The organism is Pyxidicoccus trucidator, from assembly GCF_010894435.1.
Lineage (GTDB): Bacteria > Myxococcota > Myxococcia > Myxococcales > Myxococcaceae > Myxococcus > Myxococcus trucidator.
The window spans coordinates 374,938-431,191 of sequence record NZ_JAAIXZ010000010.1 but is presented as its reverse complement, the minus strand read 5'-3'; the positions used below and the strand labels follow the sequence as shown (position 1 = coordinate 431,191).

At 70.4% G+C, this 56,254-nt stretch carries 51 protein-coding genes, 1 tRNA gene and 1 pseudogene (2 of these 53 running past the window's edge); 25 read left to right on the top strand and 28 right to left on the bottom strand.

The annotated features are described in order from the left end of the window. Positions 1-1,871 carry the 3' portion of an ATP-dependent helicase HrpB gene (gene hrpB / locus G4D85_RS27995; protein ID WP_164017066.1) on the top strand. It extends 694 nt beyond the left edge of the window, so 1,871 of the gene's 2,565 nt are visible here — the last part of the coding sequence; its start codon lies off the left edge, out of view; it ends in the stop codon at positions 1,869-1,871. Positions 1,872-1,877: 6 nt separating this feature from the next. Here the strand turns inward: hrpB and G4D85_RS27990 are convergent, their stop codons facing one another. Further along, a complete protein-coding gene (locus G4D85_RS27990; protein ID WP_164017065.1) occupies positions 1,878-2,354 on the bottom strand; it encodes a GNAT family N-acetyltransferase in 477 nt (158 codons plus the stop codon). 77 nt (positions 2,355-2,431) lie between these two features. Here G4D85_RS27990 and G4D85_RS27985 point away from each other — a divergent pair, with 77 nt between their 5' ends. The 3 genes from G4D85_RS27985 (at position 2,432) to G4D85_RS49715 (ending at position 5,630) form a co-directional block, all read left to right on the top strand. Beyond that, positions 2,432-3,607 (top strand): MFS transporter, encoded by a 1,176-nt coding sequence (locus G4D85_RS27985; RefSeq protein ID WP_164017064.1) that lies wholly within the window; start codon positions 2,432-2,434, stop codon positions 3,605-3,607. Positions 3,608-3,622: 15 nt separating this feature from the next. Next, positions 3,623-4,672 (top strand): hypothetical protein, encoded by a 1,050-nt coding sequence (locus tag G4D85_RS27980; RefSeq protein WP_164017063.1) that lies wholly within the window; start codon positions 3,623-3,625, stop codon positions 4,670-4,672. Positions 4,673-5,099: 427 nt separating this feature from the next. After that, positions 5,100-5,630, top strand: a complete 531-nt coding sequence (locus tag G4D85_RS49715) for a hypothetical protein (RefSeq protein WP_240359529.1) — start codon at positions 5,100-5,102, stop codon at positions 5,628-5,630. Positions 5,631-5,704: 74 nt separating this feature from the next. On the opposite strand, the gene fdxA is transcribed toward G4D85_RS49715, so the two are convergent. The 4 genes from fdxA to G4D85_RS27955 all read right to left on the bottom strand — a co-directional run bounded on the left by fdxA (position 5,705) and on the right by G4D85_RS27955 (position 8,950). Further along, positions 5,705-6,040, bottom strand: a complete 336-nt coding sequence (gene fdxA / locus G4D85_RS27970) for a ferredoxin FdxA (RefSeq protein ID WP_164017061.1) — start codon at positions 6,038-6,040, stop codon at positions 5,705-5,707. Positions 6,041-6,148: 108 nt separating this feature from the next. Continuing rightward, positions 6,149-7,237, bottom strand: a complete 1,089-nt coding sequence (gene asd / locus G4D85_RS27965; RefSeq protein ID WP_164017060.1) for an aspartate-semialdehyde dehydrogenase — start codon at positions 7,235-7,237, stop codon at positions 6,149-6,151. A 75-nt stretch (positions 7,238-7,312) separates the two neighbouring features. Continuing rightward, positions 7,313-7,666: a rhodanese-like domain-containing protein gene (locus tag G4D85_RS27960; RefSeq protein WP_164017059.1), complete on the bottom strand. Its 354-nt coding sequence runs from the start codon at positions 7,664-7,666 to the stop codon at positions 7,313-7,315. Positions 7,667-7,798: 132 nt separating this feature from the next. Further along, entirely contained in the window at positions 7,799-8,950 is a 1,152-nt protein-coding gene (locus G4D85_RS27955; RefSeq protein ID WP_164017058.1) for an acyl-CoA dehydrogenase family protein, read from the bottom strand. A gap of 150 nt (positions 8,951-9,100) precedes the next feature. Between G4D85_RS27955 and G4D85_RS27950 the strand changes: the two genes are divergently transcribed. Next, a tRNA-Cys gene (locus tag G4D85_RS27950) sits at positions 9,101-9,172 on the top strand. 147 nt (positions 9,173-9,319) lie between these two features. On the opposite strand, the gene G4D85_RS27945 is transcribed toward G4D85_RS27950, so the two are convergent. Continuing rightward, on the bottom strand, positions 9,320-11,011 hold the full coding sequence (locus tag G4D85_RS27945) for a right-handed parallel beta-helix repeat-containing protein (RefSeq protein WP_164017057.1): 1,692 nt from the start codon (positions 11,009-11,011) through the stop codon (positions 9,320-9,322). 120 nt (positions 11,012-11,131) lie between these two features. Here G4D85_RS27945 and G4D85_RS27940 point away from each other — a divergent pair, with 120 nt between their 5' ends. The 3 genes from G4D85_RS27940 (at position 11,132) to G4D85_RS27930 (ending at position 15,289) form a co-directional block, all read left to right on the top strand. Next, positions 11,132-12,937 carry a SpoIID/LytB domain-containing protein gene (locus G4D85_RS27940; protein ID WP_240359528.1) on the top strand — a complete coding sequence of 602 codons (1,806 nt, stop codon included), beginning with the start codon at positions 11,132-11,134 and terminating at the stop codon, positions 12,935-12,937. A 123-nt stretch (positions 12,938-13,060) separates the two neighbouring features. Then, positions 13,061-14,305 (top strand): energy transducer TonB, encoded by a 1,245-nt coding sequence (locus tag G4D85_RS27935; RefSeq protein ID WP_164017055.1) that lies wholly within the window; start codon positions 13,061-13,063, stop codon positions 14,303-14,305. A 72-nt stretch (positions 14,306-14,377) separates the two neighbouring features. Further along, on the top strand, positions 14,378-15,289 hold the full coding sequence (locus G4D85_RS27930) for a cation diffusion facilitator family transporter (RefSeq protein WP_164017054.1): 912 nt from the start codon (positions 14,378-14,380) through the stop codon (positions 15,287-15,289). 12 nt (positions 15,290-15,301) lie between these two features. Here the strand turns inward: G4D85_RS27930 and G4D85_RS27925 are convergent, their stop codons facing one another. The 5 genes from G4D85_RS27925 to gcvT form a co-directional block, all read right to left on the bottom strand. After that, the gene (locus tag G4D85_RS27925; RefSeq protein ID WP_164017053.1) at positions 15,302-15,679 is read right to left on the bottom strand and encodes a response regulator; all 378 of its coding nucleotides are present in this window, start codon (positions 15,677-15,679) and stop codon (positions 15,302-15,304) included. Then, positions 15,676-17,238: an ATPase domain-containing protein gene (locus G4D85_RS27920; protein ID WP_164017052.1), complete on the bottom strand. Its 1,563-nt coding sequence runs from the start codon at positions 17,236-17,238 to the stop codon at positions 15,676-15,678. The genes G4D85_RS27925 and G4D85_RS27920 overlap by 4 nt, the downstream gene beginning before the upstream one ends. Positions 17,239-17,484: 246 nt before the next feature. Further along, positions 17,485-20,388, bottom strand: coding sequence for an aminomethyl-transferring glycine dehydrogenase (gcvP, locus tag G4D85_RS27915; protein ID WP_164017051.1), 2,904 nt, complete (start codon positions 20,386-20,388; stop codon positions 17,485-17,487). Between the two features lie 78 nt (positions 20,389-20,466). After that, complete coding sequence (gene gcvH / locus G4D85_RS27910; protein ID WP_164017050.1) at positions 20,467-20,856, bottom strand: glycine cleavage system protein GcvH; 390 nt, start codon at positions 20,854-20,856, stop codon at positions 20,467-20,469. A gap of 30 nt (positions 20,857-20,886) precedes the next feature. Further along, on the bottom strand, positions 20,887-21,969 hold the full coding sequence (gene gcvT, locus G4D85_RS27905; protein WP_164017049.1) for a glycine cleavage system aminomethyltransferase GcvT: 1,083 nt from the start codon (positions 21,967-21,969) through the stop codon (positions 20,887-20,889). 95 nt (positions 21,970-22,064) lie between these two features. On the opposite strand from gcvT, the gene metF reads away from it, so the two are divergent. Beyond that, positions 22,065-22,937 carry a methylenetetrahydrofolate reductase [NAD(P)H] gene (metF, locus tag G4D85_RS27900; protein WP_164017048.1) on the top strand — a complete coding sequence of 291 codons (873 nt, stop codon included), beginning with the start codon at positions 22,065-22,067 and terminating at the stop codon, positions 22,935-22,937. Beyond that, positions 22,934-23,356 (top strand): hypothetical protein, encoded by a 423-nt coding sequence (locus G4D85_RS27895; RefSeq protein WP_164017047.1) that lies wholly within the window; start codon positions 22,934-22,936, stop codon positions 23,354-23,356. Before metF ends, G4D85_RS27895 begins: the two co-directional genes overlap by 4 nt. Positions 23,357-23,389: 33 nt before the next feature. Here the strand turns inward: G4D85_RS27895 and G4D85_RS27890 are convergent, their stop codons facing one another. Beyond that, positions 23,390-24,334 (bottom strand): ADP-ribosylglycohydrolase family protein, encoded by a 945-nt coding sequence (locus tag G4D85_RS27890; RefSeq protein WP_164017046.1) that lies wholly within the window; start codon positions 24,332-24,334, stop codon positions 23,390-23,392. Between the two features lie 215 nt (positions 24,335-24,549). On the opposite strand from G4D85_RS27890, the gene G4D85_RS27885 reads away from it, so the two are divergent. From G4D85_RS27885 to G4D85_RS49710, 3 genes are all read left to right on the top strand, one after another. Next, complete coding sequence (locus G4D85_RS27885; RefSeq protein WP_164017045.1) at positions 24,550-24,810, top strand: hypothetical protein; 261 nt, start codon at positions 24,550-24,552, stop codon at positions 24,808-24,810. Between the two features lie 350 nt (positions 24,811-25,160). Further along, positions 25,161-25,532, top strand: a complete 372-nt coding sequence (locus G4D85_RS27880) for a hypothetical protein (RefSeq protein ID WP_164017044.1) — start codon at positions 25,161-25,163, stop codon at positions 25,530-25,532. A 629-nt stretch (positions 25,533-26,161) separates the two neighbouring features. Further along, entirely contained in the window at positions 26,162-26,998 is an 837-nt protein-coding gene (locus G4D85_RS49710) for a glycoside hydrolase domain-containing protein (protein ID WP_240359527.1), read from the top strand. 981 nt (positions 26,999-27,979) lie between these two features. On the opposite strand, the gene G4D85_RS27870 is transcribed toward G4D85_RS49710, so the two are convergent. Further along, complete coding sequence (locus G4D85_RS27870) at positions 27,980-28,336, bottom strand: outer membrane protein assembly factor BamE (protein ID WP_164017042.1); 357 nt, start codon at positions 28,334-28,336, stop codon at positions 27,980-27,982. Between the two features lie 30 nt (positions 28,337-28,366). Further along, positions 28,367-29,260 carry a DUF6973 domain-containing protein gene (locus G4D85_RS27865; protein ID WP_164017041.1) on the bottom strand — a complete coding sequence of 298 codons (894 nt, stop codon included), beginning with the start codon at positions 29,258-29,260 and terminating at the stop codon, positions 28,367-28,369. A gap of 98 nt (positions 29,261-29,358) precedes the next feature. Here G4D85_RS27865 and G4D85_RS27860 point away from each other — a divergent pair, with 98 nt between their 5' ends. Next, entirely contained in the window at positions 29,359-30,447 is a 1,089-nt protein-coding gene (locus tag G4D85_RS27860) for a hypothetical protein (protein WP_164017040.1), read from the top strand. 18 nt (positions 30,448-30,465) lie between these two features. Here the strand turns inward: G4D85_RS27860 and folD are convergent, their stop codons facing one another. Beyond that, complete coding sequence (gene folD, locus G4D85_RS27855) at positions 30,466-31,314, bottom strand: bifunctional methylenetetrahydrofolate dehydrogenase/methenyltetrahydrofolate cyclohydrolase FolD (RefSeq protein ID WP_164017039.1); 849 nt, start codon at positions 31,312-31,314, stop codon at positions 30,466-30,468. Between the two features lie 55 nt (positions 31,315-31,369). Between folD and G4D85_RS27850 the strand changes: the two genes are divergently transcribed. From G4D85_RS27850 to G4D85_RS27835, 4 genes are read left to right on the top strand one after another with little or no spacing between them, the layout of a single operon-like run. After that, entirely contained in the window at positions 31,370-32,215 is an 846-nt protein-coding gene (locus G4D85_RS27850) for a TerB family tellurite resistance protein (RefSeq protein WP_164017038.1), read from the top strand. A 47-nt stretch (positions 32,216-32,262) separates the two neighbouring features. After that, a complete protein-coding gene (locus G4D85_RS27845; RefSeq protein ID WP_164017037.1) occupies positions 32,263-32,988 on the top strand; it encodes a Smr/MutS family protein in 726 nt (241 codons plus the stop codon). A gap of 37 nt (positions 32,989-33,025) precedes the next feature. Continuing rightward, the gene (locus G4D85_RS27840; protein ID WP_164017036.1) at positions 33,026-34,021 is read left to right on the top strand and encodes an amidohydrolase family protein; all 996 of its coding nucleotides are present in this window, start codon (positions 33,026-33,028) and stop codon (positions 34,019-34,021) included. A gap of 14 nt (positions 34,022-34,035) precedes the next feature. Then, positions 34,036-35,142, top strand: a complete 1,107-nt coding sequence (locus G4D85_RS27835; RefSeq protein ID WP_164017035.1) for a quinone-dependent dihydroorotate dehydrogenase — start codon at positions 34,036-34,038, stop codon at positions 35,140-35,142. Positions 35,143-35,259: 117 nt separating this feature from the next. Here G4D85_RS27835 and G4D85_RS49700 read toward each other — a convergent pair whose 3' ends face one another. The 7 genes and pseudogenes from G4D85_RS49700 to G4D85_RS50830 form a co-directional block, all read right to left on the bottom strand. Continuing rightward, positions 35,260-35,949, bottom strand: coding sequence for a DUF4097 family beta strand repeat-containing protein (locus G4D85_RS49700; protein ID WP_240359526.1), 690 nt, complete (start codon positions 35,947-35,949; stop codon positions 35,260-35,262). Positions 35,950-36,054: 105 nt separating this feature from the next. Then, positions 36,055-37,209 carry a spore coat polysaccharide biosynthesis glycosyltransferase ExoK gene (gene exoK / locus G4D85_RS27825; protein WP_164017034.1) on the bottom strand — a complete coding sequence of 385 codons (1,155 nt, stop codon included), beginning with the start codon at positions 37,207-37,209 and terminating at the stop codon, positions 36,055-36,057. Next, on the bottom strand, positions 37,199-38,485 hold the full coding sequence (exoJ, locus tag G4D85_RS27820) for a spore coat polysaccharide polymerase ExoJ (RefSeq protein WP_164017033.1): 1,287 nt from the start codon (positions 38,483-38,485) through the stop codon (positions 37,199-37,201). Before exoJ ends, exoK begins: the two co-directional genes overlap by 11 nt. A 176-nt stretch (positions 38,486-38,661) precedes the next feature. Further along, the gene (locus G4D85_RS27815) at positions 38,662-40,341 is read right to left on the bottom strand and encodes a DUF6178 family protein (RefSeq protein WP_205525738.1); all 1,680 of its coding nucleotides are present in this window, start codon (positions 40,339-40,341) and stop codon (positions 38,662-38,664) included. A 67-nt stretch (positions 40,342-40,408) separates the two neighbouring features. Then, entirely contained in the window at positions 40,409-42,349 is a 1,941-nt protein-coding gene (locus G4D85_RS27810; protein WP_164017031.1) for an NHL repeat-containing protein, read from the bottom strand. Positions 42,350-42,432: 83 nt separating this feature from the next. Further along, on the bottom strand, positions 42,433-43,053 hold the full coding sequence (gene yihA, locus G4D85_RS27805; protein ID WP_164017030.1) for a ribosome biogenesis GTP-binding protein YihA/YsxC: 621 nt from the start codon (positions 43,051-43,053) through the stop codon (positions 42,433-42,435). Positions 43,054-43,369: 316 nt separating this feature from the next. Then, positions 43,370-43,444: pseudogene (locus tag G4D85_RS50830) on the bottom strand (hypothetical protein); the annotation flags it as partial. Between the two features lie 256 nt (positions 43,445-43,700). Here G4D85_RS50830 and G4D85_RS27795 point away from each other — a divergent pair. The 7 genes from G4D85_RS27795 (at position 43,701) to G4D85_RS27765 (ending at position 49,139) form a co-directional block, all read left to right on the top strand. Next, entirely contained in the window at positions 43,701-44,168 is a 468-nt protein-coding gene (locus tag G4D85_RS27795; RefSeq protein WP_164017029.1) for a hypothetical protein, read from the top strand. A 10-nt stretch (positions 44,169-44,178) separates the two neighbouring features. Beyond that, entirely contained in the window at positions 44,179-44,775 is a 597-nt protein-coding gene (gene coaE, locus G4D85_RS27790; protein ID WP_164017028.1) for a dephospho-CoA kinase, read from the top strand. Positions 44,776-44,798: 23 nt separating this feature from the next. Next, entirely contained in the window at positions 44,799-45,968 is a 1,170-nt protein-coding gene (locus G4D85_RS27785; RefSeq protein ID WP_205525736.1) for an SDR family oxidoreductase, read from the top strand. A gap of 2 nt (positions 45,969-45,970) precedes the next feature. Then, a complete protein-coding gene (locus tag G4D85_RS27780) occupies positions 45,971-46,906 on the top strand; it encodes a hypothetical protein (RefSeq protein ID WP_164017026.1) in 936 nt (311 codons plus the stop codon). Between the two features lie 27 nt (positions 46,907-46,933). Continuing rightward, a complete protein-coding gene (locus tag G4D85_RS27775; protein WP_164017025.1) occupies positions 46,934-47,329 on the top strand; it encodes a MaoC family dehydratase in 396 nt (131 codons plus the stop codon). A 4-nt stretch (positions 47,330-47,333) separates the two neighbouring features. After that, positions 47,334-47,813, top strand: coding sequence for an FAS1-like dehydratase domain-containing protein (locus G4D85_RS27770; RefSeq protein ID WP_164017024.1), 480 nt, complete (start codon positions 47,334-47,336; stop codon positions 47,811-47,813). A gap of 126 nt (positions 47,814-47,939) precedes the next feature. Beyond that, on the top strand, positions 47,940-49,139 hold the full coding sequence (locus G4D85_RS27765; RefSeq protein ID WP_164017023.1) for a hypothetical protein: 1,200 nt from the start codon (positions 47,940-47,942) through the stop codon (positions 49,137-49,139). A 60-nt stretch (positions 49,140-49,199) separates the two neighbouring features. Here G4D85_RS27765 and G4D85_RS27760 read toward each other — a convergent pair whose 3' ends face one another. The 6 genes from G4D85_RS27760 to hslV all read right to left on the bottom strand — a co-directional run. Further along, the gene (locus G4D85_RS27760; RefSeq protein ID WP_164017022.1) at positions 49,200-50,078 is read right to left on the bottom strand and encodes a tetratricopeptide repeat protein; all 879 of its coding nucleotides are present in this window, start codon (positions 50,076-50,078) and stop codon (positions 49,200-49,202) included. Next, positions 50,079-51,920 (bottom strand): molecular chaperone DnaK, encoded by a 1,842-nt coding sequence (gene dnaK, locus G4D85_RS27755; protein ID WP_164017021.1) that lies wholly within the window; start codon positions 51,918-51,920, stop codon positions 50,079-50,081. It abuts the gene before it with no gap. Positions 51,921-51,938: 18 nt separating this feature from the next. After that, complete coding sequence (locus G4D85_RS27750) at positions 51,939-53,288, bottom strand: DnaJ domain-containing protein (RefSeq protein WP_164017020.1); 1,350 nt, start codon at positions 53,286-53,288, stop codon at positions 51,939-51,941. 108 nt (positions 53,289-53,396) lie between these two features. Beyond that, on the bottom strand, positions 53,397-54,647 hold the full coding sequence (locus G4D85_RS27745) for an aspartate aminotransferase family protein (RefSeq protein ID WP_164017019.1): 1,251 nt from the start codon (positions 54,645-54,647) through the stop codon (positions 53,397-53,399). A 37-nt stretch (positions 54,648-54,684) separates the two neighbouring features. Then, on the bottom strand, positions 54,685-56,082 hold the full coding sequence (hslU, locus tag G4D85_RS27740) for an ATP-dependent protease ATPase subunit HslU (RefSeq protein ID WP_164017018.1): 1,398 nt from the start codon (positions 56,080-56,082) through the stop codon (positions 54,685-54,687). 12 nt (positions 56,083-56,094) lie between these two features. Then, positions 56,095-56,254, bottom strand: the 3' portion of a protein-coding gene (gene hslV / locus G4D85_RS27735; protein WP_164017017.1) for an ATP-dependent protease subunit HslV. The gene runs 368 nt beyond the window's last position; only the last 160 of its 528 coding nucleotides appear in the window; its start codon lies off the right edge, out of view; the stop codon is at positions 56,095-56,097.

The window sequence follows — 56,254 nt, the reverse complement described above, 5'->3', positions numbered from 1 at the left end:
CGCGCGACGCCTGCGCCGAGTTCGCCGAGCGCCACGGCGTCGACGTGCTCCCCCTCCACGGTGACCTGTCCCCGGCCGAGCAGGACCGCGCCGTGCGCCGCAGCCCGCGCCGGAAGATCATCCTCTCCACCAACGTGGCCGAGACGTCCGTCACCATCGACGGCGTGGCCGTGGTCATCGACACCGGACTGGCGCGCGTGGCCAGCCACTCGCCCTGGTCCGGCCTGCCCCAGCTCAAGCTGTCCAAGGTCAGCCGCGCCTCCGCCATCCAGCGCGCGGGGCGCGCCGGCCGTACGCGCGCCGGCCAGTGCCTGCGCCTCTACACCCAGCACGACTTCGACGGCCGCCCCGAGCAGGAAGCCCCCGAGATCCGCCGCATGGACTTGACGGAGACGGTGCTCGCCCTGCGTGCCTCCGGCGTGACGGACCTCGGCGCCTTCCCCTTCTTCGAGGCCCCTCCCGCCGCCTCGCTCGAAGCGGCGGAGACGCTCCTGCGCCGGCTGGGTGCGGTGGACGCGAAGGGGCTCGTCACCGACGTGGGCCAGCGACTGCTGCGCTTCCCCGTGCACCCGCGCCAGGCCCGCGTCATCGTCGAGGGCGAGCGCCGGGGCGTGGGCGCCGAGGCCGCCACGCTCGCGGCGCTCATGGGCGAGCGTGACATCCGCCGCGAGGCCCGCGCCAACCTGGGCAGCGGCAGCCGCGGCTCCGCCGTCGTCAGCGGCCCGTCAGATTTGCTGGAGCTGCTGGAGCGCTTCCGCGAGGCCGAGCGCGCGAGCTTCGCCTCGGGCCGCCTGCACTCCCTCTCGCTGGAGGCGGGCGCGGTGCAGTCCGTGGACCGCGTGCAGAAGCAGCTGCGGCGCGCCGTGCGCGGCCAGGGCGAGCGGCCCCACCGCGCCGAGGACGTGGAGCAGGCGCTGATGCTCAGCGTGCTCGCCGGCTACCCGGACCGCGTGGCCCGCCGGCGCCGCCCTCGCGCCCCCGAGCTGCTCCTGTTCGGCGGCGGCACCGTCTCCCTCTCCGAGCTGAGCGTGGTGCAGGACGCCGACCTCATGGTGGCCGTGGACGCGGAGGAGCGTCCGGGCCGGGGCGCCATGGTCCGCATCGCCAGCGCCGTGGAGCCCGAGTGGCTGCTGGACCTCTACCCGGACGCGCTGGAGGAGGTGGACACCCTCCAGTGGAACGCCGAGGCCCGCCGCGTGGAGCGCCTCACCCGCCTGTCCTACGGCAACCTCGTGCTGGAGGAGACGCGCGCGCCCGCCCCCGCCTCCGAGGCCGCCGCGCGCGTGCTCGTCGAGGCCGCGCTCGCCGCCGGCCCGGGGAAGTTCGCGGACCCGGAGGCGCTGGAGCAGTGGCGCACCCGCGTGGCCCTGCTCGGACAGGCCTTCCCCGAGGCGAAGTTCCCCACCGTGGACGACGCCTTCCTGCGCGACGCGCTGGCCTCGCTGTGCTCCGACGCGCGCAGCTTCAAGGACCTGGAGGGGGTGTCACTCCTGGACGCGCTCTACGCGCGCCTCACCTCGGATCAGCAGCGGCTGCTGTCCGCCCATGCACCGGAGCGCGTGACGCTGCCCGGAGGCCGGGGGGTGAAGGTGCACTACGAGCCCGGCAAGCCGCCCTGGGTGGAGTCCCGCCTGCAGGACTTCTTCGGCATGGCCCAGGGGCCCAACGTCTGCGCGGGGCGCGTCCCGCTGGTGCTGCACCTGCTGGCGCCCAACATGCGCGCGGTGCAGGTGACGACGGACCTGGCCGGTTTCTGGGAGCGGCACTACCCGGCCCTCCGCAAGGAGCTGAGCCGCAAGTACCCGCGACACTCGTGGCCGGAGGACCCGCGCCACGCGCAGCCGCCCCCGCCCAAGCCACCCCGGCGGTGACGGCGACTACAGGCGCTTGTGCATCTCCAGGTGGTCGATGCCGGCTTCCTGGAAGACGGCACCCACCGGCTCGTAGCCGTGCTTCTTGTAGAACTCGAGCGCGTAGAGCTGCGCGTGCAGCATGATGCCGGTGACGCCCCGCCGACGCGCCTCGTCCTCCAGCGCGGTCAGCAGCAGGGAGCCCACGCGCGCCTTGCGATGCGCCTGGAGCACCGCCATGCGGCCAATCTGCCCCCACTTCCCCGGCTGGTTGGCGGGAGCCTGCGGCAGCATCACCAGGCGGCCCGTGCCAATGGCATGGCCACCCTGGTTCGCGATGACGTGGTAGGCGTTGGCGTCCTCCGCGTCGCGCTCGATGCCCTCGGGGACGTGCTGCTCCTCGATGAACACCACTTCGCGGATGGCAAGCGCCTGCATGAGCTCCGCCTCACCCTGGATTTGGGTGATGGAAACGGGCGCGGTGGAATCCGTGGGAGTGGCCATGTCGCTGGCAAGGTACACAAAAGATTGCGGCGTCAACAGGCGGAAAAAGCCCCCTGGCGTGGCAAGGTGCGCTCCCCATGCCAGGCCCGCATCCGGCGGCCGGCCGGGTATCCCTGGCCGGCTTCTATTTCCTCTATTACGCAACGGTGGGAATCGTCCTTCCGTTCCTGCCCGCGTACCTCAAGTCGCTGTCGCTCTCCGCGACCCAGGTGGGGCTGCTCCTCTCCATCAGCCCGCTCGTCTCCCTGCTTGCTCCACCGTTCTGGGGCCACCTCGCCGACCGCACGGGCCGCGCCTCCCGGGTGCTCACCGGGCTGACAGTCGGCGCCACACTCGCATTCTCCCTCTTCCTCGTCGCACGGAGCTTCCCCGCGCTGGTGGCATCGATGGTGACGTACGCGTTCTTCGCGTCGTCCTTCACGCCCCTCATCGACAGCCTGGCGATGCACTACGTGGCGCGCTCCGGCGGCAGCTACGCGCACCTGCGGATGTTCGGCTCGCTGGGCTTCATCGTGTCCGCAATCGTCTTCGGGCTGCTGGTGGCGAAGGTGGACCAGACACTGGTGCTGACGCCGCTGGTGCTGCTGACCCTGCTCATTCCGTGGACGCTCACGCTGCGCGACTCCGCCCCTACCGGCCTCCGTCCGCACCCGCTGGCCGGGCTGCGGCTGCTGCGCCATGCGGACTTCCGGTGGCTGCTCGCGGCCACGAGCCTGCACTGGGTGGCGTGCGCGCCCTACCACGGCTCGCTGTCCATCCACGTCATGGAGCTGGGGCTGTCCCCTTCCGTGGTGGGCCTGACGGCGGGCGCGGGCGTGCTCGCGGAGCTGGTGGTGATGGCGCTGTACCCGCGCCTCGCCGGAGGCTTCGCGCCACGGCACGTGCTGGGCTTCGCCTTCGCCGCGAGCGCGCTGCGCTGGGTCGGCATGGCGCTGACCTCGTCCGCGGGGGTGATGGTGGCGCTCGCGCCGCTGCACGGGCTGACCTTCGGCGCCTTCTACGTGGCCTGCGTCGGCTTCCTCGCGCGGCGCGTGCCACCGGAGCTGCGCGCTTCGGGACAGGCCCTGTTCGCGGCCGTGACGTTCGGCGTGGGGGGACTGGTGGGCTACACCTCCTCCGGGGCCGCGTACGACTGGCTGGGGGGCCACCGGCTCTTCGCCGTGGCCGCCGTCCTGGAGCTGGCCGCCGTCGTCCTGGTCCTCCAGGCCTCGCCGCCTCCCGAGGGGGGTCCCCTGCCGGTGGAGTCCTCGTGATAGGCTGGGCGCGACATGCGTTCCGCCCCACTGCTCGCACTCGCCCTGGGCCTGCTGGCCATGCCCGCCGTCGCCCAGCCGGAGTTCTTCTTCGGCACAGGTCAGGCCCCCGTCTTCCGCGAGGAGGACATGGACAAGCGCTTCGCCAAGACGCGCATGAACCAGGCGCTGCGCCAGGGCACCGACGACCCCAACTGCGCGCAGCTGGTGGGCGCGATGTTCACCCTGCTCGGTGAGACGGCGCCGCTGTTCCACAAGCGCGACGAGAACTTCATGCTGGAGCCGGTGCTGGTGCAGGCGCTGAACACCCAGCTCGTCAGCCCGCGCTTCCCCGGCAACGCCTTCTTCGTCGCCATGGTGCGGCGGGCGCTCATCGACCAGAAGCTACCGCCCGAGTGGTTCGTCACGGCGCAGGCGCTGGCGCCGTACTACCCCGCCATGGACCTGGCCAAGCTGCGCTTCCTGGCGGATGGCGTGAAGCCGCTGGACAGCTTCCTGCTCACCCTGCCCGTGCTGCGCGAGCGGTATGCCGAGGACGTGGTGCGCGCCACCTCCGTGGCCGCGTCCACCTCCGAGGCGCTCTTCCGCGACAACTACCTGGACCACGAGCTGGCCTTCTCCGGGCTGGAAGTCATCGACGTGAAGCTGGAGAAGCCGAAGAAGAAGCGCCTCAAGAAGGGCGAGGAGCCGGAGAAGCCGTACATGCTGGCCCGCCTCGTCTGGGTAGAGCCGGAGCAGCCCTCCGAGGCCGCGTACGAGTTCCAGTTCGGCAAGCCGCGCAAGCAGGTGAAGGTGGACATCACCGCGAAGCTCGCGGAGTCGCAGTACGTGGACCTCAACAAGCTCCTGCGCGGGACGAAGGTCCTCCTGCGGGGCCGCTTCTGGGAGTACAAGAAGGGCCTCACCTCCATCGAGATGCGCGACGCGCTGCTGTTCCCGGAGCGGGACTGGACGCGCATCTCCGGCCTCATCGACCCGGCCGCGCTGGCCGCCTGCCCCCTCGCCGTCAATGACCTGACGGGGCTCGCGCCCCTGCAGCCCGGCGCCTTCGGCACGCGCCGCTAGAGGCATCCCGCTCCCGGACGCCCGTCCGTCCCACGGCACGGCTCCGGAAGCTCTCGCCGGGGCGCGGCTCCTGGCACGGCCCCTGCTCTCTCCCTCGCGCCACCACGCGAGGGATGACATGAAGGTCGACGCTCCAGAGTCTCCAGCCGATGCCGCACCGGTGAAGCAGGCGCCGGACGGGGCCCGGTTCCAGAAGGCACTTCAAGAGGCCGAGGCGCGCCGGGGCCCGGGGGCCAGTCCGCCTCCCAGGTCCGGTGGCGCGCCCGTGGGAGGAGCCCTCCGCCCCGGGGGTGCGTCCGCCAGGGCACCTGGGCTCCCCACAGCACGTGCTCCCACGCCGCCACTGGCGCGAGCCGCGGGGCCCGTCCTCGCCACCTCGCGCGGAGCCCTGGCCAGCCCGGAGAACCTCGGACGGACGCGGCAGGCCATGCACTCCGAGGCGCAGCGGCTGGGCACCGTCCGGGGCGAGGCCAGCACCCAGGTCCAGGAACGCACCGAGCACCGGCTCACCGAGATCATCGTGCGGGAGCTGTCACGGGAGGCAAGGCCCGCCGTGCCTCCAGTCCCCGACTCGCGACCTGCTCCCGGAGCCCCCTCTGGCGAAGCAAGCCGTGCTGGCCCGGACACTCAGCCGCAGGAACTCCGTGTCACCGGCGCCGCGTCGACGGGAAGCGGCGGTGCCGCCAGCACCGAGGAGGTCAGCCCCGCGTCGCGCGCCGAGGCGGCCCTGGAGCTCATCGAGCGCATCGAGGTCTTCGTGAAGTCGCAGCGCCCCGCACTGAGCCTGAGCCTGCGGGGCGCGCTGGAGGCCACGGTGGAGGTGGAGCGGACGGGCCCGCGCGAGGTGGCGCTGCGCATCCAGGGCCGGCGGGGGCCGCTCCCCGCCGAGGAGCTGTCGCGCCTGAGGGACGCGCTGGAGGCGCGAGGACTGCGGCTCCACTCGCTGCGCGCGGAATGACGGGCCCCGCAACGACGAAGGCCCTCGAGCCGTGGGGCGGGAGGGCCTTCCAGGGACACGCGGTGGCGGGCGGCCTACTTGCCCGGCTTCGTCTCGAGCATGGCTCGCTTGTCCTGCTTGTCCTTGAAGTCCTCTGCCTCGGGCAGCGGATCCTTCTTCTCGGCGATGTTCGGCCACTTCGCGGAGAAGTCAGCGTTCAGCGGCTTGTACTCCTTCCACTTCTCGGGCAGCTCGGTCTCCGGGAAGATGGCCTTGGTGGGGCACACGGGCTCGCAAGCGCCGCAGTCGATGCACTCGTCCGGGTGGATGACCAGGAAGTTGGCACCTTCGTAGAAACAGTTGACCGGGCACACCTCGACACAGTCGGTGTACTTGCACTTGATGCAAGGCTCGGCGACGACATAGGCCATGAGAGATCTCCTCTAGAAGAATCTAGCGCGTCCGTGGGCGCGCACAGTAGTGGTTCGAGCCGGCGATGGCACCCTGAATCTGAGTCGCCGGCCCGACGGGAATCGGACTCAGCCGAGCAGTCCCTGGGCCCGCAGCTGCTCGGCCACGAGGATGGCCCCGCGCGCGGCTCCCATCTTGGTGTTGTGGGAGACGAGCACGTACTTGAAGCCGTTCTCCAGCACACCATCCTCGCGCACGCGCCCCACCGTGGTCGCCATGCCGCCGTGGGTGTCCCGGTCCAACCGGGGCTGCGGGCGGAACGGATCATCCAGCACCTCAATCCAGTTCGGGGGAGCGGACGGCAGGCCGCGAGCCACCTCGGCCCCCCTCCATTCGCGCATCGTCTGGATGACCTCGGCCACCGTGGCCTTCGCTCCCAGCGACACGAAGACGGACTCCGTGTGTCCCTCCATGACGGCCACGCGGGTGCACGTGCAGGACACCCGGATGTCATGCGGGGTGAGCGCCGCGCCGTCGGCGCGCAGGGCGCCGAGGATCTTCTTCGTCTCCACCTCGACCTTGTGCTCCTCCTTGGGGATGTGGGGGATGACGTTGTCGAGGATGTCCAGTCCGATGACGCCCGGCGAGCGGCCGGCACCGGACATGGCCTGCAGGCTGGTCATCAGCACCGCCTTCACGCCGAAGCGCTCGGCCAGCGGAGCCAGCGTCACGGCGAGGCCGGTGGTGGTGCAGTTGGGAATGGGAACGATGTAGCCCTTCCAGCCGCGCCGCTTCTGCTGCTCGCGCACGAGCGGGGCGTGCGAGGCGTTGACGGGAGGGATGAGGAGGGGAACGTCGTCCTCGTAACGGAAGGCGCTGGCGGCGGAGAAGACGGGGATGTCCTTCGCCAGCCGGGGCTCCAGCTCGCGCGCCACGTCCGCCTCGACGGCGGAGAAGACCAGGTCGTAGTCCTTCGCCTGGAGCGAGTCGCCACTCACCACGGGCATGCGGGCAATCTGGGCGGACAGCGGCTCGGGGACGAACCAGGCCGTCATGCCGTTGGCCGTCTTCAGCGCCTCCCCGTAGGCCTTGCCCGCCGAGCGGGGCGACGCGGCGAGGCCGGTCAGCTCGATGAACGGGTGGTCTTTCAGGGCCGCGATGAACTGCTGTCCAGCGAGTCCTGTGGCGCCGATGAGCGCCGCGCGAAGCCTGGCCATGGGGGCGTGTCTCCAGTGGAGGGTGAGGTCGGCCGCTCCATACACCCTTTGACGACGCGCTGCATCCACCCCGAGTCAGTGGTGCAGGGCGACCTGGGGGGCGGAGGTATGGCGCTCCGTGGGGAAGCCCCCTGTCACCCAGGCCCCGAGCCCGCCTTCGAGGCAGACCGCCTCGCGCCCGCGCATGCGCAGCAGGCGGCAGACGCGGCGGGTATCCCTGCCGTCCGGGGAGCAGCCGCACAGGACGATGAGCTCGTCGTCCGGGAGCATGTGGAGATCGCGGGCAATCTCCGTGGGAGTCATCCTCAGCGCGCCGGGGATGTGCAGGTCATAGCGTTCCCAATCCGACGGGTCGCGACAGTCCAGGACGAGGATTTCATCGTCGCCCAGACGCATGTACAGCTCGGCACAGATGATGGTGGGCTCCACGGGGACCTCCGCGGGGTCTTCTCCGGAAACCCGGGGCTCCAGGGGCCTGTTCCGTCCCGCTCGGTCGCCTGCCCCTCCCTGCTGGCGGCGCGGGCTTGCCGCACCGCGCCGCCTACCGTGGAAGAGCCGCGCCTACAGCCCGAGCTGCTTGGCGATGATTTCGTTCATCACCTCGCTGGTGCCACCGCCGATGGGGCCCAGGCGCGCGTCGCGCCAGTGGCGCTGGATGTCGTACTCCATCATGTAGCCCGCGCCGCCGTGGAGCTGGAGACACTCGTCCGCCACGCGGCAGGCCGTCTCGGTGGCCACCTTCTTGGCCATGGACGTCTGCGCGACGGCCCACTCGCCGGCCACGTGCAGGCGCAGCGCGTGGTAGGTGAGCTGGCGCGCGCACTCGCGGGCGGTGAACAGGTCCGCCAGCTTGTGGCGCACCACCTGGAACTGGTTGAGCGACTGGCCGAAGGCGCGGCGCGACTTCACGTGCTCGAGCACCTTCTCCAGCATGTCGTCCATGGCGCCCACCGCGCCCAGGGCCAGCGACAGGCGCTCCCACTGGAAGTTGCCCATGATTTGCGAGAAGCCCTGTCCCTCCACGCCGAGCAGGTTCTCCGCGGGCACGCGGCAGTCCTCGAAGAACAGCTCCGCGGTGTCCGAGGCGCGCCAGCCCACCTTCTTCAGCTTGCGGCCCACGCTGAAGCCCGGCGTGCCCTTCTCCACCACCACCATGGACAGCCCCTTGTGGCCCGCGGCCGGGTCCGTCTTCACCGCCAGCACCACGAAGTCCGCGCGCACGCCGTTGGTGATGTACGTCTTGGAGCCGTTGAGGACATAGGCGTCCCCGTCGCGCCGCGCGGTGGTGCGCAGGCCGGCCACGTCCGAGCCGGCATCAGGCTCGGAGATGCCGAGCGCGCCAATCTTCTCCCCGTGGATGGCGGGAGTGAGCCAGCGGCGCTTCTGCGCGTCCGTGCCGAAGAGGTGGAGGGGGCCGGTGGCGATGGTGAACTGCGCGGCCAGGCCGGCGGACACGCCCCCCGAGCCACAGCGGCCCAGCTCCTCCAGGAGCACCGCCTCGTACAGCTCCCCGGCCGCCGAGCCGCCGTACTCCACCGGGTACTTCAGCCCGAGGAAGCCCAGCTCGCCGAAGCGCGTGAAGAGCTCGCGGGGGAACTCCTCCTTCTCCTCCCACTCGGTGGCGAACGGGAGGAGCTCCTTGTCGACCACCGCCCGCACCGTGCGGCGGAATGCGTCATGCTCTTCGAGGTACAAGCCGTGGCCGTGCAGCATCTCGGAACGCCTCTCTATCGGGGGCCAACGCGCACCCGGGGTGGAACGTTTTCGTGCGCGTCATGTTAGCGGGACGCAATGCGTCCACGGTGCTGTTGCATCCTTGACCGGGCGGCGGCCGGCTGCGTATAAAGCCGACCCCATCCTCTCGGCGCCATAGCCAAGTGGTAAGGCAAAGGTCTGCAAAACCTTCATTCCCCGGTTCGAATCCGGGTGGCGCCTCAAAGACAAAGGCCCGATGCGGAAGTGACTCCGCATCGGGCCTTGTCATTTCCAGCGCCTGAAGCTCCCGTGACCGCCAGGGCGTCCGCGCCATGAGCGTCGCCGGGCCCGTCTCCAGGCACGGCGAGCTGGGGCATCAGGGGTGCCTCAGCAGCCCATCTCCACCGCGCCAATGTCCGGGCCGGGGCCGCAGAAGGGCAGCCCCACATCCGAGCCGTGGTCCACGGCCGCGAGGCCCGGGGCGAAGGCGTCGCCCAGGTCCGGCGAGCCGGCGTTGGACGTGGTGTCCCCCGTGCCGGCCTTGAACTGCTCCAGCCCCACGAGCGTCCCGTCCTTCTTGAACTGCGCTCCGGCCGGGAAGAGGTTGGAGCCCATCTTCATGCCGGGGGCCTGGCCGCCCAGGCTCACCGCGAGGGGCGTGGCGTCCACGATGTTGTTCTGCACCACCGGTGCCTGCGTGGGCCCGCCGGTGCCGTGGCCGATGATGAGCGCCGTGGACACGCGCGTCAGGGTGTTATTCACCACCACCGTGCCGTTGGAGTTCTCCAGGCGGATGCCGGTGCCCTCGCCGCCGCCGACATCGGTGATGTCGTGCACGCGGTTGCGCCGGATGATGATGCCCGAGGGCATGGGGCCCTCGCGGTTGCCGCCCACGGAGATGCCCTTGGCGGAGTCGTAGATTTCGTTGTCCTCCACCGTCACGTCGCGCGCCGAGTAGTGCACCACCACCACGTCGCCCTTCGCCGTGGTGGACGGGCGGAACTGGTGCATGCGGTTGTTGCGGATGACCACGCGGTGGCACGTCTTGATGTCCACCGCGTTCTCCCGGTTGGCGTAGAAGTGGTTGTTCTCCACCACCAGCCCGTCCGCGGGCGGCAGCGAGCTGAAGCCCTCGGGCCCCAGGCACTGCACGGAGTCACCCGAGTTGTCGTGGATGTCGTTGTTGCGCACGGTGATGTCGCGCGACGTGGGCTGCACCACGATGCCGTGCGAGTCCTTGTTGCCCGAGTTCTTCACGAAGTCGTGGATGTGGTTGTTCTCGATGGTGACGCCGGTGGCGTTGCCATAGGTCGTCACGCCCGCCCCGCCGCCGCCATGGTGCAGCTCCGAGTTGGCCAGCACCGAGCCCGTCACGTTGCCCTCGAAGGTGACGGCGAAGAAGGCCTGCCCCTGCACGTCCAGCTCGAAGCCGTCGACGACCCAGTTCGGGCGGCGCACCTGCACCAGCGCGCCCCCGCCGCTGCCGGGGATGATGCGCGGGCGACCCTCGCCCTGGAGGGTAATCTTCGCCTCCGGGGTGCCGGGCTTCGCGGCGCCATCGAGGATGATGCGCTCGGCATAGGTGCCGGCCAGCACGCGGATGACCTCGCCGGGGTTGGCCGCGCTGACGGCCTTGGCGATGGTGCGGAACGGCTGTGCGGCGCTGCCGTCACCGGCGTCGTTGCCCGTCGCGCTCACCACCCACTCGCGGGAGAAGGTGGCGGCCGCCTCCTGGGACAGGGCCGAGGCCGCGACGCCCGGCTGGGGGCCCGGCTCGGCGATGTTCGCGTGGTCCGGGTGCGCGGGCAGCTCCGCCACCGGGGTGTCCGGCACGGGCTGCACGCCCAGGGGCGGCTTTACATTGGGGGCCAGCACCCCGGGCGAGCCAGGGAGCGCGGGCTGCGCCGGGGCAGCGGGGGCCGGAGCGGGCGCGGCCGGGGTGCCCGTCGGAAGGCCAGGAAGGTCGAACACCCCGCCCGGGCCGCCAGCATGGGCGGTCGCACCGAGCAGGAGCAGGCTCGCGGCCAGGGCGGCCGTCGGGGTCTTCAGCTTCACGCGGTTGCCTTGTCGGATTTTCATGAGCAGGGCCAACGCGGGAGCCCGGGCGTTGTATTCACCCCATGTCCTTCTCGTCCTGGCGTCCCAGCGGGCGTCCGGCCGTGACAGCCCGCGGGGCCGGCGGCTACGGTGGCGCCCTCCGTGCGACCCGCCGTCCTGCCGCTCCTCGTCACCGTCCTCCTCTCTGCCTGCGCGGCCTCGAAGCCCGCGCCGGGCGGTGTCCCCCCTCCTCCAGCCGGGCAGGCGGGCGTGCCTTCGGATGGAGGCACGGCCTCCCTCCCGCCGCCCCCTTCCGAGAGCGACGGAGGCACGGACGGAGGCACGGACGCGGGCGCCAGCCTCCCGCTCCCGGAGCGCCCCGCTGGCGAGGACCCGCTGGCCCAGGGGCTGCCCGGGCCGGGGGACCTCAAGCGGCTGGACTTCCGGGGCGGCGAGCCCCGAATCCCCATCCGGCTGATGGAGGGCCGACGCGAGGTGACGTTCTCCTCCCGGGGGCGGATGCGGCTGCGCTTCGGCGGGCCCGACGACAAGGTGCTGGACGCGGCAGCGGGGACCCGGTGGACGGTGCGGGTGACGCAGGGAGAGTCGGCCGTGCTCTCCGCGCGCGTGCAGTTGGGCGAGTTCCGCACCGCGGACCGGGAAGGGCTGAGCGCGGCGCAGGAGGAGTGGCGGGCGCGCGGCATCGCGGTGCGCTCGCACGTGCTGGGCGCGGTGTACGGCATCGCCGGCAAGGTCATCGACAACCGGCGCAACCTGCTGCTGGTGGATGAGGCCCTCACCCCCGAGGCGGCCGCCCGCCGGCAGGCGGAGCTGCTGCGCGAGTACGGGGTGAGGACCACGCTCTTCGAGGAGCTGCGCACCCCGCCGAGCGCCATCCTCGAGGTACGGGACGAGGCCGGGGTGGTGGTGGGGCTGGCACAGGACCGGCTGGACGCCGAGACACCGGACGGCGCGGGCTTCGACGTGCGGCAGGTGGAGTACGGCGTGGGCTACGACTTCCACAGCTTCGAGGACCGCACCTTCCGGGGCGCCCTCCAGCTGGTGGTGGACCGCGCCGGCACGCTGGCGGTGGTCAACGTGGTGCCCCTGGAAGACCTGCTGAAGGGGCTGGTGCCCTCGGAAATCTTCGCGCGCGCCCACCCCGAGGCGCTCAAGGCCCAGGCCGTCACCGCCCGGGGCGAGGTGCTGGCCAAGGTGGGCATCAAACACCTGGCGGACCCGTACCTCCTCTGCTCGGAGCAGCACTGCGCCGTGTACCGCGGGCGCACCGGCGAGGTGGCCAGCACCACGGCCGCCGTGGAGGCCACCCGGGGCGAGGGACTCTTCAGCCAGGACGGGCGGCTGGTGGACTCCGTCTACAGCGCGGTGTGCGGAGGCCACACCGAGGACAACGACATCGTCTGGGGCGGAACGCCGGACCCGTCACTGCGCGGGCGCCCGGACGTGCTGCCCTCGGCGGGCCACTTCCCCCTGCCGGCACACCTGGAGGAGTGGCTGGCCGCCCCGGACCTGCCGGCCGCCTGCCGGCTGTCCAGCTTCGCGCAGCCCAGCAAGTTCCGCTGGGAGAAGCGCTTCACGGCCGAGCAGGTGGACGCCCTGACGAAGCGGCTGGGGGTGGGCCGGGTGCAGGCCATGGCCCTGTCGGAGCGGGGGGTGTCGGGGCGGGCGCGGGTGCTGACGCTGGCCGGGGAGCTGGGGGCCACCCAGGTGCGGGGGGAGCTGAACATCCGCCGGCTCTTCGGGATGCTGAACAGCAGCATGGCCGTGGTGGAAGCCGAGCGGGGCGTCGAGGGCCAGATTACCGGCTGGCTTTTCCGTGGCGGCGGCTGGGGCCACGGAGTAGGGATGTGCCAGACAGGCGCTATCGGCCGGGCGGAGGCCGGGCAGCGCTACCAGGACATCCTCCGTCACTACTTCAACGGCGCCGAAGTGGCCCCCATCTATTGAAAAGGTCGGAGGGGGCGGCTCATGCGTACCAGTGCACGTCTCGCGAATCTCCTCCCCTGCCCGCCTGTTCTGCCGCGAACGGGACGGGACTAGTTGGCCGGCCCGGAGGTTTATCATCGCGCCGTGAGCACGGGTCCTACTCCATCAGACTGGCGCCGCCGGAAGCGGCGGGGCTCCGCCTGGCGCGTCGTCGCCGCGGTGGCGCTCGCCCTGGTGGCGCATGGCATCTATGTAGGTGCCCTGCTCCTGACGAGCGCCCTCCAGCCCGCCTCCCGGGAGCGGCGCGCCGTGACGCGCCCCACCTCCGTGGCCGTCCGCCCGCTCACCGCGGACCAGTGGGCGAAGAACCGGGGCCCCGCGGACACTCGCTCCAAGGCCCAGGCGAAGGACCGTCCCCGCCTCCAGGAGAAGAAGGAGGAGGAGAAGCCCGACGAGAAGCCCAAGGGTCAGGTGGTGGACGTCGCACCCGGCAATGACCAGGTGGACCCGAACGCGAAGTACCTCGCGGAGAGCAACAACCGGGTGGACAAGGAGACGCGCGCCCGGGAGCAGACTCCCTTCTACCGGAACGCCATGCCGCAGCGGACGGCGCCCCAGGCCCAGGAGGGCACGGACGCCCGCAACCAGGCGCCCCGCATCGCCGGCAACAACGGCCTGGGCAACGACGAGAAGCCCATCTCCGAGGGCGGCAAGCAGCCCGTCTTCGAGATTCCCGACGTGCGCCGGAAGAACGAGGTGGCCGTGAAGACGGACCCCAACAACCGGGGGCCGGGCGTCACGGTGAACAACCAGAACGAGAGCGACGAGCTGGTGGGCAACTCCAAGCGCCTGCGCATCGAACAGGGCGCGGGCGGAGAAGAGTCGGGTTCGACGGGGCGCGCGGGCGCTCCGGGCCTGGCCGCGCTGATGCCCTCGCGCGCCGTCATGGACAAGGTGCTGGGCGCCGCCCCCAATGACCACCTGCGCGACGCGGAGGAGGGAGACGGCACCCTCCTCAACACCCGCGAGTGGAAGTACGCCAGCTTCTTCAACCGCGTGAAGCAGAGCGTGGGCATGCACTGGAACCCCAACGAGCAGCTGCGCCGGAGGGACCCCACCGGCGGCGGCACCTTCTCCGGGAAGGACCGGTACACGCTGCTGGCCATCACCCTCGACGAGAAGGGCCAGGTGAAGGACATCCAGGTGGAGAAGAGCAGCGGCCTGGACTTCCTGGACATGGAGGCGGTGTCCTCCTTCAAGCGCGCGCAGCCCTTCCCCAACCCGCCGCCGGGCCTGCTGGGCCAGGACTCGGAGGTGAAGTTCCAGTTCGGCTTCTTCATGGAGATGGGCGGCGGCCCGCGGATGCGGCTGTTCCGCCAGCCGAACTGAGCGCGCGGTTCCGAGCAGAGGGCCGCACGAGTCTCTCGCGGCCGGGCGGGCTTCCCACTACCCTGCCGCGCCGTGGAAACCCCCGTCGCAGACCGCTCCCTCCTCCTGCAGCAGCGGAACCGGAAGGTCCGCCTCGTCCTGCTCGCCATCCTGGTGGCCAACTGGGTGGTGGCCATCGCCAAGCTGGCTTTCGGCATGCTGAGCCAGTCCGCGGCGGTGACGGCGGACGGCCTGCACTCCTTCATCGACGGTGGCTCCAACGTCCTGGGCCTCGTCGCCATGGGCGTGGCGTCGCGCCCGGCGGACGAGGACCACCCCTACGGGCACGGCAAGTTCGAGGCGCTCGCGTCGCTCGGCATCGGCGCGATGATTGGCATCGGCATGCTGGAGCTGGGGCGCATGGCGCTCGACTCGGTGATGCACGACAAGCACCCGCAGGTGACGGCGACGATGGCGGGCGTCATGGGCTTCACCCTCCTCGTCAACATCGCGGTGACGCGGGTGGAGCGGCACTACGGGCACAAGTACAAGAGCACCCTGCTGCTGGCGGACGCGAGCCACACGATGTCCGACGTCTACGTCACCCTGGCCGTGCTGGCCTCGCTGCTGCTGGTGTGGCTGGGCTACCCGCGCGCGGACGGGCTGATTGCCCTGGGTGTCATGGTGTTCGTGGCGTGGGTGGCCTACGGCATCGTCCGGCAGGCGGTGGGCATCCTCTCCGACACCGCGCGGTTGGACCCGGTGGAGGTGGCCCGGCAGACCATGAGCGTGTCGGGCGTGCGCTCCTGCCGCAACGTGCGCAGCCGCGGCATGGAGGAGAGCGTCTACGTGGACCTCAAAATCGAGGTGGACCCGAACCTCTCCACCGCGCAGGCCCACGAGGTGGCGGACCGGGTGGAGACGCTGCTCCAGTCCACCTACCCACAGGTGGTGGACGTCGTGGTCCACGTGGAGCCGGCGAGCGCCATGGCTGCCCGCACGTAGCGCGCCGCGCCCTCATCCCTCCCCTTCCCTCGCAGTCCGCTTCGCGAGCGCGGTGGCGACGACCTGGAGCAGCGTCTCCAGCTTGAAGGGCTTGGCGAGGAAGCCCGCCACGCCATGCCCCTGGAGCGCCGAGCGCGACACGGAGGTCATCACCACCACCGGGACGTGCTGCACCTTCGTGTCCAGCGCCTTGGCCGTGAGGAAGGCGAGGCCGTCCATGCGCGGCATCATGATGTCCAGCAGCACGAGGTCCGGGCTCCGCTCGGCGAGCAGCCGCAGCGCATCCTCTCCGTTGCGCGCGGTGAGGGCCTCGTACCCCTCGTCCTCCAGCACCTCGCAGAGCGTGGCCGCGAGGATGTCTTCGTCTTCCACGACGAGGATGCGGCTCATCGCGGCTTCCTCCCGCGCGGGCGGGCGGGCGCCGTCTTCTTCTTCGCGGGCACACGGCGCGACTTGCGGGGGCGCCCATCCGGGCCCACGGCCTTCGGGTCTTCGCGGGGGCGGGGCTGCCCGGTGATGAGCGCGTCCAGGGTGGGGTAGCCCTCCCGCACCTCCACGCCCCGCGCGGAGATGGCCAGCTCGCGCAGGTAGGGGTCATTGTCGCTGTCGCGCATCTTCAGCACGGAGATGAGCCGGTGCAGGCGCCCGCCCACCTCGAAGAAGCGCAGGAAGAGGAGGTTGTCGCAGAGCGCGTCCACCCCGCGGATGGGAGAGTGCAGCGCCGGGCCGAACAGCTCGTTGGGCTGCTGGGTCAGCAGCACGGTGACCTCCCTGTCCCGCAGCGCGTTGAGGAGCGCGGCGACGAAGCGGGGGGCGCGTCCCGGGTCCATGGCCTCCCGGGCGAAGGGCTCCAGGCCGTCCAGGACGACCCGGCGGTAGTGATGGGCGTCCACCAGCTCGAGGAGCTCCTGCGCCATGGCGTCCGGCAGCGTCTCCACCGGCGCGCGCGTCTCCAGGCGCAGCGCGCCGGACGCCTCCAGCTCGCGCAACGGGAGCCCCACGCAGTCGCCCTTGCGCAACAACTGCCCCCGCCGCTCCGCGAAGCCGAAGTACAGCCCCCCTTCCCCGTGCCTGGCGCCCTCCACCAGGAAGTGGAGCCCCAGCAGTGTCTTCCCGCCGCCGGGGCTGCCCATCAGCAGCGTGGACGACAGCGTGACGAGCCCGCCGCCGCACATGGCATCCAGCCCGGCGATGCCCCACCGCGAGCGACGGTCCGAGTCCGTGACCTGCTCGGAGTTGTCCGGGTTGAGCGCCTCGAAGCGCGGGTAGACGGAGACGCCGTGCGTGTCGATGGTGAAGGTGTGCTTCCCGGGGAGGTTGTTGCTGCCCCGGAACTTGATGACCTCCAGGCCCCGGGTGGACTTCAGCCCCACGTGCTCCGTCGTGAGGGAGAGGATGCCGTCCGCCATGACGTGCTCGACATCCGCGCCCGGCCCCTCCTCGGAGCTGAGCAGGAGGATGGTGCAGGCCGTGAGGCTGGCCCTCACCGACAGCGCCAGGAGGAACTCACGCAGCTCCACGTGCGCGAGGATGCGCTCGCGCACCACGGTGAACCCGTCGATGACGAGCAGCCGGGCGGCCTTGTCCCGCATCACCTGGGTGAGCAGCTCCAGCAGCCCATGCGCCCCACCCGCCTTCAGCGCGTGGACTCCGCTGACGTAGTGGACGCGCGTGCCCACCAGGTCGCTCTCGAAGAACTCCAGCGTGCGCAGGTGGAGCAACAGCCGCGAGTGGCTCTCCGTGAGCATCGTCACGTAGACGGCGGGCTCACCCTGCTTCGCCAGGTGGAAGCACATCTGGTTGGCGAGCGTCGTCTTCCCGGTGCCCGGGGGCCCGGTGAGGATGTACAGGCCCCCTCGGAGCCAGCCCCCATCGAGGATCTGGTCCAGATATGGGGTGCTGCTCGACAGCCGGGAGTCCTCCGCTGCCTGGGGAGGGTTGCGGTTCACTCGTTGCTCCTTCGTCCACCCACACCGTCACCCACGAGACGATGAGCATTGGCACGAACAAGCTGCCGGTCCCGCCCGGCACCCTGGCATGACGCCGTCCCGCTGGCGGCAGGGCCCCAGGGCAGGCGGGCAGGCACGGACCGCAGGGCTCCGGAGAGACGAAGGGCCGCCTCCCCGCGAAGAGGGAGACGGCCCCGTCGACTGCAAGTGGCGCCCGGCGGGAAACCCCGGCGGGCGCTGAAGACGTCAGGCCACGGCGGCCTTCGAGTCCGTCATGTAGTCCTCGATGGGAGGGCACGAGCACACGAGCTTGCGGTCCCCGAGCACGTTGTTCAGGCGGCCCACGGACGGCCAGAACTTGTTGTCGCGCACCCACGGGGCCGGGAAGACGGCCTGCTCGCGCGAGTAGGGCCGGTTCCACTCCGGGGCGGTGAGGACGCGGGCGGTGTGGGGCGCGTTCTTCAGGACGTTGTTGTCCTTCGGCATGCGCCCCTCCTCGATGTCGCGAATCTCCTGACGGATGGCAATCATCGCGTCGCAGAAGCGGTCCAGCTCCGCCTTCGACTCGCTCTCCGTCGGCTCAATCATCAGCGTGCCCGACACCGGGAAGGACACGGTGGGCGCGTGGAAGCCGAAGTCCATCAGCCGCTTCGCCACGTCCTCCACCTCGACGCCCGAGGTCTTCTTCAGCGGGCGCAGGTCGACGATGCACTCGTGCGCCACCTTGCCGCGCTTGCCGCGGTACAGCACCGGGTAGTGCGGCTGGAGCCGCTCGGCGATGTAGTTGGCGTTGAGGATGGCCAGCTTCGTGGCCTGGGTGAGGCCCTCGCCGCCCATCATCGTCATGTACATCCACGAGATGAGCAGGATGCTGGCGCTGCCCCACGGCGCGGCGGAGATGGCGCCGATGGCCTCCGAGCCGCCCGTCTGGATGACGGGGTGGCCGGGGAGGAACTTCACCAGGTGGCTCGCCACGCAGATGGGGCCCATGCCCGGGCCGCCACCGCCGTGGGGGATGCAGAACGTCTTGTGCAGGTTGATGTGGCAGACGTCCGCGCCGACGAGGCCCGGCGCGGTGAGCCCCACCTGGGCGTTGAGGTTGGCGCCGTCCATGTACACCTGGCCGCCGCGCTCGTGGACGATGGAGCAGATCTCCTTGATGTCCTCCTCGAACACGCCGTGCGTGGACGGGTAGGTCACCATCAGCGCCGCGAGCTTGTCCTTGTGCTCGTCCGCCTTCGCGCGCAGGTCCACGAGGTCGATGTTGCCGTCCTCGTCGCACTTGGTGACGACCACCTTGTAGCCCGCCATGACGGCGGAGGCCGGGTTGGTGCCGTGCGCGGAGGACGGAATCAGGCACACGTCGCGGTGCGCCTGGCCGCGGCTCTGGTGGTACGCGCGGATGACGAGCAGGCCCGCGTACTCACCCTGGCTGCCCGCGTTGGGCTGCAGCGAGCACCCGGCGAAGCCCGTCACCTGCGTCAGCATGTGCTCCAGCTGCTCGAAGATGACCTTGTAGCCGGCCGCCTGCGAGGTGGGGGCGAACGGGTGCAGCCGGCCGAACTGCGGCCACGTCACCGGAATCATCTCCGCAGTGGCGTTGAGCTTCATGGTGCAGCTGCCCAGCGGAATCATCGAGTGCGTGAGGGACAGGTCCTTCGCCTCGAGCCGCCGGATGTAGCGCAGCATCTCCGTCTCGGAGTGGTAGCTGTTGAAGACGGAGTGCGTGAGGTACTCGCTGGTGCGGCGCAGGGCCGGCTCGAGGGGGCTCTCGACGTTGCCGCCCACTTCCTCCAGCGACGGGGCGGAGGCCTTGCCCGCGCCCGAGGCGAAGGCCGAGAGGATGGCCTCCACGTCGGCGGGCCGCGTCGTCTCGTCCAGCGCCACGCCCAGCGTCTTCTCGTCGATGCGGCGGAAGTTCATCCGCGCCGCCTCGGCGGCACCGAGCACCGAGCGCACCTGCGGCTGCGTCAGCTCCACGCGCAGCGTGTCGAAGAACTGCTCGTACTTCGGCTTGAGGCCCAGCTTCGTCAGGCCGCGCGCCAGCACCACGGTGAGCCCATGCACGCGCTCTGCGATGGCCTTGAGCCCCTTGGGCCCGTGGTAGACGGCGTACATGCTGGCCATGACGGCCAGCAGCACCTGCGCGGTGCAGATGTTGCTCGTCGCCTTCTCGCGACGGATGTGCTGCTCGCGCGTCTGCAGCGCCATGCGCAGCGCGCGGCGGCCCTGCGCGTCCTCGGACACGCCGATGATGCGGCCCGGCATGACGCGGGTGTAGGCGTTCTTCGTGGCGAAGTAGCCGGCGTGCGGGCCGCCGTAGCCCATGGGGACGCCGAAGCGCTGGGCGCTGCCCACCGCCACGTCCGCGCCGAACTCGCCCGGCGGGGTGAGCAGCGTGAGGCTCAGCAGGTCCGCGGCGACGACGAGCAGGCCGCCCGCCGCGTGCACCTTGTCCGCGAAGGCGCGGTAGTCGTGCACCACGCCGTCGGTGGCCGGGTACTGCACCAGCGCGCCCACGAACTTCTTCGCGCCCAGGTCCACCGTGCGGTGGTCGCCGACGACGATGTCCACGCCCAGCGGCAGGGCGCGCGTGCGGACCACGTCCACCGTCTGCGGATGGCAGGCGTCGGAGACGAAGAAGGCCACGCCCGAGCCGTCACCCTTCTGGTGCACGGCCAGCGCCATGGCCTCGGCGGCGGCGGTGCCCTCGTCGAGCAGCGAGGCGTTGGCGACCTCCAGGCCCGTCAGGTCCATGATGAGCGTCTGGAAGTTGAGCAGCGCCTCCAGCCGGCCCTGGGCAATCTCCGCCTGGTACGGCGTGTACTGCGTGTACCAGCCCGGGTTCTGGAAGATGTTCCGGAGGATGACGTTCGGCGTGTGGGTGTCGTGGTAGCCCATGCCGAGGTACGAGCGGAACACCTGGTTCTTCGCGGCGATGGCCTCCAGCTGCGCGAGCAGCTCGTGCTCCCCCTTCGGAGGCGCGAGCTTCAGCGGCTCCTTGGAGCGGATGGCCGGCGGGACGGCCTGCTCGATGAAGGCCTCGAGCGAGGTGACGCCCAGCGCGGACAGCATCTGCTTCAGCTCGTGCTCATCCGGGCCGTTGTGACGGCCGGAGAACGACTCCTGGTACTTCCAATTCAGGGACATGGCAGTCGGGCTCGCGTGCGAGTCGGAGGTCAAAAAATCGAGGACCGTCACTAACAGCGTGGCGGTAGCGCTTCAGTGCTACGCGCTCTTGAGCAGGTTGGAGTACGCGGTGGCGTCCATGAGCGCGTCCACCTGCTTGGGATCCGACAGTTCGACCTCGACAATCCAGCCCGCCCCGTAGGGGTCCGTGTTGACGGTGGAGGGGTTGTCCGCCAGGGCGTCATTCACCTTCACCACCGTGCCCGTCACCGGCGAGTACAGCTCCGAGACGGCCTTGGTGGACTCGATGACGCCGAACTGCTTGCCCTCGGTGATGGTGGCGCCCAACTTCGGCAGCTCCACGTACACCACGTCACCCAGCGACTCCTGGGCATGGGCGGTGACACCCACCACCACCACCTTGCCCTGGACGCGGGCCCACTCGTGCTCCTTGGTGTACTTCAGGTCGCCGGGAATCGAATCGGCCATGTCGTTGCTCCTCAAAAGGGGCTGGAGGTTTCAGGGCTTCTTGTAGAACGGAGTCTTGACCACGACGGCGGGCACGGGGCGTCCGCGGACGTCCACGTCGAAGGTGGAGCCTTCCGCGGCAAGCTCGGCGGGCACGTAGCCGATGCCGATGGGCTTCTTCACGGAGGGGCCCATGGTGCCGCTCGTCACCTCGCCCACCGGCTTGCCGTCCTTGTGGATGGCGTAGCCATGGCGGGGGATGCCGCTGCCCGTCACCTCGAAGCCTACCAGCTTGCGCTTCACGCCGGCGGCCTTCTGCGCCACCAGCGCGTCCTTGCCGATGAAGGCGGCCTTGTCGAGCTTCACAATCCAGCCGAGCCCGGCCTCCAGCGCGGTGTGCTGGTCGTCGATGTCGTTGCCGTAGAGCGCGTACTTCATCTCCGTGCGCAGGCTGTCGCGCGCGCCCAGGCCGCACGGCTTCACGCCGTCCTGCTGGCCTTCCGTGAGCAGCGCGTCCCACAGCTTCACCGCGTCGTCCGGGGCGCAGTACAGCTCGAAGCCGTCCTCGCCGGTGTAGCCGGTGCGGGAGATGATGCTCTTCACGCCCGCCACCTCGCCCTCGGCGAAGCGGTAGGTGCCAATCTTGGAGGTGTCCGTCTTCGTCAGGCGCTGGACGAGGCCGCCGGCCTTGGGGCCCTGCACGGCGATCTGCGCGAAGTCGTCGCCCCGGTCCACGGGCTTCACGCCCTTCGCGTGCTCCTTCATCCAGGCGAAGTCCTTCTCGCGGTTGCTGGAGTTGACGCAGATGAAGATGCGCTCGGGGCTGAAGCGGTAGGCGACGATGTCGTCCACGAAGGTGCCCTGCTCGTTGAGCAGGCCGGCGTAGACGGCCTGCCCGTCGGAGATGCGGGCGAGGTCATTGGAGATGAGGGCGTTGACCGTCTCCAGGGCGCCAGGGCCGGAGAACTCCACCTCGCCCATGTGGGAGACGTCGAACAGGCCGACGGCGTTGCGCACGGCCTCATGCTCGCCGATGACGGACGAGTACTGGACCGGCATGTCCCATCCCGCGAAGTCGACCATGCGAGCGCCCAACTTGCGGTGGGCCTCGTTGAGGGGCGTACGCCGGGCCATCAATCTCTCCTGGAGGGGTGTGGAAAACGGCGCGGACTATAGCCGCGAGACTTGGCCGATCAAGGCCGACGGGGAACGTCTACACTGGGGCCGACATGAAGATTCGTAATCGGTTGAATCCATCCAACCCCTGCTTCTCGTTCGAGTTCTTCCCGCCGAAAACGGACGAGGGTGTCGCCAACCTCTTCAAGACGCTGGAAGACCTGGCGCCCCTGCAGCCCGGCTTCGTGTCGGTGACCTACGGCGCCGGCGGGAGCACGAGGGACAGGACGCTGGAGCTCGTCACGCGCATCAAGCAGGAGACGGGCATCGAGGCCATGGCGCACCTGACGTGCGTGGGCCACACCCGGGAGGAGCTGCGCGAGCTGCTGAAGCGGCTGGCCGAGGCGAAGCTGGACAACGTGCTGGTGCTGCGGGGAGACCCGCCGCAAGGGCAGCAGCAGTTCACCCCGGCGACGGGTGGGTTCCAGTACGCGTCGGAGCTGGTGCGATTCATCCGAGAAGAGGATTTCAACTTCTGCCTCGGAGGGGCGTGCTATCCGGAGGGCCACGTCGAGACGACGTCCCGCGACGACGACCTGCGTCATCTGAAGGAGAAGGTCGACGCGGGGCTGGACTTCGTGGTGACGCAGCTGTTCTTCGACAACGCGTTCTTCTTCGACTTCGTGGAGCGGGCACGGCGCGCGGGCATCAACGTCCCCATCGTCCCTGGCATCATGCCGATTACGAACTACGAGCAGATCCAGCGCTTCACCCGGATGTGCGGAGCCACCGTGCCCATGCGGCTGGCGCTGCAGCTGGAGCGGGTGAAGGACCAGCCCGACGCACTGGTGCAGCTCGGCGTGGCGCACGCGACGGTGCAGTGCATGGAGCTGCTGGCGCGCGGCGTGCCCGGCATCCACTTCTACACGCTGAACAAGTCCCCGGCGACGCGGATGATCGTAAGCGCCCTGAGAGCCCGTTCATGAGCGGTCCTGGAATCCAGCTCCCCCCTACCGACCCGCGCCACAAGGCGCTGAACATCGTCCGTGCGCCGGCCTTCTTCCTGCTGTGCGTGGGCGTGCTGAACATCATCTACAACATCGCGGGCTTCATCCTGGCCGCGATGAAGGTGACGTCCCCCTTCGTCCCCGCGGGTGCCACGCCCACCACGCTGGAGCTCAGTCCCGCCCTCGCGCTGATGTTGCTGGTGGGCATCCTCTGCGGAGTGCTGTCCGCATGGGGCGCGATGAACGCGCTGAACCTCAAGGGCTACGGGCTGGCCACGGTGGGTGGCATCACCGCGCTGTACATCCTGTCCCCCGGGTGCGTCATCGGCGTGCCGGTGGCCATCTGGATGTTGTTCACGCTGCGCCGCGACGGCATCCGCGAAGCCTTCCGGTCCTGAGCCGCGAGTTCCGTTTCCGGGGATTGAGGGGACTCAGCCCTTCGCGTGGGCCAGCAGCTTCTGGAGCAGCGGCGCCAGCAGCTCCTGTCCGCGCAGCGCCGAGCGCCACCGCTCGGGAATGCCCTGCACGCCATGGATGAGCCCGGCGATTCCACCGGCCACACATGCCGTGGTGTCCGTGTCGCGCCCCAGTCGCACCGCGGCCTTCACCACGCCCTCGTAGTCGCCGCCCGACGCCACGCACTGCCGCGCCGAGCGCAGGCAGTCCACCACGTAGCCGGAGCCCGTGCCCGGAGGCTCCTCCGCGTCCGGACGTGCGATGTGCGTGTCCAGCTCCGTCCGGACCTCGAAGCCCTCCGGGTACAGCTCGCGGAACGTGGACAGCGCGTCCGCCCACGGGTCCACGGCGCCCTCGAGGATGCGCCGCGCCCACAGGCAGTACACCGCGCAGCACGCCTGCGAGCGCGCGTGCCCGTGCGTCACCCGCGACTGCGCCATCGCATCCGAGACGAGCTTCGCGTCGTCTCCCCGGTGCCACAGCGCCATCGGCAGCACGCGCATCAGCGAGCCATTGCCGTTGTCCTGCTCGCCCTTCGGCCCGGCCATCAGCGCGGGCGTCCCGGCGCGGACGTGCGCCAGGGCCGTGCTCGTCTGGATGCCCACGTCGAACACCTTGCCGTCCACGGCGAGGTAGCCCCACTCGTACCAGTTCACCAGCCGCCGCCCGAGGTCCTCCGGGTCCAGCCGCCCCTGGTACAGCAGCGAGTCCAGCAGGCACAGCGCGTGCGCTCCGTCGTCGGACCAGGTGCCCGGCGGGACGCCCTCGTGCGCGCGCTGGAAGCCGGCGGGAGGCTCGAACTCAATCGCCTCGGGCGAGGGAATCTGCTGGGGCGAGTGGAACTCGTAGGGGACGCCGAGCGCATCGCCAATCAACAGTCCATACACCCCACCCGTGATGCGTTCCTCGCGCGTCGGCATGTCTGCGCCCTCCCCTGTTCTCTTCCACCCTGGGCTCGGGTCCAACCCTATCAGCCGTTCGCCGACCCGCACATGCCACTGTTCATCGCGAACCCTGCGCACCGGGGCCTCGGATATCTGAGTCCTCCCGGCTCCGGGTGTCAGCTTCGCGCACTGCTTCCGGATGGGTTTGCCAGGGCGCGTTCGCTGGCACAGGCCATGAACAGGAACGGGGCATGCGAACTCTCGTGCTCCTCACTTTCGCCCTGGGCCTGCTCGCCGGCTGCGGGCCCCGCACCCGCGACAACCCCAGTGTCCCCGCCGGTGGTGTCTGCCAGTCCAGCTCCCAGTGCCCCATCGACCATGCGTGCGTGGGCTGCCCGGACGAAGATGCGCACTGCATCTCCGGGTGCTCCTCAGACGCGGACTGTTCCGAGGGCTCCTGCCAGCGATTGGAGTGCATCACCTGCCCCTGCCCGGGCCGCTGCGCGACGTGAGCTTTCGGGCCCAGGTCCTTCAGGGCGATTCACGCAGCAGCCCGGGTTTGCGGCCAGGGCGACGAGGCACCTGACAGACGTATCGGGCCGCTCAGCGGGAGCCACGTAGCAGCACGGGTTTCCGGCCAGGGCGGCAGTGCCCCTGACTGAACCTCTCCCGCGTGGCCTCGGTGCCGAGCCCGGCGTCGGCGGTTCGCGCCCTCGCGTTGAGAGCCGTCAGCGCGTGTCGCAATGACCGACACCTGGGATTGACCGACACCCGGGAATGACCGACACCCGGGAGCGATACCGGCGCCGCGAGCTACTCCCCACCCTTGAGGGGACCCGCGAGGGTCAGGAGGAGAACCGTCATGACGCGGAAGAACGTCAAGGGCGCGATGCTGGTCGGGGCCCTGGTGTCGGTCTCACTCGTGGGCGGAGGCTGCACGCGGGGCCCGGCCCAGGACGCGGGCAGCGCGCACGGGAGCGGTGGTGCGAGCACCAGCGCCAGTGCAAGCACAGGGCATGGCAGCAGCACGAGTGGCTCTGGCAGGAGTGGCGGGAGTTCGGTGGCGTCGGGCAGGAGTGGCGGGAGCTCGGGAGGTTCGAGCGCGGACAGTCGCCGGGGGCCCCGGGGGGCCGGCAACGGCTCCAGCACCGGGGGCAGCGGGATGGGCGGCGGCTCGAGCACGGGGGGCAGCTCGTACACCGGCGGCGGCAGCATGGGTGACGGCACCCGCTGATCGGGCCTCACCCAGCCGGTGCGAGCATGTCGGCCAGCTCCGTGGCGCGACCGGAAGCGGAAGGAACGCTCATTCCGGGTGTCGGCCGTCCGCAGTCGGGGCTCACCGCGGCGGGCGGGAGCGGAAGGAACGCTCATTCCGGCCGTCGACCACCCGGGGTCGGGGCTCCCTGCGGCGGGCGCGAGCGAAAGGAACGCTCATTCCGGCCGTTGGCCGCCCTGGGCCAAGGCTCCCTCAGGCGGGCACAAGCGGAAGGAACGCTCATTCCGGCCGTCGGCCGCTCGGGGTCGGGCTACCCACCTGCGGGCGGAAGCGGAAGGAACGCTCATTCCGGCCGTCGACCGCCCCGGGAGTGCAGGGGCATGTGAGCTGTAGAGCAACTTCCCGCATCGGCAGGCAGGGCTCCGCAGGCCGATGCGCGAGCTGCGAAGTCACTTTCCGCGCCTTGAATGAGTCGAGCCGGGCCACCTGACCAGCCCACCGGCCCCGCCCCCATGCACTGAGGTCGACGGACCGCCGCAGCGTGCGTCTTCGTGTCTACAGCGAGGTGCCTCTGCCCTGGAGGACAGGTGGGACCGGGGACGACTTGCCCCCATCGTCTCCGTGCCACCTCTGGATGGGAGCAGGGCTTGAGAACGCGGTGGCGGTCACTGCCGGAAGCGCTGGCGCTGGGTGTGGCGCTGGTGGGCCTGTCCGTGCTCGCCAGCCCCCAGGTGTATGGCGAGAGCCTCATGGTGAAGGTGCGCCCGGACACGCCACCGCGCGCCGCCGCTCCCGTGGAGCTGCTCGGCGCGCGCAACGAGGCCCTCGGCTTCCAGGTGGTGGTGCATGGCGGGGACAGCGGCGCGACAGGAGTGACGGCCCGGCTGGATGCGCTGGAAGGTCCCGCTCGCATCGGAAGCAGCCACCTCACCCTGTACCGGCAGGACTTCCTGGTAGTCACCCACCCATCGGGCGGCCCCGGTGGACCGGGCCCGTGGCCGGATGCACTCACCCCCGCCGTGGACGAAGTCGCCGGTGAGCCACGCAACGCCTTTCCCTTCGACGTGCCCTCGAACGAGGCCCGGGCGCTCTGGGTGGACGTGCTCATTCCAGAGGACGCTCCCGCTGGCAGATATCAGGGCGTGGTGGACCTTCGCGCCGGTGGAGGCTTCACCGCCTCCGTCCCCGTGACACTCACCGTCGTCGACGTCACCCTACCGAGTACACCCTCCTATCCCACGTCGTTCGGCCTGGAGGCGGACCGCGTCTGCGAGGCACACACCGGGCGCGCGGATTGCGGAAGCGACAGCGCGCGCGCGTGGAGCTGCTCGACCGGTACGCCCGGCTGGCGCTCGACCACCGCTTCACGATCTCCAACATCTTCGCCCTCCAGCCGGACGCGACCGGGTGGGAGCGCTTCGACGCGGCGTATGCGCCGCTGCTGGATGGCACCGCCCCCACCCGGCTGCGCGGGGCGAGGATGACGAGCGCCCGGTACATGGGCCCGCTGGAAGAACCCGCGCTCGCGGCGTTCGTGGAGCACTTCTCGGCGCGCGGCTGGCTCGCGCGCGCGTACGACTACACCGGCGACGAGCCACCCCAGTTCACGACGTTCGACGAGCTGCGCGCCCGCGCGGGCATGCTCGAGCGCTCCGCTCCCAGCCTCATCCGCATGGTGACCACCTCCCTGCCCATGGCACGGGACAATGGGTTGGACGGGCTGATTGGCCGCATGTCGGTCATCGTCCAGCTCATGCCCCCGCTGGAAGCGACCGACGCGGGCCCGAGCCGAGCCGACTACGACGCCTTCCTCGCGCGGCCCGGCACGTCGCTGTGGATGTATCAGAGTTGCACCAGCCACGGCTGCGCGGGCTTGCCGACCGGCAGGCAGCACTGGCCCTCGTACATGGTGGACCACCCGGCCAACCTCAACCGCGCCATGGCCTGGACGGTGTTCCTCCTGGGCGCCGCGGGCGAGACCTACTACGAAACCGCGGCCCGGCTTCCCTCCGCCTGGACGGATCAGCACTTCTACGGCGGCAATGGCGACGGGACGCTCTTCTACCCCGGCTCGCCCGGAAGGATTGGCGGGCAGACCGAGGTGCCGCTCCCCAGCCTCCGGCTCAAGCTGCTGCGGGCAGGAGTGCAGGACTACGAGTGGCTGATGCTCGTCTCACAGCGCGGAGACCCCGCCTTCGCCGAACAGGTCGCCCGCGAGCTCATCCCCTGGCCGGACCTGGTGCCCGTCGACCCGGCGGCTTTCGAGCGCGCACGGGCCCAGCTCATCGAGCGGGCGCTGGCGCTCGCGCCCATGCACCCAGGGCCGAAGGGCGCCCGTCCGGGCCCTGGAGACACGGCGAGCGGGTGCGGCTGTGGCGGCGAGCCGTCGGGCGCACTGGTGGCACTGGGAATGGTGGGGCTCGTCTGGACGCTGAGGCCCTGGCGTTGGCGCCGAAGGAAGCGCCTCAGCTCCGGGTGACGCGGAACCGCATCACCTTGCCCTGACCGTCGTAGTCGATGACCAGGTACTCGTAGGAGACGCCGACGGGCGACATCCCCAGCTCGTACACCTCGCTGGTGCCCCGTCGCTGGTCCGGCTCGCCGAGCAGCTTCTGCACGTCCTCTCGGGTCATCCCCTCGCGCAGATGCTTCTTCTTCAGCTCGACCACCATCCCGACGCGTGGATTCTTGTCCGCGCCGGTTCCCCGCTGCGCCTTCCACAGCTCCGAGTCAAACGCTCCCGCCTGCGACGTGGACACCAGGTAGACCCCTAACCCTGCGAGTAGAAACAGCGCGACGCCAATCCACAGCCAGCGTCGCATGTTCCTCATCCTACGGGAGTCTGTCACCAATCAGTACTGGTCGGGGCTCGCGTTTCCGTCAGGCCGCGGCTGGCCGCCCTGGCCCGGGACGTTGTCCGTCAGGCCGTGCTGCCAGAGCGGAACCCGGTCGCTCCACTGCAGCTCGCCGCGCTGGTCGAGCACCACCGTCCGGCCATCCGTCACGGCCTGCTGCACCAGCGTGGCCAGCTCCTCGGGGGAGGCGTTGGGGTTCGCGATGGCAATCTGCCGGCCGACCTCGTTGTTGTAGAGGTCCATCGCCTCGCGGTCCGCCGGGTTGCCCGGCAGGCCCTCGTGCGCGGTGGCGAACTGCTGCGTCCACTCGGCGCCGAACTCGCGCGTCATCAGGGCATTCCAGTAGGCGTGACGGAAGGCGTCACGGTGGCCGTCCTGGCCCTTCCACTCGCCCACCCGGTCCTCCGGCACATGGCCCGGAGCGTTGCTCGGGGGCGGATAGAGCCGCGTGGACGTCTCGAGGGCCTGGTCCTTGATGTTGTTGAACGTGTTGAGGCCCACCAGCCCGCGCGACGCCGAGAGCCCGTCCAGCATCTTCGCCTCGGTGGCGGTGATGTCGTACTCGGGGGTGAAGGGAATGGGGATGAAGCCGCCGGCCTTCGGGCTCCACTCCACGACCTGGTCGTCCTCGACCTGGTAGTCGCGCTGAATCTGCCCGAGGTCCGGACGCGTCGCGGCGGCAGGCCCACCGAGCTGCCGCGCGGTGGCGGCGCCCTGCGCGGACTCGGCCTCGAAGGAGCTCGTGCCATCCCACCCTGGAACGCGGGTCTGCTGGGGCTCCGGCGTGGAGACACTGGCGGGCTGGGTCGTCGCGCGCGTCTGCTCGGCTCCACCCACTCCGAGGCGCTTCGCGATGCCGCCAATCAGGTCACGGCCAATGGACAAGGACACGGAGGCTCCCCCTGGAGTAATGACTTTTCCAATTATCGTGGGGAGTGGGTACTAGTTGCGGCAGGCGTGGATGTAGGAACCTGGACCTGGACGTGGTCATGCCCAAGCACCCCACCCTGCTCGAAATCGAGACGGCCCTCCGGACCCCGTACCACGAGCGGTCGACGAGCGTCCTCGACGCCCTCAAGGCGCTCCCGGACGACGTGGACCCCGCGCTGGCGGCGAAGGCCGCGGTGAGCCTCATCGGCGACAGCGACCACCCCAGCTACCACCCCACCTGGTTGTTCGCGCGCACGTGCCGGCGGCTCCCGGTGCCCGTCATCCATGCCGTCCTGGACCTGATGGAGGCCGACCACACGCCCCATGCCTTCTTCCTCCGAGAGTTCGTCCGGAGAGACCTGGGCGCGGACGCGCTCGCCGCCGAGTGGGACGCGGCGATGCAGACGCTGCTGGACCTGCAGACGACCTACGCCTGGGGCTCGAAGCAGAAGCGGGCGAAGTTCCAGGCGCTGGCGGCCCAGCCGCGCGTCCTCCAGGCGCTCCAGACCGCCGCCGTGGCGAGCGAGAAGGTGTCGCTGGACCTGCTCGCCGTGCTGGCCGCGGACGCCTCGGAGGCCTCGCTCGACGCGCTCATCCCCCATGTCGAGCGGGCCGTGAGCCAGCAGGACTGGGAGCTGGACCGGCTCCAGCTCCTGCGCACGCACGCGCGCTCCACTCCGGTGATGGAGGACCTGTTCTCGCGCATGCAGGCGCTGATTACCGCCCGGCAGGCCCGCTCACCCGCGCTCGACCTCGCGCGGGAGCTGGGCTTTGGCGAGCCCGGAGCCTTCTGGTTCCAGGTCCACATCTCCTCGCCCGCGTTCAACGGCTTCCCGGCCTATCGGCACCAGGTGCACCTCTCCGTCGACAGCCGCTCGGCGAACTGGTTCTCCGTCTCCGTGTCCGAGTCCAATCCCGCGGACCTGCTGCGCTCCAAGGACACGTCCTTCGACAGCGACGAGGTGCATCGCGACGAGCTCGGGCTGGGGCCGTGCGAGCCCGCCGGGTTTCCGTCCTGGCTCGCTGCCGTGGCCGAGCGGCGCCACACCCGGTGGAACTTCGACCAGATGAGCCTGGGCACGAGCCTGCGCGGGAAGAAGCGCGCGCAGCTGGAGCGCTGGCTGCGCGGCCAGGCCCCTGGCACCTAGGTGTAGGGCCCGTGGGCGTCACTTCCCGCCGCGCGCCGCCGCCTCCAGCGTGTTGCGGATGAGCATGGCAATCGTCATCGGCCCCACGCCGCCCGGCACGGGGGTGATGTACGAGGCGCGCTCGGAGGCCTTGGCGAACTCCACGTCGCCCACCAGTTTGCCGTCCGCGTTGCGGTTCATGCCCACGTCGATGACGACCGCGCCGGGCTTGATCCACTCGCCCTTCACCAGCTCCGCCACGCCCACCGCCACCACGACGATGTCCGCGTCTTCCACCTCACGGCGCACGTCGCTCTTGCTGTGGGCGATGGTGACGGTGGCGTTCTTCTGGAGCAGCATCAGCGCCATCGGCTTGCCCACGATGTTGCTGCGGCCCACCACCACCGCTCGCTTGCCGGCTGGGTTGCAGCCAATCTCCTCCAGCAGCCGCATGATGCCGTAGGGCGTGCACGCCCGCGTCGCCGGCCGCCCGAGCAGCAGGTTGCCCGCGTTCATCGGGTGGAAGCCGTCCGCGTCCTTCTCCGGCTTCACCGCGGAGATGATGACGTCCGCATCGATGTGCTTCGGCAGCGGCAGCTGCACCAGGATGCCGTGCACCGCCGGGTCCTCGTTGAGCTTGTGGACCAGCGCGAGCAGCTCGTCCTGGGTGATGCGCTCATCCGGGTGGTGCTCCCAGGAGTTGAAGCCCACCTCCTCGGCGGCCTTCTTCTTCCCGGTGACGTAGACCTTGGACGCGGGGTCCTCCCCCACGCGCACCACGGCGAGCCCGGGGACGATGCCGCGCTCGGCCTTGAGCCGCTCGACCTCCGCCTTCACCTCCGCCCGCACCCGCGCCGCCACTGCCTTGCCATCAATCAAGTGGGCCATAACGCGGCGCACTCTATGCGAAGCTCCCCGCTGGAAAGGGAGCGAAACCTCGGTCATGGGCGCGGGAAAAGTCCTGGGGGCGATTGTCGGGCTGGTGGTGGGGCTGCTCATCGGACACCCGCTCGCCATCATCCTCCTCGCCGCCGCCGGGGGCTTCGTAGGCCACCGCTTCGACGAGCAGCACGCCGTGTTCACCAACACCCCGGACGTGCTCTCCGACTTCACCCCGCCCGTCCCCCGGGACTGGGAGGAGGACCGGCCCGACGTGGCGGGCCGGAACACCCACCGCCCCCCGACAAGGCCCCAGGAAGACGAACCCGACGACGCGCTCACCCGGGACCTCTGCGCCCTCTTCATCGAGGTGGCCCACGCCGACGGCGACGTCCGCCGCGAGGAGGTGCGCGAGGTGCGCCGCTACTTCGAGACCGTGCTCGGCTATGGGCCCGAGTCCCTCCAGCTCGTCCGGGGACACCTGAAGACCTTCCTCGCCCGCCCGCCCGACCTGGAGGCCGCCGCGAGGGCCTGTGGCGAGCAGATGCCCTCGGCCGAGCGCCGTCGGCTGCTCGACACCCTCTTCGAGCTGGCGCTGGTGGACGGCGCCCTCCAGCGCTCCGAGCGGGAGGCCCTCCGCCGCGCGGCCCGGGGCCTGGGGGTCTCCGAGGAGGACGAGCTGGAAGTCGCCGCCCACTACCTGGGCGAGGGCGACGAGCACTATGCCGTGCTCGGCCTCACCCCGGACGCCACGGATGCCGAGGTGAAGCGGGCCTTCCGTCAGCTCGCCGCCGAGCACCATCCCGACAAGGCCGCCCACGCCGGAAGACAGGCCGCCGAGCAGGCCACCCGCCGCTTCCAGGAAGTCCGCGACGCGTACGAAGAGATTCGGCGCCTGCGCGGACTGTAGGGACGGGTTAAACCCAGGTATCGCCCACGACGAGGACGCACCCCGCCATGAGCCAGCAGCGCAAGGGCCCCCCGAAGAAGAAGGAAGAGGCGTTCCACAACAACCCCTTCAAGTCGGCCATCAAGTCGCTGAAGGACCAGGAGAAGAAGGAGGCCCAGGAGAAGGCCGCCGCCGAGGCCGAGGCCGCGAAGCGCAGCAAGGCCCCGCCGCCCCCACCGAAGGCGAAGAAGGCCCCCAAGGTGAGCGAGGCCGACGAGGCCGCCCTCTTCTACTCCGCCATGGACGGCGTGCAGCAGATGACCCACCGCGGCGAGGCCCCCGTGCCCAACCCGCGCCTGCCGGAAATCATCGACGACAACGCCGAGGCGCTCGCCCAGCTCTCCGAGCTCGTCGCAGGCCCCGGCGACTTCGACGTCTCCGACACGGAGGAATACATCGAGGGCGCGGGACCGGGCATCGACCGGAACCTGCTGCGCTCGCTGCGCCGGGGCGACTTCTCCGTCCAGGGCCGCCTGGACCTGCACGGCATGTCGCAGGCCGAGGCCCGGGAGGCCGTGGAACGTTTCCTGACGGACAGCCGCCGCGCCAACAGGCGGTGCGTCCTCATCGTCCATGGACGTGGGTTGAACTCAAAGGACCAGATTCCCGTGCTCAAGGCAGGCCTCAAGACGTGGCTGTCCTCGAAGCGCATCGGCAACCTGGTGCTGGCGTTCGCTACCGCACGTCCGCAAGACGGAGGTGCCGGCGCGGTGTACGTCCTGCTCCGGCGGTAACCTTTACGCGCGCCCGGCACTGTGCATACATGCCGCCATGGCACGCGAACTCATTGACCTGCACATCCATGTGGGCGGCGCCGTGGCGCCCCACATCCTCTGGTCCATCGCCCATCAGCAGGGCTTCAAGCTCCCCGTCAAAAACTACTTCGACTTCGTGGAGCTCATCACCTCCCGGCCCGGCAAGGTCGGGAGCCTCGACGACTACCTGAAGATCCTCCACACCTGGACGGAGAAGATTCAGTCCTCGCCCAGCGCCATCGAGCGCTCCGTCTACGAGGTCATCGGCAAGGAGTACCGCGGCAGCCGCGTGACGCAGATGGAGCTGCGCTTCAACCCGATGAAGCGCAACCTGAACTCCGAGCTGGACCTGGACCACATCATCCACGCCGCGTTGCGCGGCATGGACCGGGCGGTGCTGGAGTACGGCGTGAAGATGGGGCTCATCTTCTGCCTCGCCCGCGAGTTCGACCACAAGCTCAACAGCATCATCGTGGACAAGGCCATCAAGTACCGCTCGCGCGGCGTGTACGGCATCGACCTGGCCGGCACCGAGACGAACGCCATGGAGCTGAAGGCCGAGCGCGTGGCCGAGTACGAGGACCTCTTCGCGCGCGCCCGCCGCGCCGGGCTCAAGTGCACCGTGCACACCGGCGAGACGAAGGGCACCGGCGCCGAGGGCGTCATGTCCGTGGTGGAGAAGCTCAAGCCGCACCGCATCGGCCACGGCATCCGCGCCGCCTACGACGAGCCCGCCATGAAGGTGCTCCGGGAGAACGACATCGTCCTGGAGCTGTGCCCCACCTCCAACCTCCACACCAAGGCGGTGGAGGGCGTCGAGGAGCTGCGCCACATCATCCGCACCTTCTGGGACCGCAAGGTGAAGTTCACCATCAACACCGACGGCCCCTACCTGCTCGAGACGGACATGCGCCGGGAAATCGAAATCATCGAGCAGAACGGCATCCTCACGCCGGAGCAGGTGGACCAGACGCTCGCCTGGGCCCGGCAGTCCTCGTTCATCCCCGCCTAGGCCCCGGCGCGCACATGTACGGACTCACCCGCTCGCTCCTCTTCCAGCTCTCCGCGGAGCGCGCGCACCGGCTCGGCATGGCCGGGCTGCACCAGCTGGGGCGCTCGCGCGGCCTGTGTGAAGCCCTGCGCGAGCGCGCCCTGCGCGGCACTCCGCCGGGCCTGGCCGTGGAGCTGGCCGGGCTGCGCTTCGCCCACCCGGTGGCCCTGGCCGCCGGCCTGGACAAGGACGCCGAGGCCGTGGACGGCCTCTTCGCCTGCGGCTTCTCCGCGGTGGAGATTGGCACCCTCACGCCCCGGCCCCAGCCCGGCAACCCGACGCCGCGCCTGTTCCGCCTGCCGGAGCACCGCGCCATCATCAACCGCATGGGCTTCAACAACCACGGCGCCACGGACGCCGCCACGCGCCTGCGCGCGCGCACGTGGCGCCCCGGCCCGCTGGGCGTCAACCTCGGCAAGAACAAGGACACGCCGCTGGAGAAGGCGGTGGACGACTACGTGGCCTGCGTGGACGCGCTCGCGCCGCTGGGCGACTACGTGGTGGTCAACGCCTCGTCCCCCAACACCCCCGGCCTGCGCAAGCTGCAGGAGCCGGAGCAGCTCGGCCAGTTGCTGCGCGCCGTGCAGGAGCGGCTGGCCTCGGTGGCCCCCGGCAAGCCGCTGTTCCTGAAGATTGCCCCGGACCTCACCCCCGAGGCCGTGGACGAGGTGGTGGACGTGGCGCGCGCCTGCGGCCTCGCGGGCCTCATCGCCACCAACACCACCGTGGCCCGGCCCTTCGAGCACCCGCTGGCGAAGGAGGCCGGCGGCCTGTCCGGCGCCCCCGTGCGCGAGCCCGCCAACGCCGTCATCCGCCGCGCGTACCTCCGCGGCGGCGGCGCCCTGCCCATCATCGGCGTGGGCGGCGTCTTCACCGCCGAGGACGTGTACGAGAAGCTGCGCGCCGGAGCGACAGTGGTGCAGGTCTACACGGGCTTCATCTACGAGGGGCCCGGCATGGTGGGCCGCCTCCTCCCCCGGCTGGCCGCCCTGCTCGCCCGGGACGGCTTCAGCCAGGCCCGCGACGCCATTGGCGCCGAGCACCGGAGCCCCGGGGCGGCCGTCTCCCCGCCCGCCGCATAGACGAAGCCCCGGGCACCCACTCGGGTACCCGGGGCTGTCTGAAAAATGAGTGCTCGCCGGCGCCTTGGAGTTTCACCGGCGAGCACCCCGGGCCCAGTGCTTGACGGGCCTCGAAAGCTATTCCTGGACGGTGAGCGCGCCGCTCACCGTGCTGACTTCCACTTCCTGGGAGCCGGCGCCGTAGCTCTTCTGCTTCGAGCCGAGCGCGACGGAACTCCCGTTGAAACTTCCTCCGACGGAGCTGAATTCCACCTTCGCATCCGCCTTGGCCGGCAGCTTCAGCCGGACATCCCCTGAAACCGTGCTCACAGAAGTAGGCATGACCTTTCGGGGTGCCAAGGCCACTTCTCCATCAACGGAGCTCACGGACAACCGTCGCTCCGAGCCATTCACTTCCACACGGCCGTTGACCGTGGAGATTTCCTGCTCCCCCGTCACGCCCGTCACCGTCACCGCCGAGTTCACCGCGGCGACGTGAAGCTCCGTCCCCCGGGGCACCTTCACCGCGAACCGCACCGACCCCATTTCACCCCGGCACGAGTGCCGCTCTGCCTCGCACGGCCCGCAGCACACCTGCGCCCTCACCACGTCGCCCTGTTGGACGACTTCGACCTCGACTTTGTTCCGCGCGCTCTCCGGGGCTTCCCTAACCACCTCGAATATCACGCTATTCCCGTCTACCGCATCCACGCGGACCGCGCCATCTACATTGGCGATGTGGACCTGTGGAGTGCCATCCGTTTCAAACTTCCACGTCTGGGGTGTCGCCGGGGAGGCAGCGAGGACGACCAACAGGGCGAGGTACATGGGGACGGCTCCGCTGTAGGGGTAACGCTTCCCCCCTCCCTACGTCGGGCCCGCCCCACCATTGCGGCGACGGACGTGGAGTATCCACGTCGGTCTGACATGCCCTCAGGTGCCGGTGCCCCGGGCCACCCGCTGGTAGAGGGCGTCGTGCAGCCGGACCAGTTTCTCCAGCGACAACTCCCTCGCCACGAAGTCCCGCGCGGCCCGCCCCATCTCTCTCGACTTCTCAGTATTCGAGAGAATCTGCCCGAAGGCCTGGGCCAGCTGGGCGGGCTGCTCGGGTGACACGACGAGGCCGCGCTCGCCGTCGCGGACGAGGTCGGTGTTGCCGCCCACTCGCGTCACCACCATGGGCAGCCCGGAGGCCATGCCCTCCATGACGGCGTTGGACATGCCCTCGGCGGTGGAGCACAGCACGCCGAAGGTGGCGCGCGCGCAGATGGCCGGCACGTCGGTGCGGTGCCGGAGGAAGTGCACGGTGTCGGCCACGCCCAGCTCCGCGGCCAGCTTCTCCAGCTCCGGCCGGCGCGGGCCGTCCCCCACGAGGTACGCGTGCAGCCGCGTGCCGCCGTGGCGGAGCATGGCCAGCGCGAGCAGCAAATCCTCCTGCCGCTTCACCGGGTGGTTCATGTTGGCCACGTGCACCACCACCGGCGCGCCGCCCGTGTCCGGCAGGGGGTCCTTGAGGCCCTCGCGCACGCGGGCGTCGAAGCGGTTGAGGTCCAGGCCGTTGTGGATGACGGAGACGCGCGAGGCGGGCAGGCCCTCCTCGCGCACCAGCATGCCGCGAATGGCCTCCGCGTTGGCGATGACGTGGTCCGCCATCCCCGTCAGCCGCGCGTGCACCGCGCGCCGCGCCCGGCCCTGCCAGTGGGACAAGTCCAACCGGCCGACGATGACCTTCGCCCCCGCCAGCTTCGCGGCCGGCACGGCGATGAGGGTGGAGTAGAAGTCATGCACGTGCACCAGCTCCACGCGGTGCGCCTTCAGCCAGCGCGCCATGCGGTACACTTGGTACAGCGTGTTGGGCTGCGCCACCGAGCCCTTGAGGGGGAAGGCCTCCGGCGCGTGGCCGAGCTTCCAGAGCGAGCCCATCAACGGCCCGGCGTCCTCCAGCACGGAGACCTGGAGCCGGTAGCTGGGGGGCAGCCCCCGCAGCAACTCCAGCACCTGCACCTCCGTGCCACCAATGTGGAACGACCGGGTGAACTGCACCAGGCGGAGGGGCTCCCGCCCCATCCGCACCTCCTCACGCCGCATGTCCGGACCCCTCCCACGTCGCCACCACCGGCCCCCTGGGGGCCGGGACCTTTTGCAACCCCACCGAAGACGCCTCCGCCGCGCGGGCCACCCGCTGCGCCGCCGCCGCCAGTCCGAAGAGCACGTAGCAGTGCGCGGACAGGATGTAGCCGGAGAACAAGTCACAGACGAGGTAGCCCACCATGGACGCCGACAGCGCCCGCGCCAGCCACCCCATCTCCGCGCTGCGCGACGCCGCGAAGGCGCCTCCCGCGGCCCCGCCCGCGAACACCAGGAAGAGGCCCAGGCCCACCCAGCCCAGCTCGCCCAGCACGTCGAGGAAGATGTTGTGCGCCACGTACGCGCGGCGCGCTTCCGGCGGCGCGTACAGCGGCCACGCGTAGCGGAAGCTGCCCGCGCCCACGCCCAGCAGCGGCTTGTCCAGGTTGATGCGGCTGGCCACCTGCCACGCGTAGACGCGGCCCATGGCGGACGCGTCCTCCTGGAACGTCGCCACCGTCTCGTTGCGCTGCCAGAAGCTCCTGGGCGCGAACACCAGCAGGCCCAGCACGAAGACGGAGCCCACCACAATCGCCTGGATGCGACGCTTCTCGCGCACCGCCCACAGCCCCATGGCCAGCGACAGGCCGATGAAGCCACCGCGCGAGTGCGAGAGGACGATGGCCGTCACCGCCAGCCCCGCCGCCGCCAGGCACGCCAGCCGCCACAGCCACGGGCTGCCCTTGCGGGCCACGAAGGCCACCGCCAGCGGCACCACCAGCCCCAGGTTCATGGCCATGTGGTTCGGGTCCGCGTACACGCCCACCCACCGCGCGCGGAAGCCCTCCACCAGATTCTCGCCCACCATGTACCAGTTGATGACGCCGATGGACGTCACCACCGACGCCAGCACCATGGCGCCGCACATCACCACCAGCCGTCGCCCCGTGGTGATGACGTTGACGATGGTGAGGTAGATGGCCGTCAGCTTCAGCAGCTCGACGCCCGTCGCCTGCGTCACCTCCGGATTCAGCGACCAGGCGAGGGACGCCACCGCCAGCGTCGAGAAGCCGATCAGCGCCAGGCCCCGCGAGCCGTCCACGTACAGCGGCTCCGCCCGGCCCAGCCGACGCATCACCATCAATCCCGCCGCCACCACCGAGGTCACCAGTGCCAGCCGCAGCTGCGCCAGCGCGGGGATCCACTCACCCGGCACCGCGTACATCACCGCCGCGAACGCGGTCAGCGCATAGAAAGCCCACAAGTCACGGCGCTGCCCCTGCTCGACCGGCACCATTCCCTCCACCTCCCAGCAGTTGCCTCGCGCACAATCACGCGTGCCCGGCCTGAAGCAGAGGACATGCCAAGCCACCCGAAAGGGCAAAGGCCTGAGATCTCCCAGGCTTGGCCCCCCTCCCCCTCCCCCTCCCCCCTCCCTCCCTCCCCCCTCCCCCCCCTGGTGGGCTGAAAAAGCTACGGGACGGGGTTGCTCTCCATCGGTAAAACCGCGGAGGCCACGGGGTCCAGCCGGCCTTCCTGGAGCCAGGGCGCGCCGAGCTCGTCCAGCAGGCGGTTCAGCGTCAGCCCCACCAGGCGCCGCAGCTCGTCACGGGCCTCGGGGGGCACGGCCCCCTCCAGCCCGGCCAGGGCGCGCTCGGCGGCGGAGGCCCGCAGGCGCGGCGCGTCCGGAGTGCCCTCGAACAGGCGCTGGCCCAGCTCCACCGTGCGGCCCAGGGGCACCGGCCTCGCGTCCGCCCGGCCCTCCAGCACCGCCATGGCGACGACGGCGGCGAAGAGGCGCTCCACGCCCAGCGTCTCCAGGGGCACGCCGAAGCGGGCCACGGCGGTGCGCGCCGCCTCGGCCGAGCCGCCCAGCACTCCGCGCAGCAGGGCCACCTGGGCCTCGGCACGGGCCAGCAGCGCCTCGCTGGAGGCCACCTCGCGCAGGGAGCGGAAGGGCACCGGCTCCGCGCCTTCCACCCGCAGCGCGCGGCGCGGCCGCTTGCGGCGGAGCGCGTCGATGGCGGCGGCCTCCTCCGGCAACACCATCAGCACGCCCTCGAGCATCGCCCCCGGCAGCTTCACCAGCCGGTCCGCGCGGAACTTGAGCTGGAGTGTCAGCGAGAAGCCCACCTGGAAGACGCGGCGCAGCGGCGTGTCGCGCAGCGCGTCCGTGGCCCGGCCCGGGTCCGAGCCCGTCAGGTGCTCCAGCCCGAGCGACAGGTAGTCGCGCACCATCTCCCCCGTGCGCCGCGTGGCGTCCAGGTCTCCGGGGTCGGCGAGGTCCGCCACCAGCGCGGCGTTGGCCACGTCCCGCAGCTCGTCCTCCGCGTTCTCCCGCTCCAGCATCGTCAGCCCGCGGAAGGCGGCCTCCAGGTAGTCCACGTGCCCGCCGGTGGCCGTCAGGGCGACGCCCGGCGGCGTCACGCCCTTCGCCGTGGGCGAGGGCGGCAGGTCCACGCGGCTGAAGAGCGCCACCGCGTCCTCCAGCGTGGGGAAGCCCAGGTCCAGCAGGCGCCCGCGGCGGAACTGGTAGGCCGTCTCCTCCATCTCCGAGGGAATCTCCCAGCGCACGGCCTCGAACAGCCGCACCGCCTCGAAGGGGTTCTCCGCGATGAGGTCCGTGAGGAGCGAGCGCATGGCGGACATCTCCACGCCGTCCACCTTGATTTCGATGAGGTAGCGCCCCTCGGGCGTCTCCATCGTCACGCCCGCCGGGTTGACGTCCGGGTTCTCCTCCAAATCGTGAACCTCGGAGAACTCACGCAGGAGCAGCTCCAGCACCTCCAGGTCCACCGCGTGCAGCTTGCGGAGGAACTCCTCGGTGTCGTCAAACCCGCCGCGCGCGGCGCGCAGCCAGATGAGCACCGCGTGCGGGTCCACCTTGTCGCGCTGCCAGCCGCCCAGGTCCACGAAGGCGCGGAACTGGCCGGGCGACGCGAGCTGTACGAGCTCCGTCGCATCCGCCAGCCCCACTTCCTGGATGGTGACGTAGAGGTCCTCCGGAGGCAGCGAGCGAACCACCGCCCGCGCATCCGGAGCCTCCAGGAGGGCGTCCACCCGCTGCTTCGGGGACAGCCGCATCAACCGCTGGCGCAGCTCACGTGAAGCGAGCTGCGCATCCCTGCCATTTCCCTTGCCGTTCTCGGACACGGCGGCGTGCCTAGCACACCCCCTCCCGCGCCGGGAGGGGAACGCCACCGTGAACGAGGACTACCGACTACCGGATGATGACCTCGCACTCGAAGCCGACGTCGAAGGACTTCAGCTTGGGCGTGGCGTTGAGGATGCGGTCCGTGGAGCGCAGCTCGAACTCGATGCGCAGGTAGTTCCCCTTGGGGAAGCCCTGCGCCGTCAGGTCCACCGGCGGGGCGATGAAGGGGCCCTTGCGGTTGGCGGGGTTGTCCAGCCCGTCACGGCGGTTGGACACGGTGACGTAGACGTTCATGTCCGTGCCCGCCGGCTTCTCCACGTCCCAGGTGGCCGTGCGCCACACGGTGTTGGAGCCGCAGCCGGTGAAGACCTGCCGGTACCACCCGGACGGCGCGGTGAAGTTGCGCAGCTGGTAGCCCGTGAAGTCCGAGTACGTGTACAGGCCGGAGCTCTGCCGCTGCGTGCGCAGCACCGCGCCCGACGCCCGGTCCACCCGGATGACGTTGCCGGAGTTGTTGTTCACCCACGCGTTGTTGTCCGCGTCCAGGCCCACGCCGATGGCCGTGTGCGAGTTGCTGTCCGTGGCGTCGATGAAGTCCACCAGCTGCGAGTCCGTCCACTGGAGCCGCTTGATTTCCCCCGTGTCACCGTTGAAGCCGATGAGCTGCGAGGCGTTCCGGGTGGCGCTCTCGTTGCCGGGCTGGCTGCCCTGGTCGGAGCTCATCCAGATGAAGCCCTGGTCGTCCGCGGCGATGCCGCGCGCGCGCCGCATCCTCGTGTTGATCTGACTGATGGCGCTGGCGAAGTCGAACATCCTCCACTCCCCCAGGGTGGTGGACAGGCCGTTGTGGGTGTAGCGCCACGCCTTCGCGCCCGACGTCCACCCGGCGACCCACACCCGGTCCTTGCCATCCACCGCGATGCCGTACGCACCGGAGGTGCCCAGCGCGGAGGGCGGGGAGATGAAGGCCCTGCCGTCGATGTTCACCACCTCGCCGGTGCCCGTGTCCACGAGCGCCAGCCGCAGGGGGTTCAGGTTGGCGGACACCATCCACAGGCGCTGCTGCCGGTCGATGGCCGCGCCGTACGGCCCCGTGCCCGAGGGGAACAGGGGGATGTCCATGGCGCCCGAGCCGTTGACCTGCACCTGCTCGCCCGTCTCCGGGTCCAGCTTGATGAGGCGCGAGTTGGCCCAGATGCCCACCCAGATGTCGCCGGCGCTGTTCTCGATGCCCTGGGAGATGGCGATGGCGCGCGCCTTGACGGCGCCCGTGCCGGACGGGCCCACCGGCGTGCTGAACAGGAGGCACTCGTCATACTGCGCCGGGTTCGCCCAGTCCGAGGGGATGATCATCTCCGTCGCCGGGTCGATCCTCCCGTCGTCGTTCAGGTCCTCGCTGGTCTGGATGCCGGGGGTGCCGTTGCGCTCCTTGCAGTAGGCCTTGCTGTTGCCAATCTTCGTCACCGAGCCCTGGACGTCCTGCGCGCGGTTGGCCACCCACACGTCGCCGTAGAGGTCCACCGCGGTGCGGCTGGGCATGTTCTGCTCGTTGCCGCGCAGGCCGTTGGGCTGCCCCTTGCCGTCGATGGGGATGACGGCGTGGTAGCGGCCCACCTCCTTGCCCGTGCGCGTGTCGTACTTGGACACCGTGCCGACGCTGTTGTTGGCAATCCACGCGAAGGCCAGCGCCGTGCTGCCGCCACCCAGGATGATGTTGCCCTCGGGGTCCAGCTGCACGCCGTCCACCTGGACGGCGCCGGTGGCCACGCCACCGTCGAGGTCGAAGCCGCCCGGGGGGATGCCCACCGACGTGCCGCCACCGTCCGTCCCACCCGACCCGCCATCGTCGTTACCACCGCCGCCGCCGTCGGCGCCGCCGTCGTCCGTGTTCTGGGGGTTGCCGGAGCTACCACCGTCCGGCTTGGTTGCCCCACCACCGGAGTTGCAGGTGCAGGCCGTCAGCGTCACCGCGGCGAGCACGGCGGCCACTAGGAACTTCTGGCGCATGTAGAATCTCCTGCGCCGGCAATGGCGCGAACTGCCCCCCTCAGAGGGGATCAGGAAACCGTGGATGACCGAGCCCGGTCAACTCAGAGCCGGGTGGACTTCCCGAATGTATCGAGGAGGGCCCCCCAGACTTCATCCACGCCCAGCTTTTCCGTGGCGGAGAATGGGAGGATGACCTCCAGGGGCAGGTCCATGGCCTTCGAGAGGGCCAGCATGCGGGGCTTGCGCTGGGCCTTGGTGAGGCGGTCCATCTTGGTGGCCACGACGAGGATGCGGCGATTGTGCGCCTGGAGGTAGTCCAGCGTGGACAGGTCGTCCGGGGTAGGACCCACCTCGGCGTCGATGATGCTGATCACCGCCTCCAGCCGGTGCCGCTTCTCCAGGTAGGTGGTGATCATCTCCTCCCACTGGGCCTTGTCCCGCTTGCTGGCCTTGGCGAAGCCGTAGCCGGGCAGGTCGCACAGGCGCACCGCATGGCGCACACCGTTGCGCTCCAGGTCCACGTCGAAGAAGTTGAGCGTCCGGGTGCGACCGGGGGTGTTGGACACGCGCACCAGCTTCTTGCGGTTGGTGAGCGCGTTGATCATGGAGGACTTGCCCACGTTGGAGCGGCCGACGAAGGCCACCTCCGCGGTATGGCCCGGCGGGTAGCCCTTGGGCTCCACGGCGGTGACGACGAAGCGGGCGTCGAGGACCTTGAGCACGAAGCTATTTCTTGGCGCTGGTGGGTGCAGGCGCCGTGTGAGGGGTGGAGGCGTCGGCGCGGCCGGAGCGGCGGGCGCGCTCGGCGGACCAGTGGTCGATGGCCTTGAGCGACTCCTTGAAGTCGAACGGCCGGAGGGAGGGCGAGGAGGCGTCGTGGCAGGAGCGGCACTGCTTCTCCGACGGATCCACCAGACCCACCAGGCGGGACAGCTCCGAGTCCTTCATCACGTACTCGGGCGAGTAGTACTGGCCGCCGCCGTGGCACGTCTCGCAGGTGACGCTGGCCGTGGTCTGGGAGACCTGCTCCGGCGAGTGGCACGACAGGCAGCGCCCATCCTTGCGCTGCTGGTCGGAGAGCGAGTTCTCGGCGCGGGCATGCTTGGACTGCATCCACGCCTCATAGGCCTCGGGGTGGCAGCCCTTGCAGCTGTCCGGCCCGACGAAGTCGGCGGCGCCAGCCGCGCCACCGAGGGCGAGCACGAGGAGGGGCAGGATCCTGGAGCCAGGAGCACGCATGGGGAGTCCGACTAGCAGACCCCCCCGGACGGGGCAAGGCGTCTCGTGATTGAATGCCTGCCAGCATCATCCGTTGAAACAACGTGGAATTCTTGAGCCCTGCCTGCCCGATCCGTTAGGAGGAATCGTGATGCGGACCCTGACCCTCCTCGCCGTGCTCGCCTTCGCCGTCCCCGCCGCAGCCAAGCCGTGGCAGGGCATCGAGCCCGGCGTTTCCAAGCGAGAGGAAATCGTCAAGAAGTTCGGCGAGCCCTCGCGCACCGTCACCCAGGACGGCAAGGAGATCATCGCCTACCTGGGGAAGGAAGCCATCAAGGGCACCACCCAGGCCCAGTTCAAGGTGGACCCCGGCTCGCAGCTCGTCGAGCGCATCGACGTGTTCCCCGGGCCGGTCATCGACAAGGAGACCATCGAAAACAGCTACGGCCCGGGCTGCCCCTCCGGCCCGGTGCCCGCCAGCCCGTGCTACCTGCGCAAGCTGACGGACGACTTCCGCACCTACTTCCTCTACCCCAAGCTGGGGCTGGCCATCTTCTTCAACGAGGACGGCAAGACGGTGCAGTCGTTCACCTTCACCACGCAGAAGGCCGCGAAGTAGGCCCCGCCCCGTGCACGTCTTCGGGCTGACGGGCGGCATCGCCTCCGGCAAGAGCACCGTGACGCGGATGCTCCGCGAGCTGGGCGCCGAGGTGCTGGACGCGGACGTGCTGGCGCGCGAGGTGGTGGAGCCGGGCACGCCCGGCCTGGCCGAGGTGGCCGAGCGCTTCCCCGGCGTGGTGGGCCCCGACGGCCGGATGGACAGGGTGAAGCTGGGGGCGCGCGTCTTCGGTGACGCCGCCGAGCGGGCCGCCCTCAACGCCATCATCCACCCCCGGGTGCGCGAGGCCTTCCTGGAGAAGGTCCAGGCGCTGGACGCGCGGGGCGTGGGGCGCGTCATCTACGACGTGCCCCTGCTCATCGAGAGCGGCATGCACGCCTGGATGGAGGGGGTGGCGGTGGTGTGGGTGCCCCGGGACTTGCAGAAGGCCCGGCTGATGTCGCGGGACGGGCTGGACGCGGAGGCCGCGGAGGCCCGGCTGGCCGCCCAGCTCCCCCTGGACGAGAAGCGGGCCCACGCCACCTGGCTCATCGACAACAGCGGTGACGTGGCCGCCACCCGGGCCCGGGTGGAAGAGGTGTGGCGGGCCATGCTCGCGCGGGGCTGACGGACGGGTATGCTGCGCGCCGCATGAGCGAGACGCGCAAAAAGGGTGGCGGCGCCGGGACGTACTTCATCACCGGCTACCCCGGGTTCATCGGCAAGCGGCTGGTGGAGCACATCGCGCGGGAGGACCCGAAGGGGCACATCTACGCGCTGGTGCAGCCCAAGCACCTCAAGGACGCGCAGAAGCACGCGGCGAAGGTGAAGGGCGCGCCAGTGGAGCTGCTCACCGGCGACGTGGTGGACATGCACCTGGGCCTGTCCGGCGAGGAGTACCAGCGCCTGTGCGAGCGGGTGACGGACATCTTCCACCTCGCCGCCGTGGCCCAGCTGGGCCTGCCCAAGGACACGGCGTGGCGGGTGAACGTGGACGGCACCCGCAACATGCTGGAGCTGGCGCGCGACTGCGCGCACCTGGCGCGCTTCAACCACTTCTCCACCTGCTACGTGTCCGGCGACCGGCTGGGCGTCATCGCCGAGGACGAGCTGGACCGGGGCCAGGCCTTCCGCAACCCCTACGAGGAGACGAAGTTCCAGGCGGAGCGGCTGGTGCAGCGCGCCGGGGCCACCCTGCCCGTCACCGTGTTCCGTCCCGCCAGCGTGGTGGGGGACTCGCGCACGGGGGAAATCGACAAGTTCGAGGGGCCCTACTACCTGGGCATCCTGCTCGTCACGTCGCCGCTGGTGGTGCCGCTGCCGCTGCCGGGCAACGGCGTGGCGCCGCTCAACGTGGTGCCGGTGGACTACGTGGTGGAGGCGGTGTTCCGGCTGTCGAAGGATGCGCGCGCCGCGGGGCGCACCTTCCACCTGGTGGACCCCAACCCCATGAGCGCACGCCGCGTGTACGAGCTCATCGCGGAGAAGGCCAACAAGAAGCTGCCGCGCTTCAACCTCTCCGCCCGCGCGGCGGACGTCATGCTGCGGCTGCCGGTGCTGGAGAAGCTGGCCCGGCCCCAGCGCGCGGCCATCAGCTACGTGAATCACCTGGCCATCTACAACTGCCACAACACGCTGGAGCTGCTGGACGGCACGGGCGTGCGCTGCCCTCCCCTCTCCTCGTACCTGGACCAGCTGGTGACCTACGTGCGCGAGCAGTACCGCAAGCGCCGCGAGGACACCCAGGTGGACGACCCGCTGGACCACGGGCCTGCTCCCGAGCGTGAAGATTCCGACGCCCCGCCCCGTCAGGGACGCTGACCATGCGCGCACACACCTTCCTCCTCGCCCTCGCGGCGGCCCTCGTCACCCCCGGCTGTGTCGTCAACGGGGGCGATGACGGGGCCGTCTGTACCGTCTCCACCTGCCGCGAGCCGAACCGCACCCAGTGCGTGGTGGAGGGCGGCGAGACGCGGTGCCTGTGCGACGTGGGCTACGTGTCCCGCCCCAGCGGCGTGTGCGAGCCGGTGAGCGCCGCCAACTGCGCGGTGCACGCCGGGGACTCGGCGGAGCCGGACGACTGCCAGGCGCGGGCGTGGGCGCTGGTGGCGGACGGGCGGCCCAACACCCGGAGCATCGACCCCATCGGCGACCTGGACTTCTTCCGCTTCGAGGCGCGGGCGGGCCGCATCTACTCGGTGACGGTGGTGCCCGAGGGCGGCAGCCTGCTGCCCCGCGTGGACGCGTTCGACCAGGGCGGCGTGTGGCTGGACGCGGTGGATGGCCGTCCGCGCGCGGAGCTGACGTTCAAGACGCCCACCAGCGCGCCCTACTTCCTGCGCGTCAGCCACTCGCCGGTGGACGTCTCCGCGGCCACCGGGCCGTACGTCGTCACCTTCACCGAGGTGGGCGACGACGACCATGGCGACGTCCCCGAGTTCGCCACGGAAATCATCCCGGACCTCGCCAGCGACCCGTCGCCCGGAAGCGTCTTCGGGCGCTTCAACTTCCGGCGTGACGAGGACTGGTTCGAGTTCTCCGCGACGGCCGGGCGCCCCTACCGCCTCGTCTTCGACGGGCCGTCGGGCCGCGTGCTGCCGGTGGTGGAGGTGTACCTCGGCAGCGACTTGCAGCGACCGCTGCTCACCCGGCAGAACCCCACGGTGGACTTCACCGTGCCGTCGAGCGGCCCCGTGTTCCTGGTGATGTATCTGCCGGACGGAAGCCAGGGCAGCTACGCGTTCAACTTCCTGGAGTAGGACGCGGGCGTGGTAGACAGGTCGGTGATGCCACGCACCTTCCAGCCAGGCGACACCTTCACGCACGTCCGCGAGTGCGACCGGTACCGGCCGATCTACTACGCGGGTGCTTCCGGGGACTTCAACCCCATCCACATCGACCCCGAGGCGGGCAAGGCCGCGGGGCTCGGCGGCAACATCCTCCAGGGGCTGTGCACGCTGGGCTGGGCCGTGGAGGCCGTCGGCCTCTTCGTGGGAGACCCGGGCCGGGTGCGGCGCGTGCGGGTGCGCTTCTCGAAGCCGGTGCGCCCCGAGGACACCATCACCTTCCAGGGCAAAGTGACGTCCATCCAGGACGGCCGGCTCACGGCGGAAGTCTCCGCCACCAACCAGCGCGGCGAGGACGTCCTGAAGGGCGCCGTCGTCGAAGCCTCCATCGAATAACGCCATGGCCCTCGACAAGCGCTTCATCGGCCGCGAGTACGGCCCCTTCAGCTACACCATTGGCGCGGAGAAGATGCGCGAGTTCACCCTCGCCGTCGGCGGCGCGCAGCCCGGCGCCGGCACCCCGGGCGAGACGCCCGCCCACGTCAGCCCGCTCCTCCACGACGAACAGGCAGCGAAGGCCGGGCCGCATGGCGGACTCATCGCCTTCCCCAGCTTCGCCGTCGTGTTCGCCATCCGCCCCTTCAGCGCCGCCATTGCGGACCCGGAGCTGCAGATCAACTTCCAGATGCTCGTCCACGGCGAGCAGGAATTGGAGTTCCTGGAGGTCATGCGCCCCGGTGACGTGATGACCACCACCGGCCGAATCTCGGACCTGTACGACAAGGCCCGCATGAGCTTCATCGTCGTCACCAGCGAGACGCGCAACCAGCGCGGGGACGTCGTGGTGAAGGGCACCTGGACGGCCATCGTCCGGGGCTGAGCGGCGCACGTCGCGGGCAGGTCAGGACCTACCCAGCGCTCCTGGCCTCTCCGTGACGGTGAGGTTTGCGACAGTCAGAGGCAGCCGGCATTCTCCTTCTGCAACGCCTTTGGGGAGGAGAGGTTCATGTCGAAGAGGTTCACGCTCGTCTCAAGCGCCGTGGCCTGTGCGGTCGCGCTGTTGGTGGCCTGCTCGGGCAAGGATGGGGCGCAGCCGCCAGCGCCCGGCTTCGAGGGGGAGATGCAGGTCTCGGTGCAGGGCCTGTCTGAGCATCAAATCCAGTCCATGGTCATCACGGCGCAGCCGGCCAACATCACCCGGGCGCTGACGTACACGGACGCGGGCACCTTCACCGGAACGCTGGTGCTGCCGGTGGGCACGCAGACGCTGACGGCCAACGGCTATGCGTACGTGGCGCAAGACGGCGGCCCGGTGGACTCGGGAACGCCGGGTGACAGGCCGGACGCGGGCAGCGAGTGGGATGGGGGCTCGGGTGAGCCGCCTCCGCCTCCGCCTCGGGATGCGGGCAGCCCCACGGTCCTGACGCTGGTGGCCAGCGGCACCGCGTCGGTGGACATCGTGGCCAACACGACGTCGGCCGTGTCGATGAACATCTACGACCTGACCCCGCCGCTTCCGCAGCCGGACATCGGCCCGATGATTCGCTCGGCGACGAACTCCAGCACCTCCGTCGGCGTCAACGAGTTCATCACCCTGTCCGTGGATGCGCTGGACCTGAACGGAGACCCGCTGACCTATGACTGGACGAGCGACTGCCCGTCGAGCCGGTTCACGAACCCTTCAAGCGCCTTCACCCAGTGGTACAGCCCCGAGCCGGCGGGCTGCACCCTGCGGGTGACGGTGAGCAGCCGTGGCCTGTCCACGTCGATGGCCTTGAGCGTGGTGGTCTTCGGCAGTGGAACGGACGGCGGCCCGAGCACGGGTGGCGCCCAGGTGACGGGCAACTACATCCCCCGTCCCGAGGTGTACGCCATCAGCGCGTTCAACCTGAACCACCTGCCGTACACGATGGTCAGCCGCTACGACAGCGCCGCGAACCTGCCCCTCCTGCGCTCGGGGACGACGTACCAGCTCGAGGTCTTCGTGGCCTTCGGCACGTCCCGTGGCAACCGCGACCTGAACCTGAGCGCGTCGTGCGGCACCCTGGAGCGCGGCTATGACTCGTGCGCCGAGAGCACCCTGCCGTCCTGCACCGTCCAGTACAACTGGACCACGCCGCCCGCGGGCAACGTGTGCCAGCTGACGGCCAGCGCGCTCAACGAGACGCTCACGGACAGCTTCACCGTCGGCGTGCCGGTCCGGTAGTTCGTTCCCTGAGCGCCGCGTGCCCACCACCGGGCACGCGGCCTCGCCGGAGGGCGCGCCTCAGCTCGCGGCGATGACGCCCTCGTCCAGCAACTGCGCGAGGATGCGCGCGGTATCCAGCCGCGTCATCCCCGACAGGGAGAACAGGTCCTCGTAGCTCACCGCACCATCAATCTGCGCCAGCACGAAGCCGGCGCGGTGGTCCAGGTTGAGCCAGATGATGTCGTCCGGCTGCAGGCGCACCCGGGGCACCCGCCCCAAATCTCCCAGCTTGGACTCCAGCATCGCCATCAGCATCCGCTCGCTGCGCTGGCGCAGCGCCTCCACGCGCGGGTCTCCAGGCGCCAGCTCCTGCGCCTTGAACAGCAGGTCCACGGCGCCGGAGTGGTCATCCAGCTCCAGCAGGTCCTCCGCCCCGCGCAGCAGCAGCTCCAGCTCGCTCTCGCCCGAGGGCACGCCGTACTCCTGCGTGTCGCCCGGGGGGACGCCGTACTCCTGCGTCTCGCTCTCCGGAAGGACGTACACCTGTGGCTCGGAGTCGTCGTCCCGCGACAGCAGGTCCATCGCATCCACCCGGCTGCGGCCCGAGTCCTCCGGGACGAACACCGGCGCGGGCGTCTTCGCGTTGGCGGCATCCGCGGGCCCGCCCTTCCCTTCCGCCCAGGCGCCCCAGTCTCCCTCCAGCACGGGAGACACCGGCGTCAGCCGTCCAATCACCTGCAGGGACGGCGGCGCGATGTCCGGCGGAGGCGGAGAGAAGGGCGTGGCCGTGCCGAGGGACAGCGACGCCGTCGTGGCCTCCAGGTACTCGCGGGCGCGGGCGTTGCCGGGGTCCAGCTCCAGGGCGCGCTCGAACAGGCGCTGCGCGCCCCGGGCATCGCCGCTCAGCCGCAGCCACAGTCCCGCCTCGATGAGCTGGTTCGCGCGCTGGCTGCTCATCTATCGCCCCGTGCCGCTCTGGGCCGGCCCCCGGAGCTGGGTGAGACAGCCCGACAGCAGCTCGCACGCCCGCCCCAGCGCCGCCACGTCCTCTCCGTCGCGCACCCGGCGCGCATGCTCCAGCGCCTGCTCCGCCCGGGGCACCACGTCCGGGCCCAGCCCGCCGCCGCCCGGCAGCAGCCGCGCCCGCGTCAGGGCGTCCACCACGTCGCGCGCCAGTGAGTCCAGCTCCATGCGCTTCGTCTTCAGCTCATCGGAGATGCGCGCGGCCAGGAGGTAGCCGCGCTGCTCGTCCATGATGCGCTTCAGCTCCTCCTCCGTGAGGCCGCTCGACGCGGTGACGGTGATGGACTGGCGCCCCCCCGTGTCCCGGTCCCTCGCGGACACGGAGACGATGCCCTCCGCGTTGATGTCGAACGTCACCTCGATCTCCACCTGACCCTTCAGCGCCTCGCGCAGGCCGGTGAGGACGAACTCGCCCAGCAGCTCGTTCTGGTGCGCCGCCTCGTGCTCTCCCTGGAGCACCATGATCTTCACCGTCCGCTGGAAGTCCTTGGACGTGGCGAACACCTCCGTGGCCGACGTGGGCACGGTGGTGTTCTTGGGGATGATGCGGCGCACGAAGCCGCCGGCAATCGCCACGCCCAGGCTCTGCGGCGTGACGTCCAGCAGGAGCAGCTCGCCCTCCTGCGCCACCAGCGCGTGGGCTTGGATGGCAGCGCCCAGCGCAACCACCTCCTCGGGGTGCACGCCCTTGCAGGGCTCGCGGCGGAAGTAGCCGCGCACGGCCTCGACAATCTTGGGCATGCGCGACATGCCGCCAACGAGGATGACCTCCTTCAGCTCCGAGGGCCGCACGCCCGCCTCGCCCAGCACCTCCGTGGTGATGCCCACCACGCGCTCGGCCAGGTCCGACGTCAGGTCATCCAGCTTGTCGCGGGTGAGCGCGGCCTGCAGGTGCAGCGCGGCCCCGCCGCCCGGCGGCGTGCTGATGAAGGGCAGGTTGAGCTGCGCCTCGCGCACGCTGGACAGCTCCACCTTCGCCTTCTCCGCCGCGTCCTTCAGCCGCTGCAAGGCCATGCGGTCCTTGCGCAGGTCGATGCCGTGCTCCTTGGCGAACCCGAACACCAGCCACTCGATGATGCGGTTGTCCCAGTCCTCGCCGCCCAGGTACGTGTCGCCGCCGGTGCCCACCACGTCGAAGACGCCCTGGTTGATCTCCAGCACGGACACGTCGAAGGTGCCGCCGCCCAGGTCGAGCACGGCCACGCGCCCGTTCACCGTGCGCCCGAAGCCGTAGGCCAGCGCCGCCGCGGTGGGCTCGTTGATGATGCGCAGCACCTCCAGTCCCGCGATGCGGCCCGCGTCCTTGGTGGCCTGGCGCTGGGCGTCGTTGAAGTAGGCCGGCACGGTGATGACCGCCCGGCTGACGGGCCGGCCGAAGTGCGCCTCCGCGTCCGCCTTGAGCTCCTGCAGAATCATCGCGCTGATTTCGGGGACGGACAGGTCCTTGCCGCCCATGCGGATGCGCAGGTCGTCGTGCTGCCCGGCCACCACCTCGTACGGGAGCGAGCGCAGCGCGTCCTGCACCTCGTGCGAGGAGAACTTCCGGCCGATGAGCCGCTTGGCGGAGTACACCGTCTCCTGCGGGTTGGTTATCGCCTGGCGCTTGGCGATGCTCCCCACCAGCCGCTTGCCGTTCTTGGACACCGCGAGCACGGACGGCGTGAGCGCTTGTCCGGTGCGGTTCTTGATGACGATGGGCTGGCCGCCCTGGACGGTGGCGACGATGCTGTTCGTCGTCCCCAGGTCGATGCCTATGAGGGGTTCGGCTTCAGCCATGGGGAACCGTACGCATTCCTAGAACGTCCAGCGCAGCTTCTTCAGCGCTGCCTTCGCCTCGGCGTTTTCCGGGTCCAGCTTCGCCGCTTCCTCGAAGGCGCGCTTGGCCAGCTTCTTCGATCCTGCGTCCATCAGCACGTTTCCGAGCAGGACGTGGTGCTCGACACGCTGGGGCTGCAGCTCCACGGCGCGCTGCGCCAGGGAGCGGACCTCGCCCACATCCTGCCCCAGCTGATAGCCCAGGCGCGCGGCCCGGAAGGCGGACTCCGCGTTCTGGTCGTCCAGCGAGCTGGCGAGCCGGTACGCCTGGTGCGCCGCGGAGGCGTCTCCGCCCTGCTCCAGGGTGCGGCCCCGCGCCAATTCCGTGACGGCGCGCTGCCCGTCGTGGCGGCGGCGCGCCTCCATCAGCAGCGTGGCCACCTCCCGGTTCTTCGGGTCCAGCGTCTGCACCTGGTGGAAGTCCTGGTAGGCCCGCTCCCAGTCCCCCTTGGCGACGGCCGCCTTGCCCCGGGCGATCAGCTCGGACAGCTTGCCCGTCCGCGCCAGGTACGGGTGCCGGGCCAGGCGGGCCTGCCGCTCGGCGCGGCGGGCCTCGGACTCCGCGTCGTTCACCGGCGGAGGCGCGGGCGCGGGCGGCGGCGGGGCCCGCATGGGCTGGGGCGCGGGGGGCCTGGGCGAGGGCGCGGCGGGCTGGACGTAATGGACCGGCGGCGGCACCGGGGTGAGCGGCGGCGGCGGCTCGGGCGGGAGAGGAGCCGCGGGCGGCGGCGTGGCGGCCGCGGCGGCGAGCCCCAGCGCGGGGTGGGCGCGGAGGTACGCGTCGCGCTTGTCCAACTGGGTGAGGACGTTGTGGGCGTCGGTGAGGCGCCGGAAGATGCGCTCCATGCGGGCGCGGAAGCTGCCGAGGTTCTTCCCGAAGTAGCGGTCCGGATGGAAGCGGCGCGAGGCGTTGTAGTACGCCTGCTTCGCGTCCGCCGGAGAGGCGCCCGGCTTCAAGGCCAGCACGGCGAAGTGGTCCAGCGAGTCCAGGGCCCGCTCGAGGTCGATGATCTCCTTCTTCCGCTCCGGCTCGAGGTCCACCTCCTCGGCCATGGCGGCGTCCACCTGGGGGGCGGGCTGCGTGCGGGGCACCACGCGGGCGGGGACGATGGCGCCCTTGGCCCGCAGCGCCAGCAGCACGGCGATGGTGCGCGCCTCCCCCAGCGCCGAGCGGATCAGCACCTGGTCGATGCGCTCCACGCGGCCCACGAGCGACAGGACCGAGCCCTCCTCCGCGGTGAGCTGGAGTCGGGCCAGGTCCAGGTTGGGCACCTTGGCGATGTGGTCCGTCCGGGCCCCCAGCCCGACGATCGTGTTTGGCGCGCTCACAAGGACGGTCCGCGAAAGGGCAGCGGGAAGGCAAAGACTAGGGGGTCCGGACGCGGGGCGTCAAACGTCCGTTTCATGGTTTTCCGGATTCGATGGGTTTCCAGCGCCTCAGAGCGCCGTCAGTACGCGCTCGACGATGGCGAGCCCCTGGTCCAGCTCATCCCGGGTGACGATGAAGGGAGGCGCGAAGCGCACTGTGCGCTCCCCGGCGGCATTCACCAGGAGTCCGGCCTCGCGGAGGCTGGCAATCACCGGGGCCACGTCGCGGTCCAGCTCCAGGCCCAGCAGCAGGCCCTGGCCCCGGACGGCCACGAGGCGGCCGGCGGGCAGGCGGGCCTGCAGCTCCCGGGCACGGGCGAGGAAGTGCGCGCCCTTCTCCTGCACGTCCTGGAGCACTTCCGGCCGACGGAGGATGCGCAGCACGGCGTTGGCGGCGGCGGCGGCCACGAGGTTGCCGCCGAAGGTGGAGCCATGGGTGCCGGGGACGAGGCTGGCGGCCAGCTCCTCGCGGCAGAGCATGGCGCCGATGGGCAGGCCGTTGCCCAGGGCCTTGGCCACGCTGATGGCGTCCGGGCGGATGCCCTCGTGCATGAAGCCGAAGGGCTTGCCGGTGCGGCCCATGCCCGTCTGGACCTCGTCCACCAGCAGGAGCAGCCCGCGCTCGTCGCACAGGGCGCGCAGGGCGGTGAGGAAGCCCGGGGGCGCGGAGCGCACGCCGCCCTCGCCCTGGATGGGCTCCACGAGGATGGCGGCGGTGGCGGGGCCCACGGCGGTGCGGACAGCTTCGATGTCACCGTAGGGCACATGGCTGAAGCCGGCGGGCAGCGGCTCGAAGCCGGCGTGGTACTTCGGCTGGCCGGTGGCGGTGACGGTGGCCAGGGTGCGGCCGTGGAAGCTCTTCTCGAAGCTGATGATTTCGAAGCGCTCCGGCGTGCCGCGGTCCTTCATCACCTTGCGGGTCAGCTTGATGAGCGCTTCGTTAGCCTCGCCGCCCGAGTTGCAGAAGAAGGCGCGCGGCAGCCCGGACCACTCGGTGAGCTGCTCGGCCAGGTCGATCTGCGGCTGCGAGTAGAAGACGTTGGAGACGTGCCAGAGCGAGTCGAGCTGCGCCTTCGCCGCGGCCACCACTTCCGGGTGGCAGTGGCCGAGCGCGCACGTGGCGATGCCGCCGAGCAGGTCCAGGTACTCACGCCCGTCCGCGTCCCACACCCGCGTGCCCTGCCCGCGCACCAGGACGATGGGCTGGGGCTTGTAGTTCTGCAGCAGGTGCGCCTTCGCCTTGGTGATGGAGGCCTGGTTGGCCGGAGTGACGACGGGCGGGGCGGCGGGGGACGGCTCGCATTGCGGCAAGGCAGGCATCTCCTTCGTTCTGGACCTCTCGCGCGGGTATAGCGCGCTAGAGGATGTAGCGCGACAGGTCCTCGTCCTGGACGATGGAGGTCAGGCGTTCGCGCACATAAGCGGCATCCACCTGGAAGTCCCGGGGGCCCATCTCCGTGGCGGAGAAGGACACCTCGTCCAGCAAGCGCTCCAGCACGGTGTGCAGCCGCCGGGCGCCGATGTTCTGCGTGCTCTCGTTTGCCTGCTGGGCGATGCGGGCCAGCTCCGTCACGGCGTCATCGGTGAACGTCAGACGCACGCCCTCGGTGGCCAGCAGCGCGGTGTACTGGCGAAGGAGCGAGTTCTTCGGCTCGCGGAGGATGCGCACCAGGTCCTCGCCGGACAGGGGCTCCAGCTCCACGCGGATGGGGAAGCGGCCCTGGAGCTCGGGGATGAGGTCGCTGGGCTTGGAGACGTGGAAGGCGCCCGCGGCAATGAAGAGCATGTGGTCCGTCTTCACCATGCCGTACTTGGTGGTGACGGTGGAGCCCTCGACGATGGGGAGGATGTCGCGCTGCACGCCCTCGCGGGACACGTCCGGGCCGCCGCCGCCCTTGCCGCCCTCGCGGCTGGCAATCTTGTCGATTTCGTCGATGAAGACGATGCCGCTGGACTCGGCGCGGACCACGGCCTCGCGCTGGACGCGGTCCGGGTCCACCAGCTTCGCGGCCTCCTCCTGGCGCAGGAGCTGGAGCGCCTCGGGCACGCGCACGCGGCGGCGCCGCGTCTTGTTCATGCCCGGCATGTTCTTGAAGAGGTCCTGGAGGTTGACGCCAATCTCCTCCATGCCCTGGCCGGAGAAGTTGCGCATGAAGGTGGGAGACGAGTCGCTGGTCTCCACCTCGACGAACTGGTCGTCCAGGGTGCCGGCACGGAGCTGGGCGCGGAGCTTCTCGCGCTCGGAGTCGCCCAGGCGCTGGGGCGGAGGCTGCGGCGGCGGAGTGAAGCCGAAGGGCGGCGGCGAGGACGGGCGCGGCGTGCCGCCATTGTGCAGCAGCTCCATGAGGCGGTCCTCGGCCTGCTCCTCGGCGCGGGGGCGGACCTTCTCCGTCTCCTCCTCGCGGACGAGGGAGATGGCGGCCTCGACGAGGTCGCGAATCATGGACTCGACGTCGCGGCCGACGTAGCCCACCTCGGTGAACTTGGAGGCCTCCACCTTGACGAAGGGGGCCTGGGCGAGCTTCGCGAGGCGCCGGGCAATCTCCGTCTTCCCCACGCCGGTGGGGCCAATCATGATGATGTTCTTCGGGTGGATTTCGTCGCGCAGGTCGTCGGTGACCTGCTGGCGGCGCCAGCGGTTGCGCAGGGCGATGGCCACGGCCCGCTTGGCGGCGTTCTGTCCGACGATGTAGCGGTCCAGCTCGCTGACGACCTCGCGAGGCGTGAAGGCGGACATCTTTCGCTGTTCGGCCACGGGCGGTGACTCCTAGAGCTCTTCGATGGAGATGTTCGAGTTGGTGTAGATGTCGATTTCGCCGGCGATGGTCAGCGACTGCTGGGCCATCTCGCGGGCGGACAGCTGGGTGTGGGCCATGAGGGCGCGCGCGGCGGCGAACGCGTACGGGCCTCCGCTGCCCACGGCGGCG

Excerpts from the sequence above, each read along its gene's own strand:
- G4D85_RS27990 (WP_164017065.1), bottom strand. The coding sequence starts at position 2,354 with ATGGCCACTCCCACGGATTCCACCGCGCCCGTTTCCATCACCCAAATC.
- G4D85_RS27985 (WP_164017064.1), top strand. The coding sequence starts at position 2,432 with ATGCCAGGCCCGCATCCGGCGGCCGGCCGGGTATCCCTGGCCGGCTTC.
- G4D85_RS27980 (WP_164017063.1), top strand. The coding sequence starts at position 3,623 with ATGCGTTCCGCCCCACTGCTCGCACTCGCCCTGGGCCTGCTGGCCATG.
- G4D85_RS49715 (WP_240359529.1), top strand. The coding sequence starts at position 5,100 with ATGCACTCCGAGGCGCAGCGGCTGGGCACCGTCCGGGGCGAGGCCAGC.
- fdxA (WP_164017061.1), bottom strand. The coding sequence starts at position 6,040 with ATGGCCTATGTCGTCGCCGAGCCTTGCATCAAGTGCAAGTACACCGAC.
- asd (WP_164017060.1), bottom strand. The coding sequence starts at position 7,237 with ATGGCCAGGCTTCGCGCGGCGCTCATCGGCGCCACAGGACTCGCTGGA.
- G4D85_RS27955 (WP_164017058.1), bottom strand. The coding sequence starts at position 8,950 with ATGCTGCACGGCCACGGCTTGTACCTCGAAGAGCATGACGCATTCCGC.
- G4D85_RS27945 (WP_164017057.1), bottom strand. The coding sequence starts at position 11,011 with ATGAAAATCCGACAAGGCAACCGCGTGAAGCTGAAGACCCCGACGGCC.
- G4D85_RS27925 (WP_164017053.1), bottom strand. The coding sequence starts at position 15,679 with ATGAGCCGCATCCTCGTCGTGGAAGACGAAGACATCCTCGCGGCCACG.
- gcvP (WP_164017051.1), bottom strand. The coding sequence starts at position 20,388 with ATGTCCCTGAATTGGAAGTACCAGGAGTCGTTCTCCGGCCGTCACAAC.
- gcvH (WP_164017050.1), bottom strand. The coding sequence starts at position 20,856 with ATGGCCGATTCGATTCCCGGCGACCTGAAGTACACCAAGGAGCACGAG.
- gcvT (WP_164017049.1), bottom strand. The coding sequence starts at position 21,969 with ATGGCCCGGCGTACGCCCCTCAACGAGGCCCACCGCAAGTTGGGCGCT.
- metF (WP_164017048.1), top strand. The coding sequence starts at position 22,065 with ATGAAGATTCGTAATCGGTTGAATCCATCCAACCCCTGCTTCTCGTTC.
- G4D85_RS27895 (WP_164017047.1), top strand. The coding sequence starts at position 22,934 with ATGAGCGGTCCTGGAATCCAGCTCCCCCCTACCGACCCGCGCCACAAG.
- G4D85_RS27890 (WP_164017046.1), bottom strand. The coding sequence starts at position 24,334 with ATGCCGACGCGCGAGGAACGCATCACGGGTGGGGTGTATGGACTGTTG.
- G4D85_RS27885 (WP_164017045.1), top strand. The coding sequence starts at position 24,550 with ATGCGAACTCTCGTGCTCCTCACTTTCGCCCTGGGCCTGCTCGCCGGC.
- G4D85_RS27880 (WP_164017044.1), top strand. The coding sequence starts at position 25,161 with ATGACGCGGAAGAACGTCAAGGGCGCGATGCTGGTCGGGGCCCTGGTG.
- G4D85_RS27870 (WP_164017042.1), bottom strand. The coding sequence starts at position 28,336 with ATGCGACGCTGGCTGTGGATTGGCGTCGCGCTGTTTCTACTCGCAGGG.
- G4D85_RS27860 (WP_164017040.1), top strand. The coding sequence starts at position 29,359 with ATGCCCAAGCACCCCACCCTGCTCGAAATCGAGACGGCCCTCCGGACC.
- folD (WP_164017039.1), bottom strand. The coding sequence starts at position 31,314 with ATGGCCCACTTGATTGATGGCAAGGCAGTGGCGGCGCGGGTGCGGGCG.
- G4D85_RS27850 (WP_164017038.1), top strand. The coding sequence starts at position 31,370 with ATGGGCGCGGGAAAAGTCCTGGGGGCGATTGTCGGGCTGGTGGTGGGG.
- G4D85_RS27845 (WP_164017037.1), top strand. The coding sequence starts at position 32,263 with ATGAGCCAGCAGCGCAAGGGCCCCCCGAAGAAGAAGGAAGAGGCGTTC.
- G4D85_RS27840 (WP_164017036.1), top strand. The coding sequence starts at position 33,026 with ATGGCACGCGAACTCATTGACCTGCACATCCATGTGGGCGGCGCCGTG.
- G4D85_RS27835 (WP_164017035.1), top strand. The coding sequence starts at position 34,036 with ATGTACGGACTCACCCGCTCGCTCCTCTTCCAGCTCTCCGCGGAGCGC.
- G4D85_RS49700 (WP_240359526.1), bottom strand. The coding sequence starts at position 35,949 with ATGTACCTCGCCCTGTTGGTCGTCCTCGCTGCCTCCCCGGCGACACCC.
- exoK (WP_164017034.1), bottom strand. The coding sequence starts at position 37,209 with ATGCGGCGTGAGGAGGTGCGGATGGGGCGGGAGCCCCTCCGCCTGGTG.
- exoJ (WP_164017033.1), bottom strand. The coding sequence starts at position 38,485 with ATGGTGCCGGTCGAGCAGGGGCAGCGCCGTGACTTGTGGGCTTTCTAT.
- G4D85_RS27810 (WP_164017031.1), bottom strand. The coding sequence starts at position 42,349 with ATGCGCCAGAAGTTCCTAGTGGCCGCCGTGCTCGCCGCGGTGACGCTG.
- G4D85_RS27795 (WP_164017029.1), top strand. The coding sequence starts at position 43,701 with ATGCGGACCCTGACCCTCCTCGCCGTGCTCGCCTTCGCCGTCCCCGCC.
- G4D85_RS27785 (WP_205525736.1), top strand. The coding sequence starts at position 44,799 with ATGAGCGAGACGCGCAAAAAGGGTGGCGGCGCCGGGACGTACTTCATC.
- G4D85_RS27780 (WP_164017026.1), top strand. The coding sequence starts at position 45,971 with ATGCGCGCACACACCTTCCTCCTCGCCCTCGCGGCGGCCCTCGTCACC.
- G4D85_RS27775 (WP_164017025.1), top strand. The coding sequence starts at position 46,934 with ATGCCACGCACCTTCCAGCCAGGCGACACCTTCACGCACGTCCGCGAG.
- G4D85_RS27770 (WP_164017024.1), top strand. The coding sequence starts at position 47,334 with ATGGCCCTCGACAAGCGCTTCATCGGCCGCGAGTACGGCCCCTTCAGC.
- G4D85_RS27765 (WP_164017023.1), top strand. The coding sequence starts at position 47,940 with ATGTCGAAGAGGTTCACGCTCGTCTCAAGCGCCGTGGCCTGTGCGGTC.
- G4D85_RS27760 (WP_164017022.1), bottom strand. The coding sequence starts at position 50,078 with ATGAGCAGCCAGCGCGCGAACCAGCTCATCGAGGCGGGACTGTGGCTG.
- dnaK (WP_164017021.1), bottom strand. The coding sequence starts at position 51,920 with ATGGCTGAAGCCGAACCCCTCATAGGCATCGACCTGGGGACGACGAAC.
- G4D85_RS27745 (WP_164017019.1), bottom strand. The coding sequence starts at position 54,647 with ATGCCTGCCTTGCCGCAATGCGAGCCGTCCCCCGCCGCCCCGCCCGTC.